This is a genomic window from Acetobacterium tundrae (genome assembly GCF_008086615.1).
Lineage (GTDB): Bacteria > Bacillota > Clostridia > Eubacteriales > Eubacteriaceae > Acetobacterium > Acetobacterium tundrae.
In genome coordinates this window covers 1-57,671 of record NZ_RXYB01000008.1, presented here as the reverse complement: position 1 = coordinate 57,671, position 57,671 = coordinate 1, and the positions used below count along the sequence as shown (strand labels likewise).

Genomic DNA, 57,671 nt, shown 5'->3' with positions numbered 1-57,671 from the left:
CTGGACGGGATTTTGGAAGGGCTCCAGATCGGGAGAGGTCAGTATAATCTGGATAAACTGGACGACATCCCCTATCAGGAAAAGCTCGCAGGTCTAAATGCTTACTGGAATGATTTGCAGACCGAAATTATGAGCTATCGTGGGGACCCGGGCAATAGAGAGAAACTGATTCAGATGAGTGAGACATATTTTGAAATGGCCAACGACGTGGTGGGAACGGCAGAATTTTATCAGGAACAGAAAACTAAAATTCTGACTACCCTTGAACAAATTATGGTGATTCTGTTGGGGGTATTAATTATTATTTCGCTCCAGCAGGCGATTACGGAAATCCATCTGACCAGAAAAAACAAAGAGCTGGCCGCCGCGGCATATTTTGATAAATCAACCGGATTGCCCGGCCGGCTGAGCTGTGAAGAACGGATCTGGACGCCGCTGGATTTAAAAGAAGGGCCATACTGCATGGTGATGTTTGATCTCAATAACCTGAAATGGGTTAATGATAGCTATGGTCACAGCGAAGGCGATCGCCTGATTAAGGCTTTTGCCGATATTCTATACCGTTTGACCAATGACCATGTGTTTGTTGGCCGCTACGGTGGGGATGAATTCATTATGATCGTCAAACGCTACAGTCAGAAGAAAATAGAACAGCTGCTGCAAGAGATCCAGCTCCAGACGACTCAATATAATGAAAAGTCGGAAAAATTAAAAATCCATTATGCGGTCGGTTACGACTATAATGGCAACTCCCTCCAGCAAATGCTTGAAAAAGCTGATGAAAAAATGTATGTCAATAAGAAAGAAATTAAAGATAGACAAAACGTTAATAGTCAAATTATGATATAATTTGACTATAATATTGATGCCGGACATTTAAACGATATTGTAACCTGGCAGGAGCATTAAGACCGAAGTGAGATACCCATTAAGCGCAAAGGACAACCGCAATGGTTGTTCTTTTTAAATACAATAAATAATTATGACATTAATTGATATATATACTCCTTTTATGTCATAATAGTATGGATGATTCATATTGAAAATGAATGACAATACAATTTAAAGCCAGAGAAAATGAAGAAATTGTCAATTAAGATAATTAAGAAGAGGAGAATAAAATGGGAAAAACAATTGCTGAAAAAATATTTGATGCCCATCGGGTAGACGAACCATTTCCAGATACCCATGTGTTAAAACTGGACCGGGTTTTCTGCCATGAAATCACCACTCCAATCGCCATCACAGATCTGATGGCACGGGGAATGGATCGTGTTTTCGACCCCACCAAAATCAAGGCCGTGATCGACCATGTGACACCGGCTAAGGACTCAAAAACCGCTGAGCAGGGAAAAATCCTCAGGGATTGGGCAAGACGACACGACATCAAAGACTTTTTTGATATTGGTAAAAACGGTGTCTGTCATGCCATCTTTCCAGAAAAAGGATTTGTCAGACCGGGATTCACCATCATCATGGGAGACTCCCATACCTGTACCCATGGTGCATTCGGTGCCTTTGCGGCCGGAATTGGAACGACGGACCTGGAAGTGGGGATTCTCAAAGGCGTCTGTGCTTTCCATTTTCCTAAAACCATCAAGATTGTTCTAAAAGGCGAATTAAAACCCGGGGTGTACGCCAAAGATCTAATTCTGTTTATCATTAAGGAGTTGACGGTCAACGGCGCCACCAATATGGTCATTGAGTTTACCGGACCAGTGGTGGATGCCATGTCGATGGAATCCCGAATGACCCTTTGCAACATGGCCATTGAAGCTGGCGGAACCTCTGGCATCTGCTACCCGGATATGACAACAGTAGACTACCTGTGGAAATTCATCAAGGATGAGTTTGCCACCAAAGAGGATGCCCTGAAAGAGTATTCGAAATGGGTATCCGATGCCGATGCCGACTATGAACGGATTTGTGAATACGATGTTTCAAAACTGGAACCGATGGTGACGGTTGGTTACAAACCCGATCAGGTTAAGACCGTTAGGGAAATGGCAGGGACAAAAGTTGACCAGATTTATATTGGCAGTTGCACCAACGGACGGATTGAAGATTTGCGAATCGCTGCCAGTATCTTAAAGGGCAAGACCATCAGTGACGCGGTTCGGGCCATTGTCAGTCCGGCAACCCCGGCAATATATTCCATGGCCTTGAAGGAAGGGTTGATTGAGATTTTCCAGGATGCCGGTTTTTGCGTGACGAATCCGACCTGCGGAGCTTGCCTGGGCATGAGCAACGGTGTCCTTGCAAAAGGGGAAGTGTGCGCATCTACCACCAACCGTAATTTTAACGGCCGCATGGGTAAAGGTGGTATGGTCCATCTGATGAGTCCGGCGACGGCTGCGGCGACGGCAATTGCCGGAACCATCACAAATTCTGATTTATATCAAGCTTAGGAGGTGGCATAGAAATGAAGAAATTTAATGGAAAAGTATTATTTTTAGACAGAAGCGATATTAATACCGATGAAATCATTCCGGCAAAATATCTGACGGAAATTACCAAAGCGGCATTAAAGCCTAATTTGCTCGAGGATCTGGTTCTGACCGGATTCCATAAGGAAGACATCCAGGATAAAGCGGTCATTGTTACTCGGGAAAACTTTGGTTGCGGTTCATCACGAGAACATGCCCCCTGGGCACTGGAAGTCAATGGCATCAATGTCGTCATTGCCGAAAGTTTTGCACGGATTTTCAGGCAGAATATGTATAACTGCGGCATGTTTGCCATTGAGCTGCCCAAAGAAACCATCGCATCTCTTTTTGAAAAATATGCCGGGAAAGAAGTATCTATGGAAATCGATGTGGATGGCAATAAGATAATCATCAAGGCAGATGGCAAATCTGAAACTATTGACTTCAAAGTCGGGGCGTTTGATCAAACCCTGGTTAAAGAAGGCGGCTGGGTCGGCTACGCAGATAGAAATTACTAAAGCATTCGATAGGCAGCAATAAAATCCCTAAAGCCATTGTAAATTAGAAGGCTTTAGGGATTTTTTACTTTTAAGCGTTATTGCTTTTTCTAATATTTCGTCGTTTTTTTGATTTCGTAAAAAATCAGTTTTTCGTCAAGGAGCTTTTTTAATTCTGGATATATTTGACTGTGCTTGGCGTTCCAGAATTCAGCCAAATTTTTATTGTTAAATTTTTTTGATGACATAACCAGGCATCGCTTTTTTTCTGCAATCCTAGCTAGGATTACATTTCTTAAAGTATGCATGATGTTCACTTCCTTTTTATTAATCCTGACGATTAATGGCACCAAGGCATGCTTTTAACCAGGCTAAGTAGGAATCTTCTCGCATGATCGCGCCTAATAAGACGGCATAATCACCAAATTCTTTTGACCCATATTCGGGGATGTTGTCAAAAGACTTCGTCATGGAGTTTTCCAGAGAGGCTTTTTTAAAATTATGTTTATCCAGCTGACTATGTAAATGTTGTTCATAATCAGATGCTGACATAAAATCGCTGAAAAAAGTTCGCAATCTAAATACATCTTTAGGGGTTACGCCTAAAGGTTCGTCAAGTAACAGCCATTCAACAAATTCGGCATGTCCCTCGGTAGTAATGGTATATAATTTTTTCTCCATTTTCTCACCTTGAATAATAAGTTCAACAGTGATGAGATTTTCTTCTAGTAAGCGTTTTAATTCCGGGTAAACCTGGCTGTGTTTAGCATGCCAGAAATTTGCCATGATTCGCTTTTCAAATTCTTTGGAAATATCATATCCTGTTATGGGTCCTCGATCAATTAAGCCGAGCAATGCGTATTTTAATGTTCTCATAGATATTCCGCTTTCAAATTTTTTTTCTTAACAGATTTCATAATTAAGTATTTTAGCACAATTATATCTGGATAGATAGAGTGTTATCCGATCTTTAGGGTAAATTACTTCTATATCTCATTCTAGGTTTTCGCGAATTTTAGTTTTAGGCAACAACTAAAAAATTATTATAACTGATAATAGTATTACACTCAAGAAAAAGATGTAAATCTTAAAATGTTTAATATAACATGTAACTATTGACATGATTTGCGAACTGTGATAAATTAATAACATAAATTACAAACGATTTACTAAAAACTTTGAAATGAAATATGGGTAATATCTTAGAAGGAGGACAATTTTATGGCTAAATTTATTTCGGCAGCAGAAGCAGCTAAGTTAATTCCAGACGGAGCAACAGTAGGTGTGGCTGGAATGGGACTTTCAGGCTGGCCAGAAGAAGTAGCAGTTGCGATTGCTGATAACTTCAAGGAAACCGGCCATCCCTGTAACCTCACCATGAAACAGGGAAGTGCAATGGGTGACTGGCGAGAAAGAGGGATGACCAGACTGGGACTTGAAGGACTGGTTACAAAATGGTCGGCTGCACATATTGGTTCGGCTTTTGCAATGAATGATCTGGTACGGGCGAATAAAATGGCGTGCCATTGTTTACCACAAGGTGTAATCGTTAATCTTTGGCGGGAAATTGCCGCTAAACGACCAGGCTTGATCACAAAAGTGGGATTGGGTACCTTTGTGGATCCGCGTTTAGAAGGCGGAAAAATGAATAAGGTCACCACGGAGGATCTGGTTGAACTCGTCGAGTTCAAGGGTGAAGAATACCTGTTCTATAAATCCTTCAAGTTGGACGTTGCGATGTTACGTGGAACCACAGCAGATGAAAACGGCAACATTACCTTTGAAAATGAAGGCCCTATCAATGAAGGTCTGGCAGTCGCTCAGGCCGCTAAGAACAGTGGCGGTATTGTCATCGTTCAAGTGGAATATCAGGCAGTGAAAAACACATTAAAACCGAAAGATGTAAAAATACCGGGAGCAATTGTTGACTATGTCGTCGTTGCAACGGATAAGAATGCCTGTTGGCAGACCGAAGGTGTTTACTATGAACCTGCTTTTGCCGGTAATATGCGAAAACCACTGAGTGCTATTCCAATCCTACCACTGACTGAAAGAAAAGTTATGGCCAGACGCGCAGCGATGGAACTGGCGAAAGGGGATTTGGTTAACCTTGGGGTTGGTATTCCTTCCGATGTTGCCAGTATTGTCTCAGAAGGCGGTTATATTGAAGAAATTACCATGACAACAGAAATCGGCGGGTTTGGTGGAATCCCGGCAAGTCTTCCGAATTTTGGGAGTTCATACAATGCCGAAGCCAATATTGATCATGGATCCATGTTTGATTTATATGACGGCGGTGGCATTAATATTGCAATTCTTGGTTTGGCTCAAGCCGATGAAGCGGGAAATATCAATGTCAGCAAATTTACAATCCCTGGTGTGGGCGACCGATTAACGGGCCCTGGTGGTTTTATCAATATCACACAAAGCACCCATAAGGTTGTCTTTGCAGGATCTTTCAACGCAAAATGTCAAGTGGAAGTAAGCGATGGGAAACTGATTATCAAAAAAGAAGGTACAGGAAAAAAATTCTTAAAAGCAGTTGAACAAATCACTTTCAGCGGAAAATACGCAGCCGAAAACGAACAGGAAATCCTTTATGTGACAGAACGCTGTGTGTTTAAACTGATTGACGGAAAAATGACCATCATTGAAGTGGCACCTGGGATTGACCTGGAAAAAGATATCCTCAATCAGATGGATTTCAAACCAGCGATTTCTGCAGACTTGAAAGAAATGGATCCGGGTTTATTTTCTGAAAAATGGAATGGACTTGACACAATAATGGGCAAGTAATTGGGGCCTGGATTTAGGGAGTGATGGATGTGGAACTAATAAGGCATACAATCAATTCTTTTTTAAAGGAAAGAGTTAAAAAAACACCGGAAAAAATTGCCATCGTCTTTGAGGATGATACTTATACCTGGATGGAGCTGGATCAGCTTTCGGATGGCATCGCCCTGTCACTGCTTGAATCCGGAGTGGAAAAAGGGACCCATGTCGGAATCTGGAGTTTGAACAGTCCGCTGTTTATGCTTTATACTCTGGCACTGGCAAAAATCGGGGCGGTTATCGTCTTGATCAATACGCGGTGTCATCAGTCAGAACTGGAAGATCTTTTAGTCTATGCCGATGTAACCACTTTATGCTACGGGGAAGATACAAATACTCTAAAATTCTCAGCGTTGATTGAACAGTTTGACCGCAAAAGACTCGCTTTGCTGAAGCGAACAATTGCCATGGGAAAGAATAAAAAGGATATTCCCGAGCAATATCGAATGAAGATGGATGACAACGCTGATCTGGAACTGCTCGGCAACGCCAAGAAAAAGGTCATGCCAGAAGATGTGCTTGGCATCCTGTTCACATCGGGGACAACATCCGCTGCCAAAGGCGTCATGCTTAGTCATTTTGCCACCATTAACATTGCCATCGAAACGGCAACCCAGCTGCATTGGAACGAAACCGACAAAAGCTGTCTGGGAATTCCATTATTTCACTGCTTTGGGCTTTCGTCGGGTTTTATGGCCGGTATTTATGCCGGCATCGAGATCCACTTACTGGAGAGTTATAAAACCATTCGGGTTTTAAAATGTGTGGAGCAGAACCAATGCACAATTTTAAATGGGGTCCCAACCATGTTTATGGCAATGATTAAACATCCCCGATTCGCAACCTACAAGCTCGATTCACTAAACAGCGGCATTATTGCCGGGTCTTATGTGAATGTCAATGACTATCTGACCATTTGTGAGAAATTGGGAATGAGAAAACTGCAGATGTCCTACGGTCAGACCGAGGCTTCGCCGAGTATCACCTTTTCGGATTTTGAAGACACGATTCTTTATAAAAGCAGATCGGTGGGCAAAGTGATTCCTCATGTTGAGCTAAAAATACTGGCCGATAATCAGAATGAAATCTGCATTAAAGGGTACAACACCATGCGGGGCTATTATAAACTGGCAGCAGAAACGCAACAGGCGATCGACCCTGAGGGTTGGCTTCACACCGGCGACCTGGGCTATCTGGATGCGGATGGAAATCTTTGTATTACCGGACGATTAAAAGAAATGATCGTCCGCGGCGGCGAAAACATCTCCCCCTATGAGATCGAAAACCACATCAAAAATTTTCCCTACGTTGCCGATGTCAAAGTCATCGGGATCGAAGCCGAAGTGCTCCAGGAAGAAATTGCCGCCTGTATTGTCACCGATGGCCGAAAAAAAATAAGTGAGACGGAAATGCGGGAATTCCTAAGTCAGCACCTGGCGGACTATAAGATCCCCAAATATTTTATCTTTTTAAAGAAGTTTCCCTTAAATGCCAGTGGAAAAATAGTTCTGACTGAACTGAAAAATCAGATCAAGATGATTATCGATAAAAATAAAAAATAGAATTTAAAAATAAGCTTCAATTGCTTAGTGTTCGGTTTCCACAAACGATTTCGTAACGTGTAGGCGAACAGGCGGTAGCCTGTACGACGTGCAGTGGAGAAATTGTTTCGTGCGAAACTGATCGCTAAACTCACGATACACTATTATTTAACAAAAATTAGCTAAGCTAAGGAGGAAAAAATGTATTTCAGTGAACAAAACAAAATGATTCGAAAGTTGGCAAGAGATTTTGCTCTAAAAGAATTAACAACCGAAATATTGGATCAAGTGGAAGAATCAGGTGAATTTCCCCAGGAGATTCTTGATAAAATGGCGAAATTTGGTTTCTTTGGGATTAAGATTCCCAAGTCATTAGGCGGAGCCGGCGGGGATCACATGTCCTATGTCATTTGTATGGAAGAATTTGCCCGGGTTAGTGGGGTTGCCAGTGTCTATTTGTCAGCACCTAACTCACTGGCCGGTGGCCCATTACTGCTTTCCGGAACCGATGAACAAATCGAAAAATACCTGAAACCCATTATCACCGGCAAGAAAAAACTGGCCTTTGCCTTAACTGAACCGGGAGCTGGTTCAGATGCCGGGGGGATGGCAACATCTGCTGTGGATATGGGCGATTATTACCTTTTAAACGGACGTAAAACCTTTATCACCATGGCACCCTTATGCGATGATGCTGTTATCTATGCCAAAACAGATATGTCAAAAGGCACCCGCGGCATTTCAGCATTTATTGTCGACTTAAAATCCGAAGGGGTTTCGCTGGGGAAAAACGAGCACAAGATGGGTCTGATTGGTTGTGCCACATCAGATATTATCATGGAAGATGTGAAAGTACCCAAGGAAAATCGTTTGGGAGAAGTCAACAAAGGCTTTAGTAATGCCATGAAAACGCTGGACGTTGGTCGACTTGGCGTGGCATCACAATCCATTGGTGTGGCTCAGGGCGCTTTAGACGAAGCCATTAAATATGCCAAAGAAAGAAAACAATTCGGCAGACGAATTGCCGATTTCCAGGCCATCGCCTTTATGATCGCCGATATGGCCACTAAACTGGAAGCAGCCAAACTATTGGTTTACAATGCCGCCAGCTTAATGGACAATAAGCAGAATGCCTCAAAAGAAGCATCGATGGCTAAGTTCTACGCCGCCGAGATCTGTAACGAAATCTGTGGCAAAGCCGTTCAGATTCACGGCGGATATGGATTTATTAAAGACTATAAAGTTGAACGGATGTATCGTGACTGTCGCGTATTTACTATCTACGAAGGAACCTCTCAGGTTCAGCAGATGGTTATTTCCGGCATGCTGTTAAAGAAATAGAGACTAAGAAAGGAACTAAATATAGATGAGAATTCTAGTTTGTGCAAAACAAGTACCGGATACGAATGAGGTAAAAATCGATCCGAAAACAGGAACAATGATCCGTGAAGGCGTACCAAGTATTTTAAATCCCGATGATGCCAACGCTTTAGAAGCAGCACTGGTAATCAAGGACGAAAACCCGGGAACCGAAGTCATTGTCATAACGATGGGACCACCTCAGGCTTCTGAAATGCTCAGAGAATGCCTGGCAATGGGTGCCGATGAAGCCTATTTATTAAGTGATCGCGCCTTCGGAGGCGCCGATACCTGGGCAACATCAGCAACCCTGGCAGCCGGGATTAAAAATGTCAAAAAAATTGACCTGATTCTGGCCGGCAGACAAGCCATCGATGGTGACACCGCTCAGGTTGGCTCACAGATTGCCCAACGGCTGAAAATGCCAGTGGTCACCTATGTTGAGGATATCAAAATCGAAGACAAAAAAGCCATTGTGCATCGTCAAATGGAAGACGGTTACGAAGTCATCGAAGTTCAGATGCCTTGTCTTCTGACCTGTGTGAAAGAACTGAATGAACCCCGATATATGAGTATCGGAGGAATTATGGATGCATACGAACAAACAATCACTACCTGGAATCATGAAGATATTGGGCTGTCACCAGAAGCCTGTGGTCTGAATGCCTCCCCAACGCAGGTATTCCGATCGTTCTCGCCGCCAGCTAAGGGCGTCGGTGAAATGATCACCGGGAACACCGTGAATGAAATTGCCGGCACCCTGGTTTCGAAGCTTAAAGAAAAGCACATAATATAGAAAGGACAAATAAAAATGGCGATTAAAGTAATAGATGAAAAATGTATCGGATGTTCAAAATGTCAGAAAAGCTGTCCTTTTGATGCAATCACGATTGAAAATAAAATAGCGGTAATCGGCGATGCGTGTACCAATTGCGGAACCTGTATTGACGTTTGTCCCACCGATGCCATTCTCCAGGAAGGCACCGAAAAAATTATCCGGGACCTGAGTATGTATAAAGGCGTCTGGGTTTTTGCTGAACAACGCGAAGGAAAAATCATGCCGGTTGTTTTCGAACTACTGGGCGAAGGTAAAAAACTGGCCAATGAAATCGGCACCGAACTGTGTGCGATTCTGTGTGGCAGCAATGTTGCCGGATTAACCGACGAACTGATTGCCTATGGCGCTGACAAGGTTTATTTGGCCGATGCTCCAGAACTGGAAAAATACACAACTGATGGTTATTCCAAAGTGATCAACGAAGCCATCGGAGTGTATAAACCGGAAATTGTTTTATATGGTGCCACCCATATCGGCCGGGATCTGGCTCCTTGTCTGGCAGTTAAAGTCAACACCGGTTTGACCGCTGACTGTACCAAACTGGAAATTGACCCGGATGATAAAAAAATCAGACAGACTCGACCCGCTTTTGGCGGAAACCTGATGGCCACCATTGTCTGCCCAGGCAGCCGTCCGCAGATGTCGACCGTCCGACCTGGCGTTATGGACAAAGCCGTTTATGATCCAAGTCAAAAAGGCGAAGTCATTAAACTGAACGCTGTCTTTGCCGAAGGCGATATCCGCACTAAAGTGTTGGAGATTGTTAAAACAACCGCTGATATCATTTCCATTTCTGACGCTGATTTCATTGTCGCCGGCGGGATGGGTCTGGGCAAGCCTGAAGGGATGGAACTGCTACAACAGCTGGCCGATAAACTGGGTGGTACTGTAGCCGCATCACGAGCCTGTGTCGATGCCGGATGGGCAGATCATAATATCCAGGTCGGTCAGACTGGAACCACTGTTAAACCGCAGATTTATTTTGCCTGTGGGATTTCCGGCGCCATCCAACATATTGCTGGAATGCAGGAATCAGACTTAATTATTGCGATTAACAAAAATGAAAACGCCCCGATTTTCGAAGTGGCCGATTATGGTATTGTCGGCGATCTTTACAAAGTGATTCCGGCCATCATTGATGAGTTAAATAAGTAACAGCTGAAAAAAGAAAAGTATCAGTACCGGGGCGAGCAGTACCCGCTCCGGCCTGAAAAAGTCAAAAAGTTTAAAGCGACATAAACAGTCACTTTAAACTTTTTTTTGATATGGTCAAATATGGCGTGATTTAAAAGTGGGGAAAATACGTTATAAATAACATGAACTTATGTACTGCTGCTGAGAAAAAATGATTGTTCTGGGAACCACGGTAAGCGCTACCTATTTGCTAAATCATCCATCATTTCAACAACTTTTACAGGTTCACTTTTAACTATTTTTCACTTCTTATCATCGGAGCCTCGCGGAGAAACAGAGCGCAAAAAAATCCGATAACAGCGAGTACGACACAAAACAGAAAGACATCATGAATTGAGTTGGCAAGTACGGCTTTCGCCTGTAAATACAAATTGTCAAAATAACTCAGGTATAACTCCGGCACCTGAGATCGGATGGTTGCTACCGTTTGGGCATTCGTAATGATTTGGGTATTTTTAAGCATTCCTTGTATTTCCTGCGGTAAATACTGCATATTTAACCCCGAGAATCCATTGCTCAGTGAATTGGTCATGATCACACCATAGACAGATGAACTGATGGTACTGCCAATGTTGCGAAAAAACATTACCGTTGATGTGACTGAACCAATCTGTTCTTTAGGGGCGGCATTTTGCGCGTTAACATTGGTAATGGGCATGCTCATACCAACTCCAAACCCCAAAATCACCATAAAAAGAATGGCACTGGAGTAGGAAGTTCCCACGCCCATGGTCGAAAGGAGCAGGGCTCCCACACCCATGACAAGAAAAGCTGATGCCGATAATAGTTTTGCCTTACCAATTCTCGAAACAAGCTGACCAGTGATATTGCTTGCCAAGAGCATCCCGAGCATCATAGGTGTTATGACGGCTCCGGATATTGTCGCCGACGAACCAATTACACCCTGAACAAAGTATGGTAGATAGATAACGGTTGAAAACATCAAAGCCTGGGAAAAGAATGCAATCAGAAATGACACATAGATAGCACGGTCTTTGAAAAAAGAAAGCGGGATCATAGGGTTGGACGATCGTTTTTCAAGAAAAACAAACAGTGCCATCATGACGGCTGAAAAAAGAAACATGCCAAGACAAGGAACAGAAATCCATGCGAAATTGTTCCCGGCCATACTAAAAGCCAGCAGCATAGGCACTAGGGTTAAAACAAGTGTGGCGATCCCTTTGAAATCCACCGGCTTTTTTATTTCAACGTTTTTGAAGGAAGGCATTGCGATTGCGACGATAACGATTGCCAGGATACCCAGAGGTAGATTGATAAAAAAAATCCATCGCCAGCCGAGCGCGTCGGTGATAAAACCGCCAGCTAAAGGTCCGATAATGCTGGCAAGTCCGTACATGGAGGTTACGATACCAGTATACTTACCTCGATCAGCCGGCTCGAACATATCAGCAACTACCGTAAATACGCTTGAAACAATAATCCCTCCGCCAATTCCTTGTAATCCTCTGAAGGCAATCAGCTGCATCATGTTTTGGGATAATCCGCACAGCATAGAACCTGCGAGAAAAGTTGTGATACCGATCATAAACATCAATTTATGCCCGTAGATATCGGCAAGTCCGCCACAAATCAGTATGGCAATCGTGGAACACAACATATAGGTGGTGAATGGCCATGAATAAACCGCCATGCCGCCTAAATTATCGACAATATTTTTCATTGCTGTACTGACAACTGTTGAATCCAGTGCTGATAGCAGCAGACTTGCCATAATACCGGCAAGAATCAATACCGTTCGTGATTTGCTCATTAGTTTCTTCGGCATAAAAAATTCCCTCCTTAATGGTTCGTAATATAGTAGTATACTTTATACTATATGGGCAAAAAAATAGCGTAGTTTTTAGCTATTTTTATTATTGCTTTTATATTGTTTTTTAAAATCCTCTAGCCAGTTATAAAAAACGGTGTACATCTGTGAATAGAGAGTGATGATGGATGTAGCATAAAATGATACCCCCTCCATGCGTTCAAGTTGGACATTAACATTGTCACATTTATACGCAAGACTATCCTGCAACATCGCAATCATTTTTAAGCCGGTTTCATAATCCATATAATGAAGATTGGCAATAAAGGCACAGAAATCCACATATACTGTCCCTGGATTTTCAGAGTACTGGTGCATCAGTTGCATAAAATAATTTCGGCCTTTCTCGTTGATTGTATAAATGGTTTTCTCGGGCATTTCACCTTCACGAACTGTTTCACCATTGATGTATTCAGATTTATACAGCTTCACGAGATTTTTGTAGACAGACGGTGAACTGATTTTGACCCAATTATTGATATTCCGGAATTCCATCTCTTTTTTCATTTCATAGGCGTTCATCGGTTTTTGTATTAAAACACCTAATAACATTAAATCAACAGTTGACATTTACTCACTTCCCAACTAGTATATTGTATACCAATATAGTATAAAGTAAATATACACGGAAGTCAATGTTTAATAATGATGAAATTATAAAATATTGATGAATTAAACCGGGTAAAAATAAAAATGGCTATTGATTAAACCAAGGCGCCTGAATCGATCAAAAAAACGATGAAACCATCGTTGGGTGGTTTCATCGTTTTTATGTGTTCTTGAAATCTGTTTTTTATTCATGCAGTTACAGCTGAGTCACTGTCTTGTGGAGATGTTTTATTCTAGGTTTGGTGAAATGATTGTCTGGCTATTAATAAGTCTGACTGTTAAGAAGACATTGGTAAATAACGGAATGACCTAAAGTTGTTGGATGTGGATCCAAATTACCCGTGTACCAATTGAAATTAACTAAAGGGTCCACGCCCTGGTAACTCTTGAATGCGGTATACACATCAGCTACTTTATAACCGCTGTCTGGTGTCATGATGACACCGTTGATTCCCTGGATTATCGGATCAAATACCTGATAAAGGGGATCTTGAGAACTGATGGGATCATACAATGTTGATACATAGATATTTGCTTGAGGTGCCAATGTCTTGATGGTTCCAATTATTTTGGGCCAATCGGCAGTGAACTGCTGGGCACCGGCGGCCAAATTGGTTTGCAATTCTGGCATTGCAGCAGCGATGGTTGCCTGATTGTTAGGATCAGCTAAAGCAGCTGCCAGCTCGGTGGCAAAATTCTCTGAAGTCGGATCGAGATTGAATGCAGTTGCCAGAGTCGTAATCACAGGGGATAGAAGATTGTTGCTCCCAATACTGATTGAGACCGTACTGGCTTTGCCCAAAGCTTTAATAGTTGTAGGATCATTCTGTAATTGGTATAAGAGACCACTGGACTTTTCTCCTGGTATCCCCTGATTTACCAGGGAGATATCTTCATTTCCGCTGATTGAGCTTAAGTTATTATAGAAAAGGTCAGCATAGTCCGAGCCCGGTGCAGCACTCATACCGTAAGCGATGGAATCGCCAAGGGCTACATAATTATTGGTTTTAACAATTTTTATTTCGAGGGCTTCCAAACGCAGGCTTTCCCCGGTGGTTCCCAGTTCTGCTCCGTTTTTAACCCAAGTCCAGTCGCCGTTGGTGCTGGGTACGTCACCCTTATCCTGCACATGGCCCCGGTAATAAACATCATAGCCAGAAAGACCTTCAAGATTGATTTTAATAGCTTCTATCCGCAGACTTTGAGCTGTCGTTCCAGTAAAAACACCGTCCTTAACAGGATCCATCCAACCCTTATCTTGAACATGAACCTGATAGGTGATGCTTGCACCGGCCGGAACATCACCGGTTAATTTAATGGCGACACCTTCCAGCCGCAGACTTTGACCTCGCGTTCCCAATTCATCAGGACCAGTAAGATAGTTCAGATTTGGTCCAATTGAGCTGGGGGTATCCCCATAGTTTTCAATATGACCGCGATATTGAACCCCGATTTCTCCAGAGGAACTGGTTTCAATCGAATTATTTCCGGTTGATGTTGTCTCTGTTTGTCCAGCAGCAGCAAAAACTCCGGTTGAAAAAAACATTGAAAGAATCATAATGATCGACAGCGCACTGGCAGAAATTTTCCAAGTGGTGAATTTTTTCATGATTTGTTTTCCTTTCTTTTTCATGATTTTCAGATTTTTTTATAATTATATACTTTTTTGACTGAGACGTAAACGTTTTTATAATGAAATCAGGTGAGTTGGACGTCATGGAATAATTAAGAAGCTTGATTTGAAATTTATTGAATACAATTGCGTTTTTGTGGATATTTTGTTGCAAATCGGATATACTGGCATTAGTTTTACTCATAGGAGGCGAAATGAAGGAAAATAAGTTTATTTTGGAAAGGCTTTTAAAAAACAAAGAAATAACACGCCAGGATATTACCGACAGAATTCAAGAAGCCCAACAGTCAGACCGCTCGTTATTGGACTTATTATTAGAAGACCGGGTTATTTCTCCGGAAAAATTGCTTTTGATTTTTCATAAAGAGTGGGGTTTTAATGTATATGACCCTCAAAAAGATCTAATGGATTCAAAAGTTTTATTTTTATTTACAAAAGAACAAGCCCTGGAATATCTTGTTTTCCCATTAAACCAGCCAAATGAAGAACATTTAATCATCCTAATGGCAGATCCAACTGATGAAGAAGTCATTCGGATTTTGCAACAGATAACAAAAAAACGGTTGAAAATATTGGTTGCAGAAAAAGAATGTATCCAGAGTCTGATTCGAAGATACTATAATGAAAATACTCGTTATGATGAAGATATTTCAAAAAAAACAAATCATGATGGTAGCAGAAACGAAGAATCGTCAATCATCAACCTTGTGAACGAAATAATTGATGAAGGTGTTACCCGGGGTGCCAGCGATATTCATATCGAAGCATTCCCGAAGAAATTTCAAATTCGGCTGCGTATTGATGGGTTGCTTCAGCTGATGAAATTGTTGGAAGAAAAAACCTGGCATGGCGTGATCTCGCGTTTAAAAATACTTGGAGGCTGCGACATTGCTGAACATCGATTTCCTCAGGATGGCGCTTTTACGACCCGTTTTGAGGGTCGCCAGATTGATGTTCGGGTATCCATTATGCCAACTATCCATGGTGAAAAAATAGTCTTGCGATTATTGGATCAGTGCAAGTTTTTAATGAAGATTGAAGAACTGGGGTTTTCAAGTGACCAGAAAATTCTGATTAAAGACATAATGGATTCACCTCATGGCATGATATTGGCATCCGGACCAACTGGAAGTGGAAAATCGACGACTCTTTACAGTTTACTCAATGGGATCAATTCTGAGACCCAAAACATTATTACCATTGAGGATCCTGTTGAATTTCAGATGGAGGATGTGAATCAGATTCAAGTGAATGAGAAAACAGGACTTAATTTTGCCATGGGATTGCGTTCGATTTTACGACAAGATCCTAATGTGATCATGGTTGGCGAAATCCGAGATGAAGAAACCGCAGCGATGGCAACCCGAGCGGCGATTACCGGTCATTTGGTGTTATCTACTATTCATACCAACAATGCCATTGCATCGATTACACGCTTGATGGATATGAAGGTTCCGCTTTATTTATTGTCATCAGCCCTTAGAGGAATTATTTCTCAAAAGTTGATTAAAAGACTTTGTCCAAATTGCAAGAAGGAAGGCTGGGCAGCTCAAGCAGAAAAGGATCTTCTTGGGTTACCAGATGAAAAGATCAAACTATATTATCCTGAAGGCTGCCCTTTGTGTCACGGTACTGGGTATCGGGGCCGATTGGCAGTGCAGGAAGTTTTGAAAATAACGCGAAACATTCGCGAGTCTATCGGCCAGGGAAAAGATTATGACAGTATTCGCCAAATTGCTATGGAAGAAGGGCTGATCCCCATTGAAGAATCTTTAAAACAGTATATTTTAAATGGCAGTACCTCTTTTGCGGAGGGTTTTGAGATCCTGGCGTTTGAAAAAAACTGGCATCATTAGGAAACCGTTATGGATAAAAAATTTAGTTACAAAGCCAAAAATGCTCAAGGGGAGAATGTTGCCGGAACGCTCATCGCAAAAACATTGCAGGATGCTGCAGTGTTGCTTCATGTGCAAAGTCTAATTGTTCTGGAGATAACAGAAAAAACGAAGGCCGATGGATTTTTACATCGAGAACTTGATTTTCAATTCAAACATGTATCGACAACTGAATTTAGCCAGTTTAGCAGAAAATTCTATGTCATGTTAAATGCGGGAATTTCCATATTAAAATGTTTGGAATTAATTGGGGAAGAAACAAAGAACAAGGGCTTTTCCAGGGATATTTTTGGGATATGCAGTCGGATACAATCGGGGGAGAGTCTTTCACAGGCGATGAAATCCTATCCTAAATCATTTCCATCACTGTTTGTTTTTATGGTTGAGGCTGGCGAAATGAGTGGAAATCTTACGGAAATTCTGCTTGGGATGGCTGAATATTATGAGACTGAGGAAAAAAACAGACGCCAGCTTCAGCAGGTCCTTTTTTATCCGATTATTCTGGTTTTTGTGGCAGCACTAGTGCTGATTTTTTTACTGACCTATGTTCTGCCAACTTTTGTCGGTATGTTTGAGGCCATGGATGCACCGCTTCCAAAACCAACCCGATTACTTCTTGGCATTAGCCAAATACTGACGACGCATTGGTCAATCATCCTTTTGATTATCGTCGGAGGTGTTTTATTGTTTGCAATGATGTTGGAATTCCCGAAGGTTATCTTTGCCAGAGATTATTTAAAAATTAAATTGCCGTTAATTGGAAGCCTTAATCAAAAACGGTGCTTATCAATGATGGCGAAAACGATGGCAATGTTATTAAATAGTGGGATTGATCTCCTGTCGGCATTAAACCGTTTGGCTGGAGTTACTGACAATCGCTTTATAAAAAACGAAGTCAAAATATTAGCGAAAAAAGTATCCGGTGGGACAAGTCTGGTTCAGGGAATGGAAGAAAGCGTGGCTTTTCCGAGCCTTTTTTGTCAACTTGTCGGCATTGGCGAAGCTTCCGGTTCTTTACCGGCGGTATTGGAAACAATGCATGAAATCTATAAAGATGAGATACAAGCTTGTATCGAATTGGTGAGCACAGCCTTGGAGCCACTAATACTAATCATATTGGGGGGAGTGGTGCTCTTTATTTTAGCAGCTATTATGTTACCGGTATTTGATATCTATTCTGCATATTCCAGCATGTGAATAATGAATTTGATTAAAGATTGTATTTTAGTAGGAGATGAAAGATGGTTAGAGCGTCTAAAAAAAGTTTTGCATTGGGAACTGATTTTTATAAGCTGTTTTGGGTGTTTATGATCGGGTGTTTTTTGGGGGTGGTCATTGAAACTCTGTTTTGCTTAGTGTCGAACGGTTATATTGAAAGTCGGCAAGGCTTGGTATACGGTCCATTCAATCCGGTTTACGGTTTTGGGGCAGTACTTATGACCCTGGTGGTATTTATGATTCTAAATATGACCATATCTGCTCTGGCAGTCAATCGCTGGACACAGAGAGAAGAAGGAATTTCGGAAAACAGTAGTTTTAATGAATTTTTAGATCAGACCTATCCAGACAATTTTATGGAAAAGATTTATCCAAACATGGTAAAAGTCGGACATCCTTAAAAAAATAAAAAGGACTATCTCGAGATTATTGAGAAAGTCCTTTAATAAATTGAAAAACTATATATGATTGCGTCCGGTCAAAATGGTGTGGCATTCATTGTAATAAAATTTTTTTGCATCACCAACAGATAATTCATCAAAAAGATGATAGAGTATAATGGCCAAATTCTGAGTTGTATTTATATCGAGCTTTGCACTTTGACAAGTTTTAAGAAAATAACCCATGCAAGCTTCTTTGCTCCAGTCATCCCCACCTAAAAATAATCGTCGTAATTCCTCTTTTATTTCTTTTTCACTACATTGTGAATCAGCAGCAGAAAAATCGGGGTCTTTTTTTTCACTCATCTCGCCAGCTCCTTTCAGGTTCAGATTAAAATTTGCTCAAGTTTATTATAACACAGCTTTTTTAAAATCGTAAACACATTAAAAAGTAAAAAGAACAGCGAAATTTCATTAAGCTTTAAGGCACTAAATGGATAAAAAATTCATAAAAAACAAAAAAACGCTGGATTTTTAAAATGTAATCGTATATAATAAGAACATGGTGTGAAAACGTTTTAATTTCCTTTCTTAATTTTCTTAAAAAAAAGGTGCTGATGCACCTTTTTTTTGTCCGGAATTTTATTTGCCTTAATTGATGCCCGAGATTGGATCTATAATTGAAGGGGATAGTATTTTCCTCTTGAAAAACTTGTGATTTAAGGTTATATTTAAACCTAAACAAATATAGTCAAAGTGGGAGAATAATATGAATGCAGTAAAAATAAAAGAAGACATATTTTGGGTCGGCGTTAATGATTATCAAACAACACTTTTTGAGGGAATGTGGCCAATTGAGCAAGAAGGTGTTTCTTATAACGCCTATGTGATCAATGATGAAAAAGTAGCCATTATAGATACGGTAAAATCCATAAAAGCCGATGAATATATAGAAAAAATAAAATCAATTATCGGAAACAAAAAGGTTGATTATCTGATTGTCAATCATATGGAACCAGATCATTCCAGCGGAATTATTGAACTATTAGCAGAATATCCGGACATAAAAATTGTGGGAAATAAAAAAACATTTCCGATCATGAATAATTTTTATCAAATCACTGAAAATCTTCATGAAGTTTGTGAAGGTGACACCCTTTGCCTTGGAAAGCATACACTTCAATTTTTCATGACCCCAATGGTTCATTGGCCGGAATCGATGGTCACCTACGATACCATCGACAAGGTACTGTTTTCAATGGACGTATTTGGAAGCTTTAAAGCACCAGTGGGAAGTATTTTTGATGATGAAAATGATTTGGCAGCTTTTGAAGAACCGACTCGGCGATATTATGCATGTATTGTAGGAAAGGTTGCCGGACAGGCTTTAAAAGCTTTGAATAAATTAGGCGGAATTGAGATCGGAACCATTTGTCCATCCCATGGACTCATTTGGAGAGATAATCCCAAGTATATTCTTGATATGTATGTCAAAATGAGTTCCAAGGTAACAGACTCAGGCGTTGTGATTGCTTACGGTTCCATGTATGGCTGTACTCAAAAGGCCGCAGAAACTTTGGCCATTGCCTTAAAAAATGAAGGCGTTGGTGAAGTGAAATTGTATAATGTGGCAAAAACAGATATTTCATTTATTATTTCTGACATATGGAAATATAAAGGGCTGTTTCTGGGAGCCCCATCTTATTACGGACAGATTTTCCCTAAAATGGCAAATTTGCTTTATAAATTAAGTGAAATTAAAGTTGATAATCACAAGGTTGGTTTTTTTGCTGATTATAGTTGGAGCGGTGGCGCAGATAAAAATTTCAGTGCTTTTATTGAGTGCGCTAAAGTTGATGTGATTGATGAAATACTCATGATCAAAGGCACACCTGATGAACAGGATGTGTTAGCACTTAATACACTAGCAAAGGAAATGGCCGAAGCAATTAAGTAAAAAGGAATTGGGAGATAAAACAGAGGAGGAAAACCAAAAAATGAAAATCGTTGTAGGCATGTCAGGTGGGGTCGATTCATCGGTTGCAGCATTGTTGTTGAAGGAACGCGGCTATGAAGTCATTGGAGTCTTCATGAAAAATTGGGAAGAAAAGGATGATTCAGGTTTGTGTACTGCGACAGAGGATTATGATGATGTGAGACGGGTGTGCGACACGATTGATATTCCCTATTATACAGTGAATTTTGCTAAAGAATATTATGACTCTGTTTTTACTTATTTTCTTGACGAATATAAAAAAGGGAGAACTCCAAATCCGGATGTATTATGCAACCGTGAAATAAAATTCAAGCGGTTTTTAGATTATGCGCTAAAGGTGGTCGGGGGAGATTATTTAGCAACCGGCCATTATGCTCAAATCGATTTTGTCAATGAGCAATACCGGTTAAAACGAGCATTTGACCACAATAAGGACCAAACCTATTTCCTATGTCAATTAGGACAAAAAGAATTGGCGGATGTGATGTTCCCCATTGGACACCTTTCCAAGTCTGAGGTTCGGCGCATGGCGGTAAAAAATAATTTATCGACTGCCCGAAAAAAAGATTCTACCGGAATCTGTTTTATTGGGGAGCGGCCCTTTACTCAATTTTTAAGCCAATACTTACCGGCGAAACCCGGGGAAATTGTGGATCTGGCGGGTAATGTAAAAGGAATTCACCAGGGCTTGATGTATTATACCCTGGGACAAAGAAAGGGCCTGGGCATCGGAGGCGGAGAAGGAACGGGAGAACCTTGGTTTGTTGTCAGTAAAGACATGAATAAAAATGAATTGGTGGTTGTCCAGGGGGATTCGCATCCCGCACTTTATTCCAAGTCACTAGAGGCTTCGGAAATGAATTGGATTGCCGGACATGCTCCAGCGAAAGAGTTTAAATGTACGGCTAAATTTCGATATCGTCAGCCCGATCAGGGAGTTTCAGTTCGCGTCACTCCGGATCGTCTTTTTATTGATTTTGATGAGCCTCAAAAAGCGGTTACACCGGGACAGGTTGTTGTGCTTTATCAAGGGAATATTTGTCTTGGTGGTGGGATTATCGATTACATTGAAATGATTTAGTAATTCCATATAAAGGCACAAAAGAGCAAACTTAAATAGCTTGCTCTTTTGTGTTTTTTTTGAGAAAAAAGTACAGTTTTATGGTAAACTATAAACAGTTCCATTAATATAATTGGTGGATACTGTGAAGAAGTTAAGCAAAAGATTGCTAAAATAGAATTTATTAAGCCAGACGACAGGGAAGGATTGAAAAAAATGAAAACGCCATGTAACAAATGCGGAAAAGCCATCGGCTTTTTTGAACGGAGTTATAAAATAGAAAATGAAAAATTAAATATAAAATATGATGTTCTTTGCGGAGAATGTCATGGAATCGTGAAAAAGGGTATCGGTGAAATTGATGATATGTATCAGTGGATGGCGAATAACCTTAAAAAAAATAAGGATGTCCAGAAAAATGGGTTGGTTACAGTTGAGGTTGATCTCCTTATTCTTTTAGCGGTTGAAGCTCTTTTTTCTGTTGCACCAAGCTATTTTCGGTTAGATTCACCACTCAATCAGACCATTATTCGGGCAAAAGAGAGTCGGGGTATTGACAAACAAAAGGATATTGTGCGGATTGTTCACAAATTACTTCAATATGGTTTCGAACCAAATCTAAAAGAGCAGGGATTGGATACCACTCGAAATTTTGTCGCTTATATGATCCAAAACGAACAATTCCTTCAAGAGGTTGAGGTTAACTGCGGCGCCGAAGACGAACTGATCAAAGCCAATGTTTTTTTGAGTAGAAGAGGACTAATTATTGATACCATTGAGAATCCTAAGCTCATCCATATTTCAATTCCCAGTGACACATTGGTGGATTATCAAGTTGAGAATTCAGAAATTATCAATGAAATGACCTTAAAGAATGTCTGTTATCCCTGGGATGATAAAAAAAATGTTGTTTTGACACTTATGTCGGAAAGTATTATGTTTGCTGTTGGCAATGCGATTGACCGCTTTAATCAAAAGACGACTAAGCTATTAGATAAGCTTAAAAAAGACAGCTTGGAATATTTTAATGATCGGGTTGTGGAAGATTTAAAAAAAATTAAACCGGGGGAATTCATTGAGGCAATTCATTTAGATTGTCTGCTTTTATGCATCGTGAAAAATTTAAAAGGACAGAAGATGTTTTCCATGGAGGCGTTATTTGATCCGAAAGGAACCACTATCGAGCTGCTTTGGGCTTATTATCGTCAGAATCTGCGAAATATGGGGATTGATAATAGTGAAAAGATAGTGACTTATCTCTTGAAAAATTGTCTTTATACAGAAGGCTTTAATATCAAGCATGGAAATAAACCCAGTGATAAAGGCTGGGGATTTTTCACAACAAAGGGTTATATTATTTATTTCAGACGAAGTCGACAGGTGTTCTTTATTTACACAGAAACTTTTCCCAATGCGATCTATCATCCCTGCAATACGGTAACTTATGAAAACAAGCAGTATTTGCAACTGGTTATGAATAATGGCCGAAATGCAGGAGAAGAACTGAGAGATTTAGATGAATTGATTTTTTATAGTGATGAACCGGAAACAATTTCTCAAATGGAACGTTTTTTTGAACGTCATAACCTCTATTATCAAATGGAAACCTTTCTAAAAAAACAAAAGGAGATTCAAAGAAAACGGGAAAAATATTTGGAGGTTCAACGGATTATCAATCATATTTTTGCTGATTTTGGCTATTTGCCCTATTGTATTTATGACGAATGGTATGTGATCCAAAAAAAACTGAAAGAAAGCGATCTTTTATTAAATAAATTAATTGATACTGATGGAAATTTGAGAGAAAATTATACGCTTGGTCAGATCATCTATGCCCCTAAAATCATTGAGGCAATTAATCGCGGCGCAGAGGAGTGTCAAAAATCGCTGAATATTCTGGAAGACTCGGTTGCAAGGGCAATTATATGGGTTAGTTTTAAAGAAGCAGTGACGGAAACCCTGTCGAAAGAATGGGTTCGGATCGCGGGAGAAATCCTTGATGAGGGAGACAATGCCCTTTCAGCCTTCTTCAAATATGTTAATCTGAAGAATATTGAACCGGATAAGGTTTATTATATGGGGTTGTTTATCTATCATTTGATGGATCGCGGAATATTGCAATCAGATAATTTTTTGGAAAATTATGAAGGTGCGGTGCGCATTTTTCTGGAATGCCGACGGGTTATTGAAGAGCCGAAGTTTGAAGGGAAGGTTCTGCCAATGGATGAGTTGTTAGAGGAAGCATTTCCAGAAAAAAAATAAAAAAGATCATTAAAAGGAGAACTGAAAAACGATGCGTGTTCTTTTAGTTGAAGACGAAAAACCATTAGCGGCGGCTTTGGGAAAAATCTTTGAAAAAAATAAGATTTTGGTAGATGTAGTAAATGACGGCATCGAAGGCAAACTGTTCAGTGAAAATGATGTGTATGATGTCATTATTTTAGATATTATGCTCCCGGGAATGAGCGGATTGGAAATTCTTCGCTCGATCAGAGAAGCTGGAAAAAATGTGCCAATTTTACTGTTAACGGCCAAAGATGATACTAAAGATAAAGTGAATGGTCTTAACATGGGCGCGGATGATTATCTTGTAAAACCTTTTGTTACAGAGGAATTGATTGCTCGAGTCAGAGCGCTGGGAAGACGGCCGTGGGAGGTTTATCAAGATAATGTGATTCATTATGCAAACATTTCCTTAAACATTAACACCGGCGAGCTTTTTGTAGATGAGGTTTTAAATAAACTGACGGCCAAAGAGGGCCAACTATTAGAAATGTTTATCAGAAATCCGGGAATGACTATTTCGAAAGAACAGATTTTAGACCGGATTTGGGGTATCGAAAGTATGGCAATGGAAAATAGTGTCGAAATATACGTTCATTATTTAAGAAAAAAGCTGGATAAATCACAAGCCTATATTAAAACCATTCGTGGATTGGGTTATGTTCTAAAGGAGAAGGAGAATGTTGAGCCTTAACAAGCTGCGGATGAATCTCACACTCATGAATACAGGAGTCCTAATAGGACTCCTGTTATTTATATCAATCTTTCTTTATGTAGTCCTCAATATGGATGTGGAAACAAATGTGAATAACAATCTTAAAATTTACTGTTCCCAGCTGGCAAATGAAATTGATTATTTGGAAAGAGCACAAAGCGGGGAAGATACGACAGAAGAAGAAAAACAGGGATATTCTGAGTACACACGAAGTCTGATTCAAAATAATATTTCCTATGTTATCTTGAATCAGGAGTTTAAGGTATTGGATCAATCATCCTATCTGCCGTTAGAAAAGACACAGCTTATTGAAATAGCCAATCATTATTTCAGTGAAAACCGTGAAAAATATCTGATCAGCAATTATGAGCAGGACGAAAAAGATTATAAAATCTGTACCTATATGATCATTAACAATAATGGTGAATTGAAAATTATTCAAGCGATGCAAAATATGGCTCCTGAGCGGTTGCTTTTAGGAAATGCGCTGCGAATGATTATGATAGCCGTATTGGTTGGCGCGACTCTTTCTTTTCTGGGAGGATATTTTTTATCAGGGCGTTCGCTGATACCCATAAAAAAAAGTGTTGAGCGCCAGCAGGAATTTTTAGCGGATGCATCCCATGAATTGAGAACCCCAATTGCAGTGATTCAGACGAATCTGGAGGTTGTAAAATCCAGTGGTGACGAAACAGTTGATAGTCAAATAACATGGATCGACAATGCTTATGATGAAGTCCAGCGAATGCATCAGATCGTCGAAAATCTCATGTTTTTAGCAAGAGCGGACTCAGGTGCGATGATTATTCAACGAGAATCCATCGATTTAAACTATTTAATTAGAGTTGTCACTGAAAAAATGGCTCCTTTAGCTGGGAAAAAGGGGATCACATTAATTAACAACCTTGACGAAGATTTGATTATTGATGGCGATGAAAAGCAAATTATTCAATTGCTGATTATTCTTCTGGATAATGCCATAAAATACAGTGGGGAGAAAACAGCCATTCAAGTGATGGCAAAAAAAACCTATCAGGGTATATCGGTAGAAGTGATCGACCGGGGAATCGGCATCCCTAAGGATGAAATTGATAAAGTGACCCAGCGGTTCTATCGAGTTGATAAGGCCCGTTCTCGAACAGAGGGCGGGACCGGCCTGGGATTGTCCATTGCCAATTGGATTGTCGAGGGACATCACGCAGGGATGATTATTGAAAGTGAAGAAAATAACGGAACAAAAATCATATTGAATTTTGATGAAGGAGAAAAGAAAAAATGAGTGATCTGAAATTCTACGGTGATCAGATGATTACTGGTCCAGGGACGCTGAAAGCCATTGGAAATATTGAGGGACAACGATTCTTTATCATTACCGGAAAGTCGGCCATGTTTAAAAATGGTGCAATTAAAAGAGCAGAGACGTTTTTAATTGAAAAAAATAAGGCTTACGAGATTTACCGAGGGATTGGAGCCAATCCCTCGGTTTCTGATGTCGCGGCTGGATTGCCGAAAATGAGGGCTTTTAATCCCGATGTGGTTTTTGCCATCGGCGGAGGGTCGGTTATTGATGCCGCCAAGGTGATGGCGTTGATGTGCGAGTATGAAGATTTATCCATCGAAGCGATCAGAAATGGAATTGCCCCTCAGAAAAGAGAAAAAATTAAACTTGTTGCCGTCCCTTCAACGTCAGGAACAGCGGCTGAAGTTACCCGGGCGGCGGTTATTACATTTCCTGAAGAAAATCTAAAAATCGGACTTAAAACAAAGGCTTTTATTCCGGACATTGCTATTTTGGATGGGGAACTGACACTTTCCATGCCTCGGAATGTGATGGTTGAATCGGGGATGGATGCGGTGACTCATGCAGTAGAAGCATATATTAATAAAAATGCGGATGATTTCACAAAAACAATGGCTAAGGGAGCATTTGAAGGACTGATTAAGCATCTCCGGGATTCTTTCGAAAAAGGAGATATTGAAAGTCGACAGCATGTTCACAATTTTCAATCACTGGCGGGATTTTCCTTTCAAAATGCCGGCTTGGGGATGGACCATGGGATTGCCCATGCTTTTGGAGGACGATTTGGCACAAGTCACGGACTGCTAAATGCCATTGCGCTGCCCTATGTTTTGGAATACAACCAAAGGGACCCAGCGGTAGCCGAAGATTTAGGAGAGTTATCCAGGCTTATCGGAAAAGATATTATCACAGAAATAAAAGATCTGAATAAAATTTTTGGAGTGCCAGTTTCTTTCAAACTGGCAGGAATTAAAGAAAGTGATTTTTCAGAAAATTATGATAGCCTTTTAGAAAATGCATTAAAAGGATCGACCCAAAAAAATCCTGTTAAAATGGATGCAAATGAAATGGATAAGGTTTTAAAAAGTATTTATTACGGAGAAAAGTTGTTTTAGCAACAAGTTGATAAAACAACTTTAAATTAGCAAGTAGGAGGATTCATGAGTTTATTAGATGGATTAAACAGTAGGCAAAGAGAAGCAGCAGAAACCATTCAGGGGCCACTACTTATACTGGCAGGAGCTGGATCGGGAAAAACACGGACTATTATCCACCGTATTGCGTACATTATTGAAACAGAACAGGCATGGCCCTCGCAAATTTTGGCGATAACTTTTACAAATAAAGCAGCAGGTGAAATGCGGGAACGTATCGCAAAAATGAATATCCAGGATAGCAAACGTATTTGGATGTCTACTTTTCATGCAATGTGCGCGCGGATTATGAGAACCCACAGCCAGTGGCTGGGATATGATGAAAATTTTGTAATTTATGATATGGATGATCAAAAAAGGTTGTACAAAAGTCTGGTTAAGGAACTGGACTTAAACGATAAATATTATTCTCATCAATATTTAAGTGGAGAAGTTTCCACCGCAAAGAACAATTTTATAAGTCCCGATAGCTATATTAAAAAAAATGCTGGAGACTTCAGAAAAGAAAAGGTTGGAATTTATTATAAACGCTATCAGGAAAGCCTGAAAGCAAATAATGCCATGGATTTTGATGATCTTATCTACAATGCGTTGGTGTTGTTTAAGGGGTTTCCTGAAATATTGGAACAATACCAAAATCGATTTAAATATATCATGGTGGATGAATACCAGGATACCAACCATAGTCAGTATGAGTTAGTTAACCTACTGGCTGCAAAATACAAAAATCTTTGCGTATGTGGAGATGATGATCAGAGTATTTATGGCTGGCGTGGTGCGGATATTAGCAATATCCTGGATTTCGAAAAGGATTATCCTGACGCAAAAGTTGTTAAGCTGGAAGAAAACTATCGCTCAACCCAGGTCATTCTGGATTGTGCAAATGGTGTTATTTCTAGGAATACTGGTCGTAAGGAAAAGGCTTTATGGACGAATAATACTGGAGATGAAAAAATTGTGATTTCTTCATTTAACCAGGGTTACGATGAAGCCCGTTTTGTTATTGATGAGATAAAAGACAACATTAAACAGGGGAATGGCGTTTATGGAGATTTTGCCATTCTTTATCGAACCAATGCGCAATCAAGATTATTTGAAGAGGCACTGATGCGTGCGGATTTGCCGTTTCAGTTAATCGGCGGAACTGGCTTTTATTCACGTACTGAAATTAAAGATGTGATTGCCTATTTAAATGTCTTAAGCAACCCAAAAGACAACATGGGTTTTTTGCGTATTGTTAATGTGCCAAAACGAGGTATCGGTTCGGCAACGATTGAAAAAATTGGCGAGTATGCGAATTTCAAAAGCTATAGCCTAATGGAAGCCTTTTATCATGTGGAAGAAATTCCGGAGCTGAGTTCCAGTGTGAGAAATAAAGTACGTGCTTTTAGTGATCTGATGATCGAATTATCGGAAACAAGAGAGAATGCAAGTCTCAGTGAGGTAATCACTGCGGTGATAGAAAAAACAGGATATATGGAAATGCTGGAGCTGGGAAAAATGGACAAGGGCGAAAGTCGTTTGGAAAATCTCAGGGAATTGGTATCATCAGCAACTGATTTCGAAAAAAACAGTGATGATCAGAGCCTGAGCGCCTATCTTGAAACAGTGGCATTGTCGTCACAAACGGATAATTATGAGGGAGATGACGGAAAAGTATTATTGATGACTTTGCATAACGCCAAGGGGCTGGAGTTCCCGATTGTGTTTTTGCCAGGACTGGAAGAAGGAATTTTTCCTCATGGACGATCTATGGATTCACCCGAAGAAATCGAAGAGGAGCGCCGCATCTGTTATGTGGGGATTACCCGGGCTATGAAACGTCTTTATATTTCATGGGCGGCAGAAAGAACCCTTTATGGACGGCGACAACTGCAATCACCGTCACGATTTTTAAAAGAAATGCCGAGTGAGGTATGCGTAGAAAATAAACAACGATATGAACGAAAGCCGGAAATTGATGTGGATACGAAAAAGAATACAACATTTTCCGAACGCGTTACCCAATCAAAGGTCGCTATTCGCAGGAATAAGTCCAAAGCGATGAGCACAACAATGAATAAAACGGAAAATACTTTTGGGCTGACCGACAAGGTAAAACATAAAAAGTTTGGCATTGGCACCGTGGTTGAGGTTAAAAACAATATGATTTCCGTTGCGTTTCCGGGGATTGGAATAAAGAAAATGGATCCAGATTTTGTTGACAAAGCTTAAACAAAGTGATTGTCAGAAATGAAAATTTTCAGGAATGGAATTAAGAAATGAAGAGCTCTGAGATTGAACAACTAAGAAAAAAAATTGAAGATCATAACAAAGCATATTACCTTGATGATGCACCAGTGATTTCCGATTACGATTATGATAAACTCATGCGGCAACTTATTGATATCGAAGCGTCTCATCCGGAACTGATTACTTCGGATTCGCCAACACAACGGGTCGGGGGAAGCCCATCTGATGGTTTTAAAAAAGTTAAGTATACGCAACCGAAATTGAGTTTAAGCAATGCCTTTAATGCCGGAGATCTGAGAGATTTTGACCGCCGGGTTCGGCAAATCTGTCCTAAGGTAACCTATGTCGTTGAATATAAGTTTGATGGACTGACCGTGGTTTTAAATTATCAGGATGGCCTGTTTATTCAAGGGGCCACCCGGGGAGACGGAGAAGTTGGGGAAAATGTTACCGCCAACCTCAAAACGGTTCGCACCATTCCGCTGCGACTGACAGAACCCGTAACATTAGAGGTTCGTGGTGAAGTGTTTATGGGAAAATCGGATTTTGAAAAGTTGAATCAGCGGCGATTGCTGAATGATGAGAGTCCTTTTGCAAATCCGCGAAATGCTGCTGCCGGTTCACTAAGACAGCTTGATTCTAAATTAACCGCATTACGGCCGCTTGATATTTTTATCTTTAATCTTGAGTTGCTGGAGGATAGCAGCTTTAGAACGCATACAGAAAGCCTGAACTACTTAAAATCTTTAGGATTTAAAACCAGCGAGGTCAAGATTTGCAGTGATATTGAAGAAATTATTAATTATTGCCGCCTAATGAAAGATGAAAGACAAAAGCTGGCTTTTGAAATTGATGGATTAGTCATTAAAGTCGATGAACTTTCTGACCGAGAAATGCTCGGCAATACAACCAAAAACCCGCGTTGGGCCATTGCATATAAATTTCCGCCGGATCAGGCAGTGACAACCGTTGATGCAATTACGGTTCAGGTTGGTCGAACCGGAGCCCTTACACCAGTGGCGGAGCTTAATCCGGTGACTCTGGCAGGTTCAGTGATCAGCCGGGCAACACTTCATAATGAAGATAACATAAAAGAAAAAGATATCCGCATTGGTGATCATGTTGTCATTCAAAAAGCCGGTGATGTGATTCCGGAAGTAGATCATGTCGTGGTTGAAAAACGGTCAGGAAATGAAGTGGTTTTTGAGATGCCGAAAACCTGTCCGGTTTGCCATGAACCGACTTTTCGAATTGAGGGTGAGGCGGTCACTAAATGCCTGAACATGGCGTGCCCGGCTCAAGTATTCCGAAAGCTGGTTCACTTCACTTCTCGGGATGCCATGAATATTGAAGGACTGGGACCCGGTGTGCTGCGGCTGATGATGAATGAGAAACTGGTGACAAATTCAGTGGATATCTATCATCTTCATGAAAAAAGAAATGTGTTAGTTACCCTGGAAAAAATGGGAGAAAAATCGGTGGACAATCTTTTGACGGGCATTGAAGCGTCAAAGAAAAGGGAATTATCCCGGCTGATTTTCGGGCTGGGAATTCCTTTGGTGGGATCCAGAGGTGCTAAGGTTTTAGCCGAACATTTTCAATCTATGGAAAAACTGATGGTTGCAGAAGAAAAAGAGCTGAAGGAAATTTTCGATATTGGTGAAAAGATGGCGATTGAAATTGTGGATTTTTTCAAAACCTCAAAGAATATAGAAATTATCAGAGGGTTGGAATCAGCGGGACTCAATATGGCTCAGGAAAGCAGGGCAGTATCCCAAACGCTTCAAGGAAAAACATTTGTGTTGACCGGAACGTTGCCATCGTTGGATCGACGGGAAGCCAGGGAACTCATTGAAGCTAATGGTGGAAAAGTATCCACAAGTGTCAGTAAAAAAACCGATTTCGTGCTGGCTGGAGAAAAATCTGGATCAAAACAAACCAAAGCTCAGGAATTAGGAATTAGAATTATTGATGAAAACCAATTTTTAACCCTTGTCACCAATGGTGACTTTGATTTATAATGAAGGATGATTTTTAAAACAGGAAACATCAGGCACTTATTGAAAAAATATCAACAGTTGGATACATTAAAATTGAATATAATTGAGAAAGGAAAATGATATGAGTTTAACACGAGAAGATGTGACCTATGTGGCGAATCTTGCCCGTTTAGAATTTACACCGGATGAAGTGACAGCCCTGATCGATAAAATGGGCGCAGTCCTTGATTATGCCGAAACCCTCAGCGAATTAGATACATCAACAGTTAAGGCGACAGAACACGTGCTGGCGGTGCAAAATGTATTTAGGGAGGACGTGCCAAAACCATGTTTATCCAATGAACAAGCTTTGGCCAATGCGCCGGAAAGCGAAGCCGGGTGCTTTAAGGTTCCCCGGGTTATGGAGTAGGAGGCAATGATGGAATTAAGTCAAAAAACAATACATGAAGTAAATGACCTTCTTGATAAAAAGGAAGTGACTATCACCGAAGTCACGCAGTCGGTGGTTAATCGTATCAATGCGGTGGAAAATTCAACTGCGGCATACCTAAGTCTGCAGACTGAAGAAGCGTTGATTGCAGCCCGGGCGGTGGATGAAAAACTTCGAGAACGAAAGCGAAGAACCCCGTTGGAAGGCATCCCATACGGTCTTAAAGACAATATGTGTACTCAGGGGATTTTAACCACCTGCGCATCAAAAATGCTTTATAATTTCAATCCGCCATATAATGCCCACGTCTATGATCGTTTGATTGATGAAGGTGGAATCTTATTGGGAAAAACAAACATGGATGAATTTGCCATGGGGTCATCCACTGAAAACTCAGCGTATAAAATCACCCATAATCCCTGGAATTTAAATAAAGTGCCCGGCGGTTCCAGCGGTGGATCGGCTGTCGCCGTGGCGGCAGATACCGCTTTTTATACGCTTGGTTCAGATACCGGCGGTTCCATCCGGCAACCAGCATCCTTTTGCGGTGTGGTTGGGATGAAACCAACCTATGGTCTTGTTTCCCGTTATGGTTTGGTGGCCTTTGCATCTTCTTTGGATCAGATTGGACCGCTTACCAAAGATGTGGAAGACTGTGCTTTGGTTTTAAATGCCATTATCGGACACGATGCCAAAGACTCCACTTCACTTAAATTAGAAAAAAAAGACTATACACAAGAGCTTAAACAAGGCGTTAAGGGACTGAAAATTGGGGTTGCTCAAGCCTTCTTTGGTGAAGGTCTCCAACCAGAAGTCAGAAAAAGTCTCGAAGAAGCCATTGAAGTCTATAAAGCTTTAGGCGCTGAAATTGTTGATGTGTCTTTCCAACATTTAGATTATGCCCTTTCGGCCTATTATATGATTTCGTCGGCTGAAGCTAGTTCCAATCTCGCCCGTTATGATGGAATCCGCTATGGTTACCGAGCAGAAGAATACGATGGATTAGTGGATCTGTATAAAAAAACACGCAGCCAGGGCTTTGGAGATGAAGTTAAACGTCGGATTATGCTGGGAACTTATGCATTAAGCTCAGGATATTATGATGCATACTACAAAAAAGCCATGCAGGTGCGAACCTTAATTAAAGAAGATTTTGAACAGGTGTTTGGCGGATGTGATGTTCTTTTAACACCGACGGCACCTACCACAGCGTTTGGAATAGGTGAAAAAACAAGCAATCCATTGGAAATGTATCTTACCGATATTTATACGGTGCCAGTGAATATTGCCGGAATTCCAGGAATATCCATTCCATCCGGTTTGGATAATAGCGGTATGCCCATCGGCATGCAATTGTTGGGTCCGATCCTGAGTGAAGAAAATTTATTAAAAGTGGCTTGGGCCTTTGAAAATGAAAAAGGCTTGAAAAATCTAAAAGCACCATTGGAAACGGAGGTCTAAACCATGGAATATGAAATGGTCATTGGAATGGAAATCCATGTCGAATTAGGCACAAGAACAAAAATATTTTGTTCCTGTCCAACCAAGTTTGGTCAGGAAGAAAACACCCATACCTGTCCAGTCTGTTTAGGAATGCCCGGGGTTTTGCCGGTGTTAAATGAAAAGGTAGTCGAATATGCGACCAGAGCCGGATTGGCTTTGAATTGTGAAATCGCCCATTTTAGCAAGATGGATCGAAAAAACTATTTTTATCCAGACTTGCCAAAGGCCTATCAAACCTCGCAATTTGATTTACCGATCTGTACCGGGGGGGTCGTGGAAATTGAAGTGGACGGGGTAAAAAAAGATATCGGGATTACCCGGATACATATTGAAGAGGATGCCGGAAAATTGCTTCATGAATCTGCCGATGGCACATTGGTTGACGTGAACCGATGTGGCGTTCCGCTCGTCGAAATTGTTACAGAACCGGATTTGCGCAGCGCCGAAGAAGCAAGAACTTTTGCTGAAAAAGTAAGAAATATTATGGAGTATACGGGGGTATCCGATTGTAAGATGCAGGAAGGGTCGATGCGTTTTGATGTCAATATTTCGATGCGAGAAAAGGGCGTGACCGTTTTGGGTACCCGTACCGAAATGAAAAATCTGAACTCCTTCCGGGCCTTAATTCGGGCGGTGCAATATGAAAGCAAACGACAGATTATTGAGCTGAAAAAGGGACATAAAATTGTTCAGGAAACCAGAAAATGGGACGATACCAAAGGGGTCTCTGCTTCCCTGCGAAGCAAGGAAGAAGCCCAGGATTATCGATATTTTCCAGAACCGGATTTAGTTCCCATTGTCATTGAAAAAGAATATATCGAAAAAATAAAACGTGAGTTGCCGGAACTGCCGGAAGCAAAAAAACAACGCTATATTGATGAATATAAACTGCCGGAGTACGATGCCGGCGTGTTGACAGCCACCGGTGTAACGGCTCGGTTCTTTGAAGAAGCGGTGGTATTGTATGACGAACCAAAACAAATTTCAAACTGGATAATGGTAGAAATCCCACCATTATTAAAAGAAAAAGAAATAACCATGGAAAACATTCCGATTGCTCCGGTTCAATTGGCAGAACTTTTAAAATTGGTTAAAGAGAATGTTATCAATGGAACCAGCGGAAAAGAAGTATTAAAAGAAATGTTTAATACCGGTAAAAATCCGGGTGAGATTGTAAAAGAAAAGGGTCTCGCTCAAATGAGCGATACAGCAGAACTGGAAGCAATTATCGAAAAAATTGTTGCCGATAATCCGAAATCGGTCGAAGATATCGGAACTGGAAATGAGAAAGCCTATGGATTCTTAACTGGAAAAGTTATGAAAGAAACAAAAGGCAAAGCAAATCCGCAAGTTGCCAATAAAATCATTCGAGAAGTGGTTGCTAAACACTTAGGATAACCACTATCATGTCCGATCTTCCTGTTATCATGGCTAGGCCGGAGCGTGGACTTTAGCTTCAAGTATACCAATGGATAAACAGGAAACCGGACATAAAGGCATTTTGCTTTTAAATTTAAATAGACCCAAAAAGAAAAGGAAAAACATGGAAAATATAGATGGAATAGACAATAATGATTTGCGAATAGATGGACGAAAAAAGAATGAATTAAGACCCATGGCGGTGACCCGGAATTATATCAAGCATGCCCAGGGATCCGTACTTATTGAAGTGGGGGATACCAAGGTCATTTGTACAGCAATGATTGAAGAAAAAGTACCGCCGTTTTTAAAAGGTCATAAACAGGGTTGGGTTACCGCCGAATATGAAATGCTTCCAGGGTCAACCAATACCCGAAAAAGCAGAGATCGGAATCGGGGAAAAATAGACGGACGAACCATGGAAATACAGCGCCTGATTGGGAGAAGTCTGAGGTCGGTGATCGATCTGAGTAAACTTGGAGAGCGCACCCTTTGGATTGATTGCGATGTTATTCAGGCCGATGGAGGAACACGAACTGCTGCCATTACCGGTTCTTTTGTAGCGCTGCATGATGCCTTGTCAAACATGGTTAACAAAGGCATGATTAAGGAAATGCCGATTACCAATTTTGTTGCCGCCACCAGTGTGGGGATTCATCAGGGCGAACCGCTTGTGGATTTGTGTTATGAAGAAGATTCAAATGCCGAAGTGGATATGAATATGGTTATGACCGAAAAAGGTGAAATCATTGAAATACAGGGGACCGGCGAAGAACGACCATTTAGTAAACAAGAACTTGAAAAAATGTTGGCACTTGGCGAAGAAAGTATCAAAAAAATTATTGACTTCCAGAAAGAAACATTATTGGGATAGTGGGTAAATAGAGATGAGAACAATACTATTAGCGACAGGAAATCAAAATAAGGCCAAAGAGATAAAAGCGATGCTTGGTGGTGCCTTTGAGGTTGTTACCATGAAGGATCTTGGAATCGACATCAAGATTATTGAGGATGGTCTGAGTTATGAAGAAAATGCACTCATTAAGGTTCGAGCGCTAAAACCTTATGGGCCGGGAAAAGACCTGATCATAATGGGTGATGACTCGGGATTATCAGTGGATATTTTAAATGGAGAGCCGGGAATTTATTCCGCGCGTTATGCCGGGGAAAATGTTACGTATGCAGATAACAATAAAAAATTGCTAAAAGTGATGGCAGAAGTTCCGAAAGAAAAACGTGGCGCAGCATTTATAACAGCCATTGCCATGATTCTTTCTGATGGCCGGGAATTGACCTGTCAAGGGCTGGTTCGAGGCATGATCGCCTTGGATTATTGCGGAGAAGAGGGATTTGGTTATGATCCGCTATTTATCCACGAAGAGACAGGTCGTTGTTTCGGAGAAATGACAAATGAAGAGAAAAACAAAATCAGCCATCGAGCAGTTGCCGTTGCAAAAGCAAAGGAATTATTATTGAATAATTAGAAGGGGAGAGAAAATGAAAGTTGGAGTGATGAGTGATAGCCATGGAAACTTTGAAGCTTTAGAAAAGGCATTAAACGAAATGGGTCAAGTGGATGTAATCATCCATCTGGGAGATTACGTTGAGGATGCCTTGCATTTACGAACCCTGACAAATATTCCGATTCATATTCTCAAAGGAAATTTAGACTTCTATGCAAAGGAAGGCAGCATGGATTTAGAGACGATCCTAGGTGGTTTTAGATTCTTTGCTTGTCATGGACATAAATATGGTGTTAAAGGGGATTTAAACCGCCTATATCACGCAGGTATGGAAAGAAATGCCCAGGTTATTCTTTTTGGTCATACCCATCAGGCTTTTATAGAAGATGACGGTCAAACAGTTATTATGAATCCCGGATCGGTAGGCGCTGCCAGAATGGGAGATCCGGAAAGTTATGGTATTATAACGATAGAAAATGGAGATATCGATGCTAGAATAATGCCTGTTTGGAGTTACAACCGCTGAACAGATAAATTATGAAAAAACTAGATGTCAGCCATTTAGTAGACTTTTTATGGATAAAGCCGATTGTTCACTTAACCAAAAAGGCGGTCAGTTGATCATTAAAGCGGTCAGTATTTATAAAAATCAAGATTAAAATAAAAAAAATCTTGACAATAATTGCCATTTAAAGTATACTAACACTTGTCTTTAAGAGAGACAATGCGGGTGTAGCTCAGTGGTAGAGCCCTGGCCTTCCAAGCCAGTCGCGAGGGTCCGATTCCCTTCACCCGCTCCATTTTTTTTTAAAGGATTGAGCGCCTGTAGCTCAGTAGGATAGAGCAACGGCCTTCTAAGCCGTGTGCCAAGGGTTCGAATCCCCTCAGGCGCACCATTTTATCAAAGTGTTTATATTGTGGTGGGTATAGTTCAGTCGGTTAGAGCGCCAGATTGTGATTCTGGAAATCGTGGGTTCGAGTCCCACTATCCACCCCATTTTATATCATGATTTGCTTAGGGGTATAGCCAAGTCGGTAAGGCACAAGATTTTGATTCTTGCATGCGTAGGTTCGAGTCCTGCTACCCCTGCCATTTTTATTTTTGACAAGTAGAGAACCCAAATCTTTGATTTGGTGTGAATCACTTAGTTAGGCAAACAACTGGATCACACAATCGTATGAAGACAAACAATAATTAAATATTCTATTTGACCCATTAGCTCAGTTGGTAGAGCATCTGACTTTTAATCAGGGTGTCGGGCGTTCAAGTCGCCCATGGGTCACCAATAAGAAAACATAGCCGCAGTGATTGCGGCTTTTTTATTTTTTGATAGAATGTGGTTTATGTAGTATAGTGTTGCTAATGGGTGTTTCTTAATGAAGAAAGGGGTAATAAACAAACGAAAGTGTTTGTTTTACAATGACTTCAATGATGACAAGGAGATGCTATGATAAAAAAGAGAAGAATACAGAAAATAATTGGAGCAATCGGGATAATTCTAGTTGCCGTTATCATTGGAATGCTGACTTATCTGGGAGACTATTATCATGCTGATAAAATAGCTTTTGATGCGCTCATCTCAGATGCACAAGTGACAGTTGAGGAAAAAGGAAATCTTATTATTTTTACCCCAACACAGGGACAAAAGGATATTGGGTTTGTTTTTTATCCTGGAGGGAAAGTCGAGGCAAGTGCATATGCTCCCCTCATGCATTTGCTGGCGGAAAAAGGGTTGACAACGGTAATTGTTAAAATGCCCTTTAATTTGGCGGTATTTAATATCAATGGAGCAGATGCGGCGATGGAAGCGCTGCCGGAAGTATCGAACTGGATCATTGGCGGTCATTCATTGGGCGGTGCTATGGCATCGGATTATGCGGCTGAGAATGAAGAGAAGGTTTCCGGATTGGTGCTCCTGGGAGCTTATCCCAATAAAGATTTATCTCAAACCAAGATAACGGTTTTAAGCCTATATGGAAGTGAAGATCACATTTTAAATCGAACGGCTTTTGAGACGGCAAAAATAAAAATGCCTGCCGATATCACTTTTTATGAAATAATCGGTGGAAATCACGGGAATTTCGGAAATTATGGGGAACAAAAAGGTGATGGGGTATCGACAATTTCAGCAGCAGATCAGCAGTCCATTACTTGTGAAAGGATAGTAGAAAAGGAAATGGCTGAGATAAGAAAATAATAAAGAAATCACTTTGGCTGCAGATTTATTTATTTTGAAGAAAAAAGAGGAAAAATAATGAAAGCACTTGGTAATATTCTCTGGGTAATACTTGGTGGACTGATCATGGCTTTAGGCTGGCTTTTAGCAGGCGTGATTTGCTGTATTACGATTATTGGCATCCCTTTGGGGATTCAGGCATTTAAAATGGCACATCTGGTATTTTGGCCTTTTGGAAAAACAGTTGATTATTCAAAAATGGGGACCGGGTCGGTCCTTTTGAATATTTTCTGGTTACTTATATTTGGATGGGGACTAGCTTTGGGCTCCGCTATTTTAGGCTTGGTTTATTGTATTACGATTATTGGCATTCCCTTTGGATTGCAATGGTTTAAATTTGCTAAATTGGCATTACTTCCGTTTGGTGCAGAAATCACCGATACTAGATAACTGATAGGTATAATATGCTTGACAATAAAATAAAATCAAGACTATAATAAAGCAACAAGTTAGTATGAAACATAACGGAGCTTGTAGAAAAGTGATAATGGATTTATATTTATCTATTAGATACTTTATCTAATCAAGCTCTTTTTCAAGTACAGTTATTTATCATTCGGCGCAGGATTGGAGAGGTTTACTAATCTGTTATGAGAAATACAATTTGATGACGTACTTGAAATTGAGATAGTGTTTCAATCTTAATGATTAGGAGGGTGAGGAACATCAAAAGTAATAAGACGTCCCAAAAACCCATCATTGAAATTAAAAACCTGGGAAAAACATTTCACCCCAAAAGTGGTGAGGTCAAGGCACTGGAGGGGATTAACCTAACAGTGAACCAGGGAGATATTTTTGGAATTATTGGTATGAGCGGGGCAGGAAAAAGCACCTTGGTTCGTTGTATCAATCTTCTGGAAAAGCCGACTGACGGCAGTGTTTTCATTGATGGACAAGACATTTCAAAACTGACTGAAAAAAAACTGAGAACCGTACGCTATTCGGTGGGAATGATTTTTCAACAATTCAATTTATTGATGCAGCGAACTGCGGAAAGAAACATCCTTTTTCCCCTGGAAATTGCAGGAGTTGATAAGGAGACGGCGAAGAAAAGAACTGCGGAGCTTTTGGAACTGGTAGGGTTGCCAGATAAAGCAAAGGCCTATCCATCACAATTATCGGGCGGACAAAAACAGAGAATTGCGATTGCCAGAGCACTGGCAAATAATCCCAAAATTCTGCTGTGCGATGAAGCAACTTCAGCACTTGATCCCTCAACAACGAAATCAATTCTGAGTCTGCTAAAAGAAATCAATCAAAAAATGGGGATTACCATTGTCATCATCACCCATGAAATGAGTGTTGTCGAACAAATCTGTAATCACGTGGCAATCATTGACGAAAGCAAGATCGCTGAATATGGACCGGTGGAGGAAATTTTTAGAAATCCAAAAACCGAAATAGCAAAAAAAATGATCTTTTCTGAAGGTGATCAGGGATCGGTTGTCATGGGTAAGAATTGTTATCGGCTCGTATTTGATGAGAATTCATCCAGTGATTCAGTTATGGCAAAAATGGTACTGGAAACAAAGTGTCTGATAAAGATTGTTCATGCCGATATGAAAGATATTGACGGTGTTAGTTTTGGACAAATGGTTATCCAGTTACCGGAGGACGAGTTAACCGCATCTCGGGCAATCTACTACCTTCGTTCTCGCCAGATTGGCGTTGAGGAGGTGGAAATCGATGGATAGCTCAATGACGACATTAATTATTCAAGGAACTTTTGAAACACTTTACATGACCTTGGTTTCAACTCTTATCGCTTACATTATCGGATTGCCAGTGGGGGTATTATTGGTGACCAGTGATTCAGAAGGAATTGTACCAATGAGACTGCTTAACAAGGTATTGGATATTATTGTAAATATTACTCGGTCAATTCCCTTTTTAATTCTCTTAATAGCAGTGATCCCGTTTACTCGGTTTATTGTCGGAACGAGTATTGGATCAACAGCAACCATTGTACCACTCGTTCTTGCGGCGGCGCCTTTCATCGCTCGTTTGGTGGAGTCTTCTATAAAAGAAGTGGACTATGGGATTATTGAAGCATCTTTGTCTATGGGGGCTAGTCCGCTTCAAGTCGTGACAAAGGTCATGATTCCAGAAGCGAAGCCATCCTTGATTATCGGAGCGGCCATTGCAACAACGACCATTTTGGGTTATTCAGCCATGGCTGGAATCGTTGGCGGCGGTGGACTGGGAGATATTGCCATTCGTTTTGGTTATTATCGTTATGAAACAGGGGTAATGGTTGTTACTGTCGTACTTTTAGTTTTAATCGTTCAGATTTTTCAAGAATTTGGGATGAAAATTGCGCAAAAGCAGGATCATAGAAAATAGCAGCTTGTTTTTTAAAAAAAGAAGATTGACAACTGAAATTTGCTATGTTATATTACATATTAAACATGTAGGAATTATATGGAATTTGAGAGATCCCATATAGAAAGAAGAGGAGAGAAAAATGAAAAAGTTTGGTTCGTTATTATTGATTAGTATTATTGGGCTCGCATTGCTGACCGGTTGCGCAGCAAAAAGTACGGGAGCTGATGACAAAACGATTACTGTTGGTGCCAGTCCTACACCGCATGCAGAGATTTTAAAAGTTGCCGGAGAGGTATTGGCAGATGAAGGATATACTTTGCAAATTAAAGAATTTACGGATTATGTTCAACCTAACTTAACACTGCAAAGTGGAGAGTTGGATGCCAACTATTTCCAACATCTTCCCTATTTAGAAGATTTTAATACCAAAAACAATACAAAACTTGTAAGTGCAGGTGCTATTCATTATGAACCATTGGGTTTGTATCCAGGAAAAACAAAAACACTTGATGCACTTGCGGATGGTTCAACTATCGCGATTCCAAATGATACGACCAATGAAGCGCGTGCTTTGTTACTGCTTCAAACAAATGGATTAATTAAAATTAATCCTAGTGTTGGACTTGAGGCAACACCAAAGGATATCATTGAAAATCCCAAAAATATTCAATTTGCAGAATTGGAAGCGGCACAATTGGCGCGATCATTACAGGATGTGGATTTAGCTGTTATCAACGGAAATTACGCGATTGAAGCCGGATTGAATGTCAGTACAGATGCGATTGCGAAAGAAGAAAAAGATTCCCTGGCGGCACAAACCTATGCAAACATTGTGGCTGTTCGTGCCGGCGATGAGAATAGTGCTAAAACAGTGGCATTGATGAAAGCACTTAAAAGTGACAAAGTTAAAGCTTACATAGAAGATACCTATAAAGGTGCAGTTGTACCTATTTTCTAATAAAAATCAATAAGGCAACATGATAATTAAGGCCAGTTATTTGTCGCTGTGTTTGGAAAAACACAGACAGAACGAATAGCTGGCTTTAAATTTATATTATGATTTATAACTGGTACGGTCTCATGGAGGTAACAATCTGAAGGTTTGTGTTTTCGCTTTAGGGGTTCTGAAGGGTATTTGGTTCATTTTCGCTGCCAGCGTTGGGATCAGCCGGATTATCGTTCCAGCCCATGATTTTGATCAATCGCATTTCTGGATAGCCGTAGGCACTGGCGGGATAGTTTATTCGGTCGGTAGTATTTGAATTAATAAGATAATCCAACATATTACCATTCGCATCTTTAATAACATCGGTAATAATAACCGAATGATGCCACTCCTGATTATAACCAAATTGTAAAATATCACCGATCGATCCACTAAAAACATTATCATCAACAATCGCGTCAAGACCATATCCCGTGTTTTCGCTGGCATAGGTGTAAAATTCGTCGACACCTGCCCAGGCGGGACTTCTGCCTGAATCCGTTTCTTCTAAATTAATGGAATCATCATACCATTTCCATTGAGTGTTTGCATCTCCAAAATAATCCATGGGGATTCCTCCCGCGTGGAGACATTGGGAAATATAGTTGTTGCAATTCCCGTCATACTGGTCGTATACACCATATTCATCAGTATTGCGGATAACCCCTTGGGAATTAATCCAGGTCATGGCATAGCTAACGGCTGATTTGGTGTCATAGGGATTTTTAGAATTGGCTTCTCGGGTTTTCTGTTCGCTGGCATTATTTGCTTTTTTTTCTAAGGATAAGTCTTTCACAACAGCTGAGGCTTGATTTAAAAGAACCGCAGGTGCTTCCTTTGTATTACCGGAATTATCGGTAATTGTTTTCTCTATCATTGAAAAGTAGTCTTCTTCCTGATGATGTTCAACAATTACGTAGCCATTGTCATCTTTTTTTAAATAAAAGGTATGTTTTATTCCGCTGCTTGATGAGTCGATGTTGGGAATAAAAGCAAAATTCACGGTTCGATCTTCTGTTACGACCACTTCAAGTTGGTCTCCGGTATCATTTATTTCAGATATCCTTAAATTGCATTCATAATTTGTCATGCGCAAATCATTGGTTTGAGCAAGTCTTAAATTAATAAGATAGTCGAGAGCGCTTTGATTAATCCAGGCATTTACACTGGATGGATCAAAAAAAAGTGTGGTAATGTCAGTAAGTTTCAAATCTGCGGTTGAGGCACAGGTTGTTTCAAAATATTTGGAGATCGGAGCAAGCATTTCCGGCTCAAGCATATCTTCCCCGCTACGGATGTTTACTATACGAACGTAATCATTTGATGTAATACTATTTATGCTGGCAGAGATTTCTTTGAAATTAGGTGAATTTATAAAATCCTTAGCAAAAATAAGTCCAACTGCAACAAAGACTATCAAGATAAGGCTTATTAAAAATTTTTTTTTCATCAATTCACAACCCTTCACTGGTTTGGAATTGTTTAGATCATTTAAATATGCTTTTTCTTAATGAAATAAACAAAAATGTATAAATTTCCGGAACTATTCATTTAGTTGATAAGAATTAAAATATTTTTCTGATTTTCCAGTTCGTTATCAATCGGACTTTGTATTCTATCATATAAAAAAGCTGTTTTACATATATTTTTGACAAAACTGGAACGGACCGGAGACCAATACTTGTTGAGCGGAATATAGTGGTTAAGGTTGCAGTGGATAAACGAGAAAATCAGGTATGATTTAAAGCAATATTGTCCCTGTAATAATCAGAAAATTATCGATTCCACAAGATAATGATTGTGCTATAATATAGTTTATAAATAATAAGATTGACAGAGGAGATAAAAATGAGTTTATTAAATGAAACATTAGAAAAAATTCAGCCACTAAATGAAGAAATAATGAAAAAATCAAAAGTACGGGTTGATGATCTGTTAAAACCAGTAGGCAGTTTAGGTGTGCTGGAAGAAATTGCAGTACAATTATCAGGAATTTCAGGAGAAATGTTCCCTGATGTCAGCAAAAAAGCAATGCTCGTTTTCTGCGGCGATCATGGTGTTTTTGAAGAAGGGGTTGCGGCGGCACCACAAGAAGTTACTGATTTAATGGCCCAAATGGTCGTTGCCGGAAAGAGCGGAGTTGCAGTACTTTGCAAACAAGCCGGAGCCGATATTTTTGTCTGTGATGTCGGGATGATGTCTGAAATTGATCGAAAATCAAAAATTTTGGATAAAAAAATAAGAAAGGGAACATCGAATATGCGAAAGGGTCCGGCAATGACTCGTGATGAAGCAATAGCATCTCTTGAGGCTGGAATTGATGTGGCTGAAAGAGCGATTAAAAATGGATATAATATCCTGGGAACTGGCGAAGTAGGGATTTGTAATACAACTCCAAGTGCAGCAATTTTTTCCGCTTTCAGTGGTGTTGATCCAGGCGAACTTGTTGGAGCTGGCGCAAACTTATCAGAAGAAAAAATGGTTAACAAAGCCCAGGTAATAAGAGATGCAATTGCCCTGAATAAACCGGATAAAAATGATGCGATTGATGTATTGGCAAAAGTCGGCGGATTTGAGATTGGCGCCATGGCAGGAGCGATGCTTGCGGGTGCTTCACATCAGGTCCCGGTTCTTATTGATGGCTTTATTTCAACAGCTGCTGCGGCCATCGCGATTGCCCTGAAACCAGAGGTAAAAGGTTATCTCATTTGTTCCCATGCGTCAGCAGAAAGAGGAGCAGCTTTCGGTTCGGAATTTATTGGAGCAAAACCTTTCTTGAATATGGGTATGCGCTTGGGTGAAGGAAGCGGAGCGGCCATCGCTTTTAATATTGTTGAAGCGGCTTTATATATGAATCGGGAAATGGCAACTTATAGCGATGTTGGTTTAGGTGTAGTTTAAGGATCAAAAATATCTTGACAATATTTTGAGATTAGGAATATAATGGATCATATATTAAAAAACTATGAGTGAGGAAAGTAATCTTCTTAGAATCTGCAGAGAGTCGGTAATGGTGAGAACCGATGGTGATAAGGATGATGAAGTTCCCTCAGGAGTTGTTTTGCTGAATAGGATTGAAACAGATGATCGTTATTAGGTAGAGCCGGTAGATCCTTATCGTTATCAAAAGGAAGAACATAAACTGCAGTTGTGGGAGTGTTCTTAAGTAAGTGGATTATTATGTAATCAAATTAGGTGGTACCGCGAGTAAGACTCGTCCTTTATATAAAGGACGGGTCTTTTATAGTATATGGGAAAGCACTTCCCTAGCGGCCAATCCCGGACTATCATGAACGAGGGGTTGCATAGCATCTGTGGTTTTAAAGAAGACACCATTAGTAAATGATATAATTAAGAAAATTCAGGAGGAAAACAATGTATTGGAATAAGAGTTGTGAATGTATGCCAAGAGAAAAATTGCAGGAACTGCAATTAGAACGGTTAAAAGAAATGGTCAATCGAATCTATCATGATGTTCCATTTTATCGAAACAAATTTCAGGAAGCCGGCTTAGTTCCAGAAGATGTTCAAGAGCTTTCGGATTTGCAAAAGCTCCCCTTTACAACTAAGGTGGATTTGAGAGATAATTATCCATATGGATTGTTTGCCGTGCCATTGGAAAAAATTGTGAGAATCCATGCATCTTCCGGAACAACCGGCAAACCAACGGTTGTTGGTTACACCAGAAAAGATATTACCATCTGGGCTGAGATAATGGCACGTTCGTTGGTGGCAGCCGGAGCAGATTCTCACTCAGTGGTGCAAAATGCTTATGGATACGGATTGTTTACCGGAGGACTGGGAGTTCATTATGGCGCTGAAATGTTGGGCGCTTCAATTATTCCGATTTCCGGTGGGAATACGGACAAACAAATTATGATTATGAAGGATTTCGGGACAACCGTATTGACATGTACACCATCCTATGCCATCTATTTGGGAGATGCTCTCAAAAAAAAGGGAATCGATCCAGAATCTTTAAAACTTAAAGTTGGTGTTTTTGGTGCAGAGCCCTGGTCAGACAGTATGAGAAAAGAGATCGAAAAGAAATTAAAAATTAAAGCTCACGATATCTATGGATTATCAGAAATTATGGGACCAAGTGTTGCCATTGAATGTGAAGCCCAGAATGGACTGCATATTTGGGAAGATCATTTTATTCCAGAAATCATTGATCCGGTCACTTTAAAAGTGCTACCTTACGGTGAGCAGGGAGAGTTGGTAATCACAACCATTACAAAAGAAGGAATTCCACTTTTACGTTACCAAACCCATGATATTACTTCGATTAATCCAGAACCATGTGGATGTGGACGAACTCATTTAAGAATTAATCGATTGCAGGGAAGAACGGATGATATGTTAATCATTCGAGGGGTAAATGTATTCCCAACCCAAATTGAAAGTGTTCTTTTGGAACTTGGAGAAGTCGAACCCCATTATCAGCTGATCGTCAGAAGAGAAGGATCTTTGGATACGCTCGAAATCAAGGTTGAACTCAGTGAAGAAATGTTTTCGGATAAAATCAGCAATCTTGAAAAACTTGAAAAACGGATTGCCCTGCGGATTCATTCAACGATTGGTATTAATGCAAAAATTGCCCTTGTTGAACCGGGAAGCCTTCCCAGGGCTGAGGGCGGAAAAAGCCAACGGGTTCTGGATTTAAGAAAAATTTAGGAGGAGAAAAAATGATACGACAAGTTTCAATTTTCATGGAAAATCACGAAGGCCGTTTGAATAAGATGCTTAAAATTCTGGCGGAAAATAACATTAATATTCGTTCCCTGAATATTGCGGAAACGATGGATTATGGGATCATTCGTTTGATTTTGCAGGAGACAGAAAAAGGAATTGAAGTACTGAAAAAGAATAACATTCGATGTACATTGACCTCTGTTTTAGCAGCTGAAGTTCCTGATCAGCCAGGCGGATTAAGTAATCTGGTAGATGCCCTAACTCAAGCAAAAATAAACATTGTGTATGCCTATTCTTTTCTGCCAAAAAAAACAGAAAATGCAATTATTATCATTCGCGTTGATGATGAGGTTCAGCAAAAAGCTATTGAAACGATTGAGAAGATTTCAACTGTCAATTTGTTAGACGCCGAAACATTATTAATGAAATAAAAAAATATGGAAGCTTAAAGCTAGAACATTCTAAAACTATATATTGACATTTGCCGCAACTTTTCGTATGATAAAAGATATGAATTAAAATTAAATGCATATAATATGAAGAATTAATTGTTTTAAGAAAGGTAAATCATGGCAAAGTCAAAAAAAGGAACACAAACTAAACAAAATATTATCAATACCGCAAAAATTCTATTTTACGAGAATGGATATAATAAAACAGGGATACAAGATATTGCAGATCGTGCCAATGTTAAACTGGGAACCATCACTTACTATTATAAAAAGAAGGATGAAATGATCTCAGACATCTATAATGTTTTCTTTCTGGCATTGTACGAATATGTTTCTTCTGTTTCCGGTAATCTCAATCTTTATACCAAGTATTGTTATTCCCTGATATTGTACTACGAAGCAATTTTAAATGATGAACATAATAAAACCCTTTATTATGAAGTGTTGGTTAAAAATGTGAATCCCCATGGAAGGACAAACATCACTAAAACCATGAATCGATCTTGCCTGGATTTTTTAAACAAAAACTACATTGAAGCAGATTTGGAAATCATTGCACGATCAGAATATGGAGCAAGAAAAGAACTGTTCATTGATTTCTATGAAAAGGAAATTAAGTTTACAAGCAGGGCGATGGTCTATTTCTTTGTGAGGAATTTATTTAGATTAATGAATCTTGATGGAGAGATGATAGAGAATACGATCCAACAGGGTTTGGATTTTTCCAACAAAAACAAGCCAGTAGATATTAAATTTTTGATTTGATACTATTAAAATTTAGAAGAAAGATAGTGAACATTAGTTTGCTATCTTTTTTTATTTTGCGCAAAATATTTTGATGTTAATGCTTTTAAAGAAGACCAGGCCTTGAATTAAACATGAAGTACGGGAATTGAGAAAATATTTAATTAACTGAAAAAAATTTGGGTAATAAACAGAATAATTGAAATATAAATAGGCAAAGAAAAAAAGTGACGACAAATGGAAGAATATGAACAATAATGATTGACAATGAAAGAATATGCTGATATCATTCAATTAAAAGAGGTGAGTAGATGCTTATTGAAGAACGTTTTACTAAAATATTAGAATTGATTGAAAAAAAAGGAGCCGTGACCGTTTCGGAGTTATCAAAAACACTGGCAATATCCGAGTCGACTATTCGAAGGGATTTAACAACGCTAAATAAGAGTAAAAAATTAAATAAAGTTCATGGGGGTGCCACGCGCATCAATGGGAGCTTTACATCAATAGATTTTGACATTCAGTTTAGAGGAGATCATTATAAAGAGGAAAAACAACAGATTGGGAAGTTTAGTGCAGGTCTCATTGAAAATAACGACTTTGTATACATTGATGCGGGCACCACAACTGAGGCGATGGTTGATTATATAAAAGAATTAGGGGCTGTTTATGTCACTAATGGAATGGTCATTGCAAAGAAACTTGTGAAAAAAGGTTGCCGAACAATTATCCTTGGTGGTGAAATCAAACCAATTACAGAAGCTGTAGTTGGCGGTGAAGTGTTGAAATGTCTGACAAAGTATCACTTTTCAAAAGGTTTCTTTGGAACTAACGGAGTGGATATTGTTGCTGGCTTTAGTACGCCGGATCCAACCGAGGCTCAGGTAAAACGTGAAGCTTTTTACCGATGTAAGGTAGCCTATGTTTTAGCTGATTCGACAAAGTTTAATATTACTGCACCGGTTAGCTTTGGGAATTTGCAGGACGGGGAAATCGTTACGACAAAGCTCACGAGTGCAATCTATAAAAAATACACAAAAATATGGGAGGTGGATAATACGTGATTTTTACAGTAACATTCAATCCATCCTTAGATTATATTATTGGGTTGGATACATTTCAAGAGGGTGCGGTTAACCGGAGTCAGTGGGAACATATTTTTCCGGGAGGAAAAGGTATTAATGTTTCCATGGTACTAAAAAACCTGGGGGTCAGAAATGTTGCATTGGGATTCTTGGGTGGGTTTACCGGAAAAGAAATTCAGCGAATGGTCAATGATTTTGGATGCTACACAGATTTTGTGAAAATAAAATCAGGGATTTCTCGAATTAATGTAAAAATAAAATCGGATAAAGAAAGCGAAATTAACGGACAAGGTCCGAGTATTACAAAAAAAGAAATTAAGGAGCTTTTTGAAAAATTAGATTTGATAAAAAGTCAGGATATCCTTGTGCTGGCAGGCAGTATTCCTGGGACTCTTCCAGAAAACACATATGAAAATATTATGAATCATCTGGAAAACAAAAAAATTAAAATTGTGGTCGATGCGACCGGAGAACTGTTGCTAAAGGTAGTTAAGTACAAACCATTTTTAATTAAACCTAACAAACAGGAATTGAGTGAAATTTTTGGAGTGACGGTAAAAAATCGTGAAGATGTCATTTTATATGCAAAACGACTTCAGAAAATAGGTGCGAAAAACGTCTTGGTTTCAATGGCTGGCGAAGGCGCTATTCTTATCGATGAAAACGATAATATCCATGAAATGAAGGCACCAATGGGTTTGGTTAAAAATTCTGTTGGGGCAGGAGATTCAATGGTGGCAGGTTTTATTGCCGGATATTTACTAAACAACGATTTTGAAGAAGCATTTCGAATGGGAGTTGCGACAGGAAGCGCCTCAGCATTTTCAGAAAACTTAGCCACTCAAACTGAAGTGTTAGAGTTACTTAGCATATTACCGAAGAAAGAAAAATAAGGAGGAAGAGAAATGCGTATTAGTGAGTTATTGAGCAAAAAAGGAGTTGACCTTTTCGGGAAGCCGGCATCAAAAGAAGAAACAATTAAGCATCTGGTGAATCTCATGGATGAAACCGGAAATATCAGCGACAAAGAGATATTTCGGCTGGCGGTTATGAATCGTGAGGACGAAGGAACAACAGGCATTGGGGAAGGCGTAGCCATCCCGCATGGAAGATCAAAAGTAGTCAAAAATGCCGGACTTGCTGCTATGGTTGTTAGAGAAGGTGCAGATTTTGATTCATTAGATGGGGAACCCGCGTTTCTGTTTTTTCTCATTGCCGTACCAGAGGTTGCCAATGATCTTCATTTAGAAGTATTAAGTAAACTTTCAACGATTTTAATGGATGAGAAGTTTCGGGCAAAGTTGATTCAAGCGTCAGATGTTGAAACATTTTTGAAACTGATTGATGAAAAAGAACAAGAAAAATTTGGGAGCGCTCAGGCGGCAGCTGATGATAACCAAAAGAGAAAATATCAATTATTGGCGGTAACGGCATGTCCGACAGGAATTGCTCATACCTATATGGCAGCAGAAAGCCTGGAAAACAAGGCCAAGGAAATGGGTATCACGATAAAAGTTGAAACCAATGGGTCAGGAGGCGTGAAAAATCAATTGACGGCAGAAGAAATAAAAAATGCCGATGGTATTATCATTGCAGCCGATACAAATGTTGAAACAAATCGATTCAATGGAAAATCGGTTATACAAACGAAGGTTGCCAAAGGGATTCATAACCCCAAAGAGTTGATTGAGGAAGCGTTATCCGGAAACGTTCCGATTTTTCATAGTGCAAGTGTAGCTGGAGAAGTAAAACAACAGTCAGGAGAAAAGGAAGGTGTCGGTCGGAAAATTTATAAGGATCTGATGAATGGCGTTTCCCATATGCTTCCCTTTGTTATCGGAGGAGGGATTCTAATCGCATTGGCATTTCTTTTTGATGACTACAGTATCAATCCGGCTAATTTTGGAATGAATACGCCATTTGCCGCTTTCTTAAAAACGGTAGGCGGCACGGCTTTTGCATTTATGCTGCCGGTATTAGCCGGTTACATTGCAATGAGTATTGGCGATCGACCGGCATTGGCAGTTGGATTCGTCGGTGGAATGCTCGCCAATAGCGGAGGATCAGGATTTTTAGGTGCTCTGTTAGCTGGTTTTGCAGCAGGTTATTTGGTTTTAGGTTTAAAAAAGGTATTTTCAAAATTGCCAAGCAGTCTGGAAGGGATTAAACCCGTCTTGTTATATCCATTCTTTGGTATCTTACTTATTGGAGCACTAATTATCTTTGTGATTAATCCGCCGGTGGCGGCACTAAATAACTGGATGACGTTTATGTTAAACAGTATGGGATCTTCCAGCAAGGTTGTCTTGGGAATTGTACTTGGAGGTATGATGGCTGTGGATATGGGTGGACCGGTTAATAAAGCGGCTTATGTGTTTGGAACCGCATCACTGGCATCCGGACAGTTTGATATTATGGCGGCAGTAATGGTTGGGGGGATGGTTCCACCACTTGGTATCGCATTATGTACGACATTTTTCAAAAACCGTTTTACTAAAAAAGAAAGAGAAGCTGGAGGAGCAAACTATATTATGGGACTTTCTTTCATTACGGAGGGAGCCATTCCTTTTGCTTCGGAAGATCCTATTCGGGTCATTCCCTCTTGTATAATCGGATCAGCAACAGCCGGCGGTTTGTCGATGTTTTTCGGCTGTACCTTAATGGCTCCACATGGGGGTATATTTGTATTCCCAGTTGTTGGAAATCCAATTAGTTATGTGATTGCACTCCTTGTGGGTTCGATTGTTGCAATGATACTGTTGGCAATTCTTAAAAAACCAAAAAATAAAGAAGTTATGGAAGCGATTGAAGATTAGAATTAATTCGGATAGTCGGAATGATGTTTTATCGGTTTGTCAGTGATTAAAAAAAACAAAAAAATCTTTAAAAACGATTTTTTTGTTTTTTTTTTGTATTAATTGTATACAAAATAGGTTGAAAGCAAATTATAAACGAACATTGGCCGGGTTTCATTGAATAGTGAGATCTTAACCAGTATAATGAATGATAAAGGTTTATATTACTGACTAGAAAACGGGATAATCAAATAACAAGTCGAGGATTAACTGCCTTTAAATAAACGCTATGTGCGCACTTGTGAAATACTAAAAGGAAGGATGTAGCAATGAAAAAGACAAAAATTTGTTGGCAATTTCTAAGCCTTGTTTTAGCGGTCATTCTAATTGCAACATGTTTTCCCATGGGGATTTTTGCTGAAGGGCTAAGCGGAAATGATTCCTGGTTTACTTCGAATGATTCAGGCACTATAGTTGAAATCACAGAAAATAACATGATTGTTCAAGGAACATTAACTCCAATGATAACTTTTTCAGATGACGTGTTCTATAATGGAAGTCCCCAGAACTTGGCGTCAATTAAACCAACTGTTGATGGACCAGAAGTGGACCCGGCGCTTGTCGAAATCACATATACCGGAACAAAGGTTAACGGGGAAGACTATTTAGAGTCGATCGTTCCGCCTACCGATGCAGGAACTTATTCAGTGACAGCAAAATATGCTGGAGATGATAATTATAGAAGCTATTCAGAAACAAAAGAAATAAAAATAAAATGCATTGAACTTAATTTGATGGATTTTTTCACAGAAAAACCGATCACCAAGATATATGACGCAACGCTTGATGTTCCGGAAAACGCAATTGTTGGGCTAAAAAATAGAAAGGTGATAAAAGATGATGAGAATAACGTCATTTTTAATTTCAAGTCGGCAAGTTTTCTTTCAAAAGATGTGATGCCTGCTGAGCCCAATACGATAACTGTGAAAAACGTGACCATTACCGGAAGTAAGGGACAAAACTATATTATTGTTGAAAACATCAACGAAAACAAAGAAACTGATCAGGAGAAAAAAGTTGCCAAAGATGCTAAGCTCAATACCAGTGATGTAGTATTGTCTGCCAGCATAACACCAAAGCCGGTTGAAGTTTTTTTAACAGGACAAGATAAAGTTTATGATGGCACAGCAAATTTAAACGAGTGTGAATTCAACATTAATAGCGACGATGTCATTGCCGGGGAAGAAATTGAGATATTTACTACCGATGATTTCAGTCCTTGGTATGGAGAAGAAAATAGCCAGCAGAAAGATGTTGGAGAGTATTACATCTGGGCATCAGGTGGTTATTATTTTTATGGAATTAATGGTACAAACGGAAATAATTACACAATAAAAAATGATCCCATCTCATCAAAAGAAAAGTATTCCATTACACCAGCGCTAATAACCGTGGTACCTTCCTATCGATCAAAAGTTGAAGGAGATCAGGACCCATTTTTGACCTATACAGTCTGGCGCGATCATTCAGGAGATGGGTTGGCAGAGGGACTCTTTGGAGGAGATACGCTTTATGGGTCTTTGGAACGCGAAGCAGGAGAAGCGGTTGGAAAATATGATGTTTACCTTGGCAGTTTAAGCAATTCAAATTATTACATTTCTTTTGTGCAAGGAGAAGATAAGTTCGAAATCCTCAAAAAGGATGAAGTGGCTGCTGCTGTTTATTCTGGTGATTATTACAACCCATCTACGGGAACAGGAGAAAATGAAGAAGAACCGCCCGTTGCGTATTTTGGAATTGCTTTAGCCTTGTTGCTTCTTATTGTTGGTGGTATCTTTTTCGGAAAGAATCGATTGACTAAGATGTAAAACTGGAGAAAAAAATAAAAAGGATCTATTTAATTTATTAATATAGATCCTTTTTATCTGTTAATGAGTGAATCCGAAAGCACCCTTTTTTTCATCCGTATTACCATAAATAATAATATGAGCATCATCTAAGGTGTGAATGCTTTCCTTTAGATTCTCAACAAACAATCCAGCCAGTTGCAGACTTAAATCCTGCCGAATGACAACCCGCTGAATAACGATGTTGGACATATCATTGGGAAGAGGATAGGCTGGGACCTGCCAACCATTGATTCTAAGGCGGTCCGCTAAATCATAAAGAGTCCATTTTTTACCTGCGTTTTCTTTCATTTTCCAGCATACAATGGGGATATTATCGCCATCATTGTAGACTTCAAAAAGTCCAATTTTAGCTACCTCGTAGGCAATGTATTTCGCAACATTGCGTGTTCTTTGATGAATTTCTCGATAACCATCATAACCATAAGATAAAAAATTAAAGTACTGTCCTATTATATGACTAGAAGAGCGTGAAAAATTGATAGCCATAGTGGGTATATCGCCGCCAAGGTAACTTACCTTAAAAATAAGTTCGGAAGGAAGAAAGCATTTGTCTTTCCAGATTATCCAACCAACTCCAGGGTAAACAAGACCATATTTGTGACCGGAAGTATTAATGGAAATAACATTTTTCAATCTAAAATCCCATTCCAGATCAGGGTGAATAAAAGGAGCAAACAGTCCACCGGAAGCGGCATCCACATGAATGAATATTTTAAAATCCGTTGTTTGATTATAAGTCTCAACAAGTTCGTCTAATCTTTTGACATCATCATATTTTCCGGTATAGGTAATACCCATGATTGCAACGATGCCAATGGTATAGTCGTCAACATAACCCATTACCGTATCCATATTAAGACTCATGTGATTTTCGTCTATTGGGACAAGACGCATTTCAATATCCCAATAAACACAGAACTTTTCCCAGCAAACTTGAAAGCCAGAGGAAATGACTAAATTTGGCTTTTTTTGATTAATATTTAACCCGAATTTCTCAGCGTTCTTTCGCCAGGAGAATTTCATTGCTAATCCGCCAAGCATACAGGCTTCGGAGGAACCCACGGTAGATGTGCCAATAAAAGCCATATCTTGGGGGGCATTCCATAGATCGGCAATGATATTAACACAGCGATTTTCAAGATCCGTTGTTTGAGGATATTCAGATTTGTCGATGGCATTTTTTTCTAACGTTTCGGACATGATCTGAATAGCAGCGGGTTCCATGTAAGTTTGACAGAAAGTGGCTAAGTTAAGTCTGGCACTGCCCTCGTCTAACAAATCATCTTTAATTAATTGATATGCAAGTTCTGGATTAATTGATTTTTGACCCAATTGATATTTAGGTAAAAAGTCGGTAGAGTCATCGCCAAAAATTGGCAGCGTGTAAACGTAATTTAATTGATCTTCTTCGGGCCTTGAATGTAACATATTTGCCTCCTGTAATAGTATTGATTTTTGAGTTTAGAGATAAATTGAAATAACAAGTAATTAAATTCTATTTTAACACACAAACACTGCTGGTAGAACTTTTGCATTCAAAAAATTAGCGGATAAAAAAACATACGCCATACTAATCGGTTAATAGTTACAAGGGTTTAACTTAAAAAGATTGACAATAATGATAGAAAAAGATATAGTTAATGAATAAAACAATCAGAAAACAAAGTGTTTCTTTTGTTAGGTGAGGCTCCTATACAGATATGGTTGCTGCCCGGAAACATCGAAAGATGCCAATGGGTCAACAGGTACTATCGAATTAAGGTTTTACTTAATGCAGCTGGGCATTGCCCTATGCTGTATAGTGCCGAAGCTCAACGAATGGAGGAATCATTATTTTGCTGCGCAAAAACCTCCACAAACAGTGGAGCTTTTTTATTTGCGGGTCGGTAATGATCCAAAAGAATGTTAGTAAAATATAGAGGTAGCTTATAAAGAGCACTTCTTCTAGTTTGAATAATAAAAAAAGGAGATGAGATAGGATGGACGCAGATCCTGGAGATAAGCGCATTGAACAATTGAATAGCAAGAGCGGCCAGAATATCTTAATGATCATTGGTTGCTCTTAATTAAGGAGGAAAATAATGATTAAAATCTACAAAACCATTGATGGAAAAATGGAAGAAATTGAATCCATCGAAAAAAATAGTTGGATTAATATGGTTAACCCAACGGAAGAAGAACTCCGTTTTATCACTGAAAAATTAGAGGTCGAACCAGATTTCCTTAGAGCGGCATTGGATGAAGAAGAAATTTCCCGAGTGGAACTTGAAGATAACAACCAGGCACTTATTACCATTGATGTACCGATTGTTGAAAAAGATGCAAAAATGGTGCTTTATACGACAATCCCGGTCGGCATTGTCCAATTGGAAGATAATATTATTACAGTCTGTCTTCGTGAAAATACTCTTATTGACGATTTTGCCAAGGGAAGGGTTAAAAATGTATTCACGAATTTAAAAGCAAGATTCATCTTTCAGATACTCTACCGTGTTGCCAGTCGTTTCCTTATTTATCTGAGACATATCAATCGAATGAGCAATGATGTTGAGAAAGAACTGCATATTTCCATGAAAAACAAAGAACTCTTTCAGTTGCTTGATTTGGAAAAGAGTTTAGTCTTTTTTTCAACATCGCTGAAGGCCAATCAAGCGGTTTTGGAAAAACTTCAACGCGGCCGTGTTATCAAACTTTATGAGGAAGACAAAGAGCTTTTAGAAGATGTCTTGATCGAGGTTCAGCAAGCGATTGAAATGTCCAACATATACAGTAATATTTTAAGCGGTATGATGGATGCTTTCGCATCAATTATTTCTAACAATCTTAATATTGTTATGAAAGTTTTGACATCTATTACCATTCTTATGGCAATTCCAACAATGCTTTCAAGCTTTTTCGGAATGAACGTTATCGGAATTCCGATATCAAGTTTTTGGGGAGTCGTTTTAATTGCTTTCGCTTTTACGGGTGTGGCTGCATTTATTTTATTTAAGAAGAAGATGTTTAGTTAGAGTTGTCTAAAAATATTATTGACAAAGAAATTCATATGGATGTATAATGAATTAAATAAATAAACAGTCTGTTTCAGGGCGAGGTGTAAGTCCTCACCGGTGGTATTTTGCTTCGGCAATAAGTCCACGAGCCGAAAGGCCGATCTGGTTAGAATCCAGAACCGACGGTATAGTCCGGATGAAAGAAATGACGTACAAATTTTGCACGCAGAGCCCCTGGAATAAAATCCAGGGGCTTATTTATTTTCTGAACAGACAACAAGGAGGGTTTTATGAAAATCAAGACAAAACAACTGACACAAATGGCGGTATTGGCAGCAATGTCAATTCTATTGGTTTATCTGATTCATCTTCCGATTATTCCGGCAGCACCATTCCTGGAATATGATCCGGCAGATATACCAATTTTGATTGGGACATTTATGTTTGGACCTTTAGGCGGTTTGATCCTAACTGGTGTTGTTTGTGCCTTACAGGGAATAACGGTCAGTTCAGCAAGTGGTATTATAGGTGTCTTAATGCATTTCTTTGCCACTGGTTCCTTTGTTCTGGTAGCAGGCATGATATACAAAAAAAACCGCACTCGAAAAGGAGCTGTCATTGGTTTGGCTCTTGGGGCGGGGACAATGACGATCACGATGGTCATCTGGAATCTTGTTTTTACACCAATATTTATGGGTATACCCATTGATGCAGTAATACCGATGATTCTTCCGATGATTGTTCCGTTTAATCTCATTAAAACCGGTGTGAATTCGGTTGTTACTTTTATGGTGTATAAATCTGTTGGCAAAGTATTGGGAATGGAAATAAAAGAAGTGAAACTAGCAGATAAGTAAGGCTTAAAGCATGAATTAATATAGAAGGACCCTGAATCAGCTTGATTCAGGGTCCTTCTATATTGGAATAAAACGCTTGAAACGGAGTTCAAGCAACAGTGAAACAAAAGAAAAAAATTAAATTCGAAAAAGGATTGACAGAGTGTAATAATCGGAGTATACTAATGAAGTTGTCCCGAACAGGGGCAGCGCAGCAAAAAAAGCGATTTAAAAACAACTTAAAAAAAAGCTTGACAACTTAAGGCAGCGACGATATAATGTACAAGCTTCGTAAGAACGGAGCGGCGGTCATAGAAAAGAGAATAGTACCATAAAACCTGTAAAACAGCCAAAACATTCGCAAGAATGCAAGCGGCTAAAATAGAAACAGAGAGATGCACTCTATAAAACATCAACTCGCAAGAGGATAAAATTGAGTTATTCATGAGACAGATATGAAAGCCGAAAGGCTCGAATACAAACTTTTATTGAGAGTTTGATCCTGGCTCAGGACGAACGCTGGCGGTATGCTTAACACATGCAAGTCGAACGCGACGAAGGTGCTTGCACCTTTAGAAAGTGGCGAACGGGTGAGTAACGCGTGGGTAACCTACCCTTTGGAAAGGAATAGCCTCGGGAAACTGGGAGTAATGCCTTATAAGATGCGAGAGCCGCATGGCTTTTGTATTAAACGCTCCGGCGCCATAGGATGGACCCGCGTCCCATTAGCTAGTTGGTGAGATAACAGCCCACCAAGGCGACGATGGGTAGCCGGTCTGAGAGGGCGAACGGCCACACTGGAACTGAGA

Annotated in this window: 47 protein-coding genes, 5 tRNA genes, 1 rRNA gene, 2 riboswitches and 1 other annotated feature (1 of these 56 running past the window's edge); of the genes, 46 read left to right on the top strand and 7 right to left on the bottom strand. The window is 39.8% G+C overall.

Features of this window, described 5'->3' with window-relative positions; translation table 11 throughout:
* From FZC40_RS08200 to FZC40_RS08190, 3 genes are all read left to right on the top strand, one after another.
* A protein-coding gene (locus FZC40_RS08200) for a GGDEF domain-containing protein (protein ID WP_186843698.1) crosses the window boundary here: on the top strand, positions 1-849 show its 3' portion. 270 nt of this gene lie to the left of the window's left edge; only the last 849 of its 1,119 coding nucleotides appear in the window; the start codon falls outside the window, past its left edge; its stop codon occupies positions 847-849.
* 272 nt (positions 850-1,121) lie between these two features.
* Positions 1,122-2,408, top strand: a complete 1,287-nt coding sequence (locus FZC40_RS08195; RefSeq protein ID WP_148603417.1) for a 3-isopropylmalate dehydratase large subunit — start codon at positions 1,122-1,124, stop codon at positions 2,406-2,408.
* A 14-nt stretch (positions 2,409-2,422) separates the two neighbouring features.
* On the top strand, positions 2,423-2,944 hold the full coding sequence (locus tag FZC40_RS08190) for a 3-isopropylmalate dehydratase small subunit (RefSeq protein ID WP_148603416.1): 522 nt from the start codon (positions 2,423-2,425) through the stop codon (positions 2,942-2,944).
* Between the two features lie 306 nt (positions 2,945-3,250).
* Here FZC40_RS08190 and FZC40_RS08180 read toward each other — a convergent pair whose 3' ends face one another.
* Positions 3,251-3,799, bottom strand: coding sequence for a PadR family transcriptional regulator (locus FZC40_RS08180; RefSeq protein ID WP_148603415.1), 549 nt, complete (start codon positions 3,797-3,799; stop codon positions 3,251-3,253).
* Between the two features lie 345 nt (positions 3,800-4,144).
* Here FZC40_RS08180 and FZC40_RS08175 point away from each other — a divergent pair, with 345 nt between their 5' ends.
* The 5 genes from FZC40_RS08175 to carE all read left to right on the top strand — a co-directional run bounded on the left by FZC40_RS08175 (position 4,145) and on the right by carE (position 10,648).
* The gene (locus FZC40_RS08175) at positions 4,145-5,719 is read left to right on the top strand and encodes an acyl CoA:acetate/3-ketoacid CoA transferase (protein WP_148603414.1); all 1,575 of its coding nucleotides are present in this window, start codon (positions 4,145-4,147) and stop codon (positions 5,717-5,719) included.
* 29 nt (positions 5,720-5,748) lie between these two features.
* The gene (locus FZC40_RS08170) at positions 5,749-7,317 is read left to right on the top strand and encodes an AMP-binding protein (protein ID WP_186843697.1); all 1,569 of its coding nucleotides are present in this window, start codon (positions 5,749-5,751) and stop codon (positions 7,315-7,317) included.
* Positions 7,318-7,497: 180 nt separating this feature from the next.
* Positions 7,498-8,637 carry a caffeyl-CoA reductase-Etf complex subunit CarC gene (carC, locus tag FZC40_RS08165; RefSeq protein ID WP_148603412.1) on the top strand — a complete coding sequence of 380 codons (1,140 nt, stop codon included), beginning with the start codon at positions 7,498-7,500 and terminating at the stop codon, positions 8,635-8,637.
* A 25-nt stretch (positions 8,638-8,662) separates the two neighbouring features.
* The gene (gene carD, locus FZC40_RS08160) at positions 8,663-9,451 is read left to right on the top strand and encodes a caffeyl-CoA reductase-Etf complex subunit CarD (RefSeq protein WP_148566924.1); all 789 of its coding nucleotides are present in this window, start codon (positions 8,663-8,665) and stop codon (positions 9,449-9,451) included.
* A gap of 15 nt (positions 9,452-9,466) precedes the next feature.
* Positions 9,467-10,648 carry a caffeyl-CoA reductase-Etf complex subunit CarE gene (gene carE, locus FZC40_RS08155; protein ID WP_148603411.1) on the top strand — a complete coding sequence of 394 codons (1,182 nt, stop codon included), beginning with the start codon at positions 9,467-9,469 and terminating at the stop codon, positions 10,646-10,648.
* A gap of 274 nt (positions 10,649-10,922) precedes the next feature.
* On the opposite strand, the gene FZC40_RS08150 is transcribed toward carE, so the two are convergent.
* The 3 genes from FZC40_RS08150 to FZC40_RS08140 form a co-directional block, all read right to left on the bottom strand.
* A complete protein-coding gene (locus FZC40_RS08150; protein WP_148603410.1) occupies positions 10,923-12,473 on the bottom strand; it encodes an MDR family MFS transporter in 1,551 nt (516 codons plus the stop codon).
* Positions 12,474-12,548: 75 nt separating this feature from the next.
* Positions 12,549-13,085 carry a PadR family transcriptional regulator gene (locus FZC40_RS08145; protein ID WP_148603409.1) on the bottom strand — a complete coding sequence of 179 codons (537 nt, stop codon included), beginning with the start codon at positions 13,083-13,085 and terminating at the stop codon, positions 12,549-12,551.
* Between the two features lie 301 nt (positions 13,086-13,386).
* Positions 13,387-14,733 (bottom strand): GDSL-type esterase/lipase family protein, encoded by a 1,347-nt coding sequence (locus FZC40_RS08140; protein WP_186843696.1) that lies wholly within the window; start codon positions 14,731-14,733, stop codon positions 13,387-13,389.
* A gap of 218 nt (positions 14,734-14,951) precedes the next feature.
* Between FZC40_RS08140 and FZC40_RS08135 the strand changes: the two genes are divergently transcribed.
* From FZC40_RS08135 to FZC40_RS08125, 3 genes are read left to right on the top strand one after another with little or no spacing between them, the layout of a single operon-like run.
* Positions 14,952-16,613 carry a GspE/PulE family protein gene (locus FZC40_RS08135; protein WP_148603407.1) on the top strand — a complete coding sequence of 554 codons (1,662 nt, stop codon included), beginning with the start codon at positions 14,952-14,954 and terminating at the stop codon, positions 16,611-16,613.
* A gap of 9 nt (positions 16,614-16,622) precedes the next feature.
* A complete protein-coding gene (locus tag FZC40_RS08130) occupies positions 16,623-17,849 on the top strand; it encodes a type II secretion system F family protein (protein WP_148603406.1) in 1,227 nt (408 codons plus the stop codon).
* 44 nt (positions 17,850-17,893) lie between these two features.
* The gene (locus FZC40_RS08125; RefSeq protein ID WP_148603405.1) at positions 17,894-18,271 is read left to right on the top strand and encodes a putative ABC transporter permease; all 378 of its coding nucleotides are present in this window, start codon (positions 17,894-17,896) and stop codon (positions 18,269-18,271) included.
* Positions 18,272-18,328: 57 nt separating this feature from the next.
* Here FZC40_RS08125 and FZC40_RS08120 read toward each other — a convergent pair whose 3' ends face one another.
* Positions 18,329-18,616, bottom strand: coding sequence for a hypothetical protein (locus tag FZC40_RS08120; RefSeq protein WP_148603404.1), 288 nt, complete (start codon positions 18,614-18,616; stop codon positions 18,329-18,331).
* 403 nt (positions 18,617-19,019) lie between these two features.
* On the opposite strand from FZC40_RS08120, the gene FZC40_RS08115 reads away from it, so the two are divergent.
* The 24 genes from FZC40_RS08115 (at position 19,020) to FZC40_RS08000 (ending at position 41,325) form a co-directional block, all read left to right on the top strand.
* On the top strand, positions 19,020-20,207 hold the full coding sequence (locus tag FZC40_RS08115; RefSeq protein ID WP_148603403.1) for an FprA family A-type flavoprotein: 1,188 nt from the start codon (positions 19,020-19,022) through the stop codon (positions 20,205-20,207).
* A 7-nt stretch (positions 20,208-20,214) separates the two neighbouring features.
* Complete coding sequence (gene mnmA / locus FZC40_RS08110) at positions 20,215-21,327, top strand: tRNA 2-thiouridine(34) synthase MnmA (protein ID WP_279233323.1); 1,113 nt, start codon at positions 20,215-20,217, stop codon at positions 21,325-21,327.
* Positions 21,328-21,522: 195 nt separating this feature from the next.
* The gene (locus tag FZC40_RS08105) at positions 21,523-23,568 is read left to right on the top strand and encodes a hypothetical protein (protein ID WP_148603401.1); all 2,046 of its coding nucleotides are present in this window, start codon (positions 21,523-21,525) and stop codon (positions 23,566-23,568) included.
* A 31-nt stretch (positions 23,569-23,599) separates the two neighbouring features.
* Positions 23,600-24,283: a response regulator transcription factor gene (locus FZC40_RS08100; protein ID WP_148603400.1), complete on the top strand. Its 684-nt coding sequence runs from the start codon at positions 23,600-23,602 to the stop codon at positions 24,281-24,283.
* Positions 24,270-25,583 carry a sensor histidine kinase gene (locus FZC40_RS08095; RefSeq protein ID WP_148603399.1) on the top strand — a complete coding sequence of 438 codons (1,314 nt, stop codon included), beginning with the start codon at positions 24,270-24,272 and terminating at the stop codon, positions 25,581-25,583. Before FZC40_RS08100 ends, FZC40_RS08095 begins: the two co-directional genes overlap by 14 nt.
* Complete coding sequence (locus tag FZC40_RS08090) at positions 25,580-26,719, top strand: iron-containing alcohol dehydrogenase (RefSeq protein ID WP_148603398.1); 1,140 nt, start codon at positions 25,580-25,582, stop codon at positions 26,717-26,719. Before FZC40_RS08095 ends, FZC40_RS08090 begins: the two co-directional genes overlap by 4 nt.
* 45 nt (positions 26,720-26,764) lie before the next feature.
* Complete coding sequence (locus FZC40_RS08085) at positions 26,765-28,972, top strand: ATP-dependent helicase (protein ID WP_148603397.1); 2,208 nt, start codon at positions 26,765-26,767, stop codon at positions 28,970-28,972.
* Positions 28,973-29,019: 47 nt separating this feature from the next.
* Positions 29,020-31,011 (top strand): NAD-dependent DNA ligase LigA, encoded by a 1,992-nt coding sequence (gene ligA, locus FZC40_RS08080; RefSeq protein ID WP_148603396.1) that lies wholly within the window; start codon positions 29,020-29,022, stop codon positions 31,009-31,011.
* A gap of 100 nt (positions 31,012-31,111) precedes the next feature.
* Positions 31,112-31,399, top strand: coding sequence for an Asp-tRNA(Asn)/Glu-tRNA(Gln) amidotransferase subunit GatC (gatC, locus tag FZC40_RS08075; protein WP_148566941.1), 288 nt, complete (start codon positions 31,112-31,114; stop codon positions 31,397-31,399).
* 9 nt (positions 31,400-31,408) lie between these two features.
* Positions 31,409-32,881, top strand: a complete 1,473-nt coding sequence (gatA, locus tag FZC40_RS08070) for an Asp-tRNA(Asn)/Glu-tRNA(Gln) amidotransferase subunit GatA (protein WP_148603395.1) — start codon at positions 31,409-31,411, stop codon at positions 32,879-32,881.
* A 3-nt stretch (positions 32,882-32,884) separates the two neighbouring features.
* The gene (gatB, locus tag FZC40_RS08065; RefSeq protein ID WP_148603394.1) at positions 32,885-34,321 is read left to right on the top strand and encodes an Asp-tRNA(Asn)/Glu-tRNA(Gln) amidotransferase subunit GatB; all 1,437 of its coding nucleotides are present in this window, start codon (positions 32,885-32,887) and stop codon (positions 34,319-34,321) included.
* Between the two features lie 178 nt (positions 34,322-34,499).
* On the top strand, positions 34,500-35,216 hold the full coding sequence (gene rph / locus FZC40_RS08060; protein WP_148603495.1) for a ribonuclease PH: 717 nt from the start codon (positions 34,500-34,502) through the stop codon (positions 35,214-35,216).
* Positions 35,217-35,229: 13 nt separating this feature from the next.
* The gene (rdgB, locus tag FZC40_RS08055; protein WP_148603393.1) at positions 35,230-35,826 is read left to right on the top strand and encodes an RdgB/HAM1 family non-canonical purine NTP pyrophosphatase; all 597 of its coding nucleotides are present in this window, start codon (positions 35,230-35,232) and stop codon (positions 35,824-35,826) included.
* Between the two features lie 13 nt (positions 35,827-35,839).
* Positions 35,840-36,331: a metallophosphoesterase family protein gene (locus tag FZC40_RS08050; RefSeq protein WP_148603392.1), complete on the top strand. Its 492-nt coding sequence runs from the start codon at positions 35,840-35,842 to the stop codon at positions 36,329-36,331.
* Positions 36,332-36,531: 200 nt separating this feature from the next.
* Positions 36,532-36,605 (top strand) — tRNA-Gly (locus FZC40_RS08045).
* A gap of 19 nt (positions 36,606-36,624) precedes the next feature.
* Positions 36,625-36,701: transfer RNA gene (locus FZC40_RS08040), tRNA-Arg, on the top strand.
* Positions 36,702-36,725: 24 nt separating this feature from the next.
* Positions 36,726-36,802, top strand: a tRNA-His gene (locus tag FZC40_RS08035).
* Between the two features lie 20 nt (positions 36,803-36,822).
* Positions 36,823-36,898: transfer RNA gene (locus FZC40_RS08030), tRNA-Gln, on the top strand.
* Between the two features lie 117 nt (positions 36,899-37,015).
* Positions 37,016-37,091: transfer RNA gene (locus FZC40_RS08025), tRNA-Lys, on the top strand.
* Positions 37,092-37,253: 162 nt separating this feature from the next.
* Positions 37,254-38,003, top strand: a complete 750-nt coding sequence (locus FZC40_RS08020) for an alpha/beta fold hydrolase (protein WP_148603391.1) — start codon at positions 37,254-37,256, stop codon at positions 38,001-38,003.
* A 57-nt stretch (positions 38,004-38,060) separates the two neighbouring features.
* A complete protein-coding gene (locus tag FZC40_RS08015; protein ID WP_148603390.1) occupies positions 38,061-38,432 on the top strand; it encodes a YccF domain-containing protein in 372 nt (123 codons plus the stop codon).
* Positions 38,433-38,686: 254 nt separating this feature from the next.
* Complete coding sequence (locus tag FZC40_RS08010; protein WP_148603389.1) at positions 38,687-39,736, top strand: ATP-binding cassette domain-containing protein; 1,050 nt, start codon at positions 38,687-38,689, stop codon at positions 39,734-39,736.
* On the top strand, positions 39,729-40,385 hold the full coding sequence (locus tag FZC40_RS08005) for a methionine ABC transporter permease (protein WP_148603388.1): 657 nt from the start codon (positions 39,729-39,731) through the stop codon (positions 40,383-40,385). Before FZC40_RS08010 ends, FZC40_RS08005 begins: the two co-directional genes overlap by 8 nt.
* A 121-nt stretch (positions 40,386-40,506) precedes the next feature.
* Positions 40,507-41,325 carry a MetQ/NlpA family ABC transporter substrate-binding protein gene (locus FZC40_RS08000; protein ID WP_148603387.1) on the top strand — a complete coding sequence of 273 codons (819 nt, stop codon included), beginning with the start codon at positions 40,507-40,509 and terminating at the stop codon, positions 41,323-41,325.
* Between the two features lie 157 nt (positions 41,326-41,482).
* On the opposite strand, the gene FZC40_RS07995 is transcribed toward FZC40_RS08000, so the two are convergent.
* Positions 41,483-42,802, bottom strand: coding sequence for an amidase domain-containing protein (locus FZC40_RS07995; RefSeq protein WP_148603386.1), 1,320 nt, complete (start codon positions 42,800-42,802; stop codon positions 41,483-41,485).
* Positions 42,803-43,200: 398 nt separating this feature from the next.
* Here FZC40_RS07995 and cobT point away from each other — a divergent pair, with 398 nt between their 5' ends.
* The 8 genes from cobT (at position 43,201) to FZC40_RS07955 (ending at position 52,991) form a co-directional block, all read left to right on the top strand.
* Positions 43,201-44,253, top strand: coding sequence for a nicotinate-nucleotide--dimethylbenzimidazole phosphoribosyltransferase (cobT, locus tag FZC40_RS07990; protein ID WP_148603385.1), 1,053 nt, complete (start codon positions 43,201-43,203; stop codon positions 44,251-44,253).
* A 55-nt stretch (positions 44,254-44,308) separates the two neighbouring features.
* Positions 44,309-44,577: a binding site (T-box leader), on the top strand.
* Positions 44,578-44,727: 150 nt separating this feature from the next.
* Positions 44,728-46,029 carry a phenylacetate--CoA ligase family protein gene (locus FZC40_RS07985; protein WP_148603384.1) on the top strand — a complete coding sequence of 434 codons (1,302 nt, stop codon included), beginning with the start codon at positions 44,728-44,730 and terminating at the stop codon, positions 46,027-46,029.
* An 11-nt stretch (positions 46,030-46,040) separates the two neighbouring features.
* On the top strand, positions 46,041-46,478 hold the full coding sequence (locus FZC40_RS07980) for an ACT domain-containing protein (RefSeq protein ID WP_148603383.1): 438 nt from the start codon (positions 46,041-46,043) through the stop codon (positions 46,476-46,478).
* Positions 46,479-46,616: 138 nt separating this feature from the next.
* A complete protein-coding gene (locus FZC40_RS07975) occupies positions 46,617-47,264 on the top strand; it encodes a TetR/AcrR family transcriptional regulator (protein WP_148603382.1) in 648 nt (215 codons plus the stop codon).
* A 290-nt stretch (positions 47,265-47,554) separates the two neighbouring features.
* Positions 47,555-48,307 (top strand): DeoR/GlpR family DNA-binding transcription regulator, encoded by a 753-nt coding sequence (locus FZC40_RS07970; RefSeq protein WP_148603381.1) that lies wholly within the window; start codon positions 47,555-47,557, stop codon positions 48,305-48,307.
* Positions 48,304-49,221: a 1-phosphofructokinase gene (pfkB, locus tag FZC40_RS07965; RefSeq protein WP_148603380.1), complete on the top strand. Its 918-nt coding sequence runs from the start codon at positions 48,304-48,306 to the stop codon at positions 49,219-49,221. The genes FZC40_RS07970 and pfkB overlap by 4 nt, the downstream gene beginning before the upstream one ends.
* A gap of 12 nt (positions 49,222-49,233) precedes the next feature.
* Positions 49,234-51,144 carry a PTS fructose transporter subunit IIABC gene (locus tag FZC40_RS07960; RefSeq protein ID WP_148603379.1) on the top strand — a complete coding sequence of 637 codons (1,911 nt, stop codon included), beginning with the start codon at positions 49,234-49,236 and terminating at the stop codon, positions 51,142-51,144.
* Between the two features lie 308 nt (positions 51,145-51,452).
* On the top strand, positions 51,453-52,991 hold the full coding sequence (locus tag FZC40_RS07955; RefSeq protein WP_148603378.1) for an MBG domain-containing protein: 1,539 nt from the start codon (positions 51,453-51,455) through the stop codon (positions 52,989-52,991).
* A gap of 60 nt (positions 52,992-53,051) precedes the next feature.
* On the opposite strand, the gene gad is transcribed toward FZC40_RS07955, so the two are convergent.
* On the bottom strand, positions 53,052-54,461 hold the full coding sequence (gene gad, locus FZC40_RS07950; RefSeq protein WP_148603377.1) for a glutamate decarboxylase: 1,410 nt from the start codon (positions 54,459-54,461) through the stop codon (positions 53,052-53,054).
* Positions 54,462-54,699: 238 nt separating this feature from the next.
* Positions 54,700-54,863, top strand: a riboswitch (M-box (ykoK) riboswitch).
* A 251-nt stretch (positions 54,864-55,114) separates the two neighbouring features.
* Here gad and FZC40_RS07945 point away from each other — a divergent pair.
* From FZC40_RS07945 to FZC40_RS07935, 3 genes are all read left to right on the top strand, one after another.
* Positions 55,115-56,044 (top strand): magnesium transporter CorA family protein, encoded by a 930-nt coding sequence (locus FZC40_RS07945; protein ID WP_148603376.1) that lies wholly within the window; start codon positions 55,115-55,117, stop codon positions 56,042-56,044.
* A 65-nt stretch (positions 56,045-56,109) separates the two neighbouring features.
* Positions 56,110-56,238, top strand: a riboswitch (FMN riboswitch).
* Between the two features lie 78 nt (positions 56,239-56,316).
* The gene (locus FZC40_RS07940; protein WP_148603375.1) at positions 56,317-56,883 is read left to right on the top strand and encodes an ECF transporter S component; all 567 of its coding nucleotides are present in this window, start codon (positions 56,317-56,319) and stop codon (positions 56,881-56,883) included.
* 463 nt (positions 56,884-57,346) lie between these two features.
* Positions 57,347-57,671: ribosomal RNA gene (locus FZC40_RS07935) — 16S ribosomal RNA — on the top strand; the annotation flags it as partial.

Bases quoted from the DNA above. Each gene is read 5' to 3' on its own strand.
- FZC40_RS08195 (WP_148603417.1), top strand. From the start codon at position 1,122: ATGGGAAAAACAATTGCTGAAAAAATATTTGATGCCCATCGGGTAGAC.
- FZC40_RS08190 (WP_148603416.1), top strand. From the start codon at position 2,423: ATGAAGAAATTTAATGGAAAAGTATTATTTTTAGACAGAAGCGATATT.
- FZC40_RS08180 (WP_148603415.1), bottom strand. From the start codon at position 3,799: ATGAGAACATTAAAATACGCATTGCTCGGCTTAATTGATCGAGGACCC.
- FZC40_RS08175 (WP_148603414.1), top strand. From the start codon at position 4,145: ATGGCTAAATTTATTTCGGCAGCAGAAGCAGCTAAGTTAATTCCAGAC.
- carC (WP_148603412.1), top strand. From the start codon at position 7,498: ATGTATTTCAGTGAACAAAACAAAATGATTCGAAAGTTGGCAAGAGAT.
- carD (WP_148566924.1), top strand. From the start codon at position 8,663: ATGAGAATTCTAGTTTGTGCAAAACAAGTACCGGATACGAATGAGGTA.
- carE (WP_148603411.1), top strand. From the start codon at position 9,467: ATGGCGATTAAAGTAATAGATGAAAAATGTATCGGATGTTCAAAATGT.
- FZC40_RS08150 (WP_148603410.1), bottom strand. From the start codon at position 12,473: ATGCCGAAGAAACTAATGAGCAAATCACGAACGGTATTGATTCTTGCC.
- FZC40_RS08145 (WP_148603409.1), bottom strand. From the start codon at position 13,085: ATGTCAACTGTTGATTTAATGTTATTAGGTGTTTTAATACAAAAACCG.
- FZC40_RS08140 (WP_186843696.1), bottom strand. From the start codon at position 14,733: ATGAAAAAATTCACCACTTGGAAAATTTCTGCCAGTGCGCTGTCGATC.
- FZC40_RS08135 (WP_148603407.1), top strand. From the start codon at position 14,952: ATGAAGGAAAATAAGTTTATTTTGGAAAGGCTTTTAAAAAACAAAGAA.
- FZC40_RS08130 (WP_148603406.1), top strand. From the start codon at position 16,623: ATGGATAAAAAATTTAGTTACAAAGCCAAAAATGCTCAAGGGGAGAAT.
- FZC40_RS08125 (WP_148603405.1), top strand. From the start codon at position 17,894: ATGGTTAGAGCGTCTAAAAAAAGTTTTGCATTGGGAACTGATTTTTAT.
- FZC40_RS08120 (WP_148603404.1), bottom strand. From the start codon at position 18,616: ATGAGTGAAAAAAAAGACCCCGATTTTTCTGCTGCTGATTCACAATGT.
- FZC40_RS08115 (WP_148603403.1), top strand. From the start codon at position 19,020: ATGAATGCAGTAAAAATAAAAGAAGACATATTTTGGGTCGGCGTTAAT.
- FZC40_RS08105 (WP_148603401.1), top strand. From the start codon at position 21,523: ATGAAAACGCCATGTAACAAATGCGGAAAAGCCATCGGCTTTTTTGAA.
- FZC40_RS08100 (WP_148603400.1), top strand. From the start codon at position 23,600: ATGCGTGTTCTTTTAGTTGAAGACGAAAAACCATTAGCGGCGGCTTTG.
- FZC40_RS08095 (WP_148603399.1), top strand. From the start codon at position 24,270: ATGTTGAGCCTTAACAAGCTGCGGATGAATCTCACACTCATGAATACA.
- FZC40_RS08090 (WP_148603398.1), top strand. From the start codon at position 25,580: ATGAGTGATCTGAAATTCTACGGTGATCAGATGATTACTGGTCCAGGG.
- FZC40_RS08085 (WP_148603397.1), top strand. From the start codon at position 26,765: ATGAGTTTATTAGATGGATTAAACAGTAGGCAAAGAGAAGCAGCAGAA.
- ligA (WP_148603396.1), top strand. From the start codon at position 29,020: ATGAAGAGCTCTGAGATTGAACAACTAAGAAAAAAAATTGAAGATCAT.
- gatC (WP_148566941.1), top strand. From the start codon at position 31,112: ATGAGTTTAACACGAGAAGATGTGACCTATGTGGCGAATCTTGCCCGT.
- gatA (WP_148603395.1), top strand. From the start codon at position 31,409: ATGGAATTAAGTCAAAAAACAATACATGAAGTAAATGACCTTCTTGAT.
- gatB (WP_148603394.1), top strand. From the start codon at position 32,885: ATGGAATATGAAATGGTCATTGGAATGGAAATCCATGTCGAATTAGGC.
- rdgB (WP_148603393.1), top strand. From the start codon at position 35,230: ATGAGAACAATACTATTAGCGACAGGAAATCAAAATAAGGCCAAAGAG.
- FZC40_RS08050 (WP_148603392.1), top strand. From the start codon at position 35,840: ATGAAAGTTGGAGTGATGAGTGATAGCCATGGAAACTTTGAAGCTTTA.
- FZC40_RS08020 (WP_148603391.1), top strand. From the start codon at position 37,254: ATGATAAAAAAGAGAAGAATACAGAAAATAATTGGAGCAATCGGGATA.
- FZC40_RS08015 (WP_148603390.1), top strand. From the start codon at position 38,061: ATGAAAGCACTTGGTAATATTCTCTGGGTAATACTTGGTGGACTGATC.
- FZC40_RS08010 (WP_148603389.1), top strand. From the start codon at position 38,687: ATGATTAGGAGGGTGAGGAACATCAAAAGTAATAAGACGTCCCAAAAA.
- FZC40_RS08005 (WP_148603388.1), top strand. From the start codon at position 39,729: ATGGATAGCTCAATGACGACATTAATTATTCAAGGAACTTTTGAAACA.
- FZC40_RS08000 (WP_148603387.1), top strand. From the start codon at position 40,507: ATGAAAAAGTTTGGTTCGTTATTATTGATTAGTATTATTGGGCTCGCA.
- FZC40_RS07995 (WP_148603386.1), bottom strand. From the start codon at position 42,802: ATGAAAAAAAAATTTTTAATAAGCCTTATCTTGATAGTCTTTGTTGCA.
- cobT (WP_148603385.1), top strand. From the start codon at position 43,201: ATGAGTTTATTAAATGAAACATTAGAAAAAATTCAGCCACTAAATGAA.
- FZC40_RS07985 (WP_148603384.1), top strand. From the start codon at position 44,728: ATGTATTGGAATAAGAGTTGTGAATGTATGCCAAGAGAAAAATTGCAG.
- FZC40_RS07980 (WP_148603383.1), top strand. From the start codon at position 46,041: ATGATACGACAAGTTTCAATTTTCATGGAAAATCACGAAGGCCGTTTG.
- FZC40_RS07975 (WP_148603382.1), top strand. From the start codon at position 46,617: ATGGCAAAGTCAAAAAAAGGAACACAAACTAAACAAAATATTATCAAT.
- FZC40_RS07970 (WP_148603381.1), top strand. From the start codon at position 47,555: ATGCTTATTGAAGAACGTTTTACTAAAATATTAGAATTGATTGAAAAA.
- FZC40_RS07960 (WP_148603379.1), top strand. From the start codon at position 49,234: ATGCGTATTAGTGAGTTATTGAGCAAAAAAGGAGTTGACCTTTTCGGG.
- FZC40_RS07955 (WP_148603378.1), top strand. From the start codon at position 51,453: ATGAAAAAGACAAAAATTTGTTGGCAATTTCTAAGCCTTGTTTTAGCG.
- gad (WP_148603377.1), bottom strand. From the start codon at position 54,461: ATGTTACATTCAAGGCCCGAAGAAGATCAATTAAATTACGTTTACACG.
- FZC40_RS07945 (WP_148603376.1), top strand. From the start codon at position 55,115: ATGATTAAAATCTACAAAACCATTGATGGAAAAATGGAAGAAATTGAA.
- FZC40_RS07940 (WP_148603375.1), top strand. From the start codon at position 56,317: ATGAAAATCAAGACAAAACAACTGACACAAATGGCGGTATTGGCAGCA.